The sequence below is a fragment of the Micromonospora sp. NPDC048947 genome, assembly GCF_040649495.1.
Classification (GTDB): Bacteria; Actinomycetota; Actinomycetes; order Mycobacteriales; family Micromonosporaceae; genus Micromonospora; species Micromonospora alfalfae.
Genome location: NZ_JBEZFO010000025.1, coordinates 57,672 through 112,368 on the forward strand (window position 1 = coordinate 57,672; position 54,697 = coordinate 112,368).

Below are 54,697 nucleotides of genomic sequence, written 5' to 3' on the forward strand. Positions count from 1 at the left end.
GCGCCCGCAACGCGGTGGGGTGGGCGTACGCCCAGCTCGGCCAGTACGAGCCGGCGCTCGGGCACTGCCGGGAGGCGTTGGCGCTGCTGCGGACGACGGGCGACCGGCACGGCGAGGCGAACACCTGGGACAGCCTCGGCTTCATCCACGCCCGACTGGCCGACCACCGGGCCGCGATCCGCTGTTTCCAGCGGGCCCTCGGGCTGTACCGGCGGGTCAGCGACCGCTACGACGAGGCGGACACCCTGTCCCGGCTCGGCGAGAGCCGGCAGGCGGTGGGGGACGCGGCCGGCGCCGCGCGCACCTGGCGGCGGGCACTGGTCATCCTCGACGATCTCGGCCACCCGGACGCCGAGCGGGTGCGGGAGCTGTTGGCCGGGGAGCCCGCCGGTGACGCTGGGCACACCGGCGGTGGTTGAGCGAGGTGCGCCGCCCGGTGTCCGGCCGGGCACTCCGTAGACTGGTACGGCACCGCTCGTCCACCCGAAGAAGGAGCCGTCCCGCGTGACCGTCCAGCCCATCCGTCTGTTTGGGGATCCGGTGCTGCGCACGCCGGCCGATCCGGTGGTCGACTTCGACGCCGAGCTACGTCGGCTCGTCGCCGACCTCACCGACACGATGCGTGAGCAGAACGGCGCCGGCCTGGCCGCGCCGCAGCTCGGTGTGAGCCTACGGGTGTTCACCTTCGACGTCGACGACGTCCTCGGGCACCTGATCAACCCGGTGCTGGAGTTCCCCGACGAGGAGGAGCAGGACGGCCCGGAGGGCTGCCTGTCCATCCCCGGGCTCTACTTCGACACCAAGCGTCGGCAGAACGTCGTCGCCAAGGGCTTCAGCTCGTTCGGTGACCCGATGCAGATCGTCGGCACCGGCCTCATGGCGCGCTGCGTGCAGCACGAGACCGACCACCTCGACGGGGTGCTCTTCCTGGACCGACTGGACCCGGAGGGGCGCAAGGAAGCGATGAAGGCGATCCGTCAGGCCGAGTGGTACGACGCGGCGGCCCCGCCCACCGTCAAGCTCAGCCCGCACATCAGCGACCCCTTCGGTCTGGGGCGCTGACCCGGATGCGCGTGATCTTCGCCGGTACGCCGGCCGTCGCCGTTCCCGCCCTGGCCGCCGTCGCCGCCTCGCGACACGAGCTGGTGGCAGTGGTCACCCGACCCGACGCGCCCGCCGGGCGTGGGCGGGGCCTGTCCCGCTCGCCGGTCGGCGCGTGGGCCGACGAGCACGGCGTCGAGGTGCTCACACCGGCCCGCCCCCGCGAGCCGGAGTTCCTCGACCGGCTGCGCGAGTTGGAGCCGGACTGCGTGCCGGTGGTCGCCTACGGCGCGCTGGTGCCGCCGGCGGCCCTGGAGATCCCCCGGCACGGCTGGATCAACCTGCACTTCTCCCTGCTGCCCGCGTGGCGTGGCGCCGCACCCGTGCAGCACGCCGTGCTGCACGGTGACGAGCTGACCGGGGCCAGCGTCTTCCAGTTGGAGGAGGGCCTGGACACCGGCCCGGTCTACGGCACGCTGACCGACGAGATCCGCGCCACCGACACCTCCGGTGACCTGCTGGGGCGGCTCGCCGATTCCGGCGCCGGGCTGCTGGTGGCGGTGCTCGACGCGATCGCCGACGGCACTGCCCGCGCCGAGCCGCAGCCGGCCGACGGGGTGTCGCTGGCGCCGAAGCTGACAGTGGATGACGCGCGGGTGCGCTGGAGCGACCCGGCCTTCGCCGTGGACCGGCGGATCCGGGCCTGCACGCCCGCGCCGGGTGGCTGGACCACGTTCCGCGACGAGCGGGTGAAACTCGGCCCGGTCGTCCCGGTGCCCGACGGCCCCGAGCTGAAGCCGGGGGAGTTGCTGGTGGAGAAGTCCCGGGTGCTGGCCGGCACGGCGACAGTGCCGGTACGTCTCGGCGAGGTCCGCGCCGCGGGCAAGCGGGCGATGGACGCTACCGACTGGGCGCGCGGCGTCCGGGTCGGCACTGGAGAGGACTTCGCGTGACGGCACCGGAGGGAACCCGACCGACGCGCTCCGGCCCGTCGACCGGCCGTGGCGGGGACCGGCGTCCGGTCCGACCACCGCTGGACCGGCCGCGTCGCGCCGCGTACGAGGCGGTGGCGGCGGTGCACCGCGACGACGCGTTCGCCAACCTGGTGCTGCCCATCATCCTGCGGGAAGAGGGGTTGTTCGGTCGGGACGCGGCCTTCGCCACCGAGCTGACCTACGGCACCCTGCGCCACCTGGGCACGTTGGACGCGATCCTGACCGACGCTGCCGGCCGGGACGTGGCCCGGATCGACCCGCCGGTACGCGACGCGCTGCGGCTCGGGGCGTACCAACTCCTGCACACCCGGGTGCCGCCGCACGCCGCTGTCTCCTCGACTGTGGACCTGGTCCGTTCGGTAGCACCGGGCGCCACCGGTTTCGCCAACGCGGTGCTGCGCGAGGTGTCCACCCGTGACGCGGACGCCTGGGTGGCGAAGCTCGCTCCACCGATGGAGACCGACCCGGTCGGGCACCTCGCGCTGGCGTACAGCCACCCGCAGTGGATCGTGCGGGCCTTCTCCGAGGCGCTCGGCGGCGATCTGGGTGAGACGGAGCGTCTCCTGATCGAGGACAATGAGCGCCCGCCGGTGCACCTGTGCGCCCGGCCCGGCCTGATCGACCCGGTCGAGCTAGCCGACCAGGTCGGTGGTGCGCCGGGTGCCTTCTCGCCGTACGCCGTCTATCTGCCCGGCGGGTCGCCGGGCGACATCCCGGCGGTGGTCGACGGCCGGGCCCACGTCCAGGACGAGGGCTCCCAGTTGGTGGCCACCGCGCTCGCCGACGCGCCGCTGGACGGCCCGGACGGACGGTGGCTGGACCTGTGCGCCGGCCCGGGTGGCAAGGCCGGGTTGCTCGGCGCGCTGGCCGCGCAGCGGGGTGCCCGGGTGACAGCGGTGGAGGTGGCCGAGCACCGCGCCCGGCTGGTCTCCCTGGCGACCCGGGACCTGCCGGTGGCCGTGCTGACCATGGACGGCCGTGAGGTCGGCGGCGACCCGAAACTGCCGGAGCAGCACTTCGACAGGGTGCTTGTCGACGCGCCGTGTACCGGGCTGGGGTCGCTGCGTCGTCGGCCGGAGTCGCGCTGGCGTCGCCAACCGTCCGACCTGCCGCCGCTGACCCGGCTGCAACGGGAACTGCTCGGCGCGGCGCTGCGGGCGGTCCGCCCGGGTGGCCTGGTCGCCTATGTCACCTGTTCGCCGCACACCGTCGAGACGCACGTGACGGTGACCGAGGCGGCCCGCCGTAGCGGGGTTCCGGTGGACTTCGTGGACGCCCGCCCGTTGCTGCCGGCCGGCATGCCCGGTCTCGGTGACGGGCCGACAGTGCAGCTCTGGCCACACCGCCACGGCACCGACGCGATGTTCCTCGCCGTCCTGCGCCGAGGCTGATCCGTTCCATGCGTCCGGCCGGTCAGCCGACCGGCCGGACGCCGTGCGCTCACGCGCGGCTCGACCGAGGGCTTTGACACAGGCCCTAGGTGACCGGGAGGCCCTTGGTGCCGGCGTTCTTCATCGAGCGGGTCAGGTTCCGGTCGGAGATCCAGAGGAAGCACTGCACGCCCCGGTTCCCGTTGCGCCACTCCTCCTCGTACGGCTGGTAGTAGATCGTGCCGGCGCGGAAGTCGAGCTGGGAGTTGTCCGGAACCTTGGCGTACTTGGCGATCATCGTCTGGCAGGCCCGGTGGGTCCGCTTGGTGCTGCGGGTGAACTCGGCGTAGCTGGTGTCCGGCGCCTGCCAGACGCCGACGAACTCGGCGTGGTGCTTGGCGGTGCAGGAGACCGGCACCATCTCCTCGATGTCGTCCTTCACCAGCTTCGGATTGAAGCAGCGGTACGCCAGCGGGGCCGCTCCGGACAGCGCGCCCCGGAGGGTGCCGGTGCGCAGGTCGACCGCCGTGTCGTCGATGCTGGCGATCTCGGTGACGTCGCAGCGGTACCAGCGGGCTCCGCCCGACCAGGCCTGCGGCGACGGCAGCACGACGGTCAGGCCGAGTCGCCCGGAACGCCAGTCGGCCCCCACCGCCTTGTTGACAGCCGTGTCGCACCCGGTCTGCGCGGCCCGCATGCCGGCCGAGCCGGGCTGCGGGGGCGTACCGCCTTCGGCGCCCGGGCCGGTGAGGGTGCCGACGTGCATGGTCTCCACCCGGTGCGCCTCGGTGCACGCCGTCGGGTTGTAGCCGGTCAGGAAGCCGACCTGCTGGGAGCTCTGGTGGCAGACGTCGGCAGCGGGGACGAACTGCTGCGCCGCGACGGGCGCCGGCCAGTCGTCGATGAGGTCACTGTCGATGCCGGCGGGTGCGCCGCACCCGGCCAGCGCCAGGGCCAGCGCCCCACCCCCGGCGAACGCCGCCAGCCACCGTCGCATCCCGACCTCCCGCCGCTGCTGGCCCCCGACCGGACCCGGCCGGTCGATAGCGCCACGGCGCAGCAGCATACGGCAACGATGCTCAGATCGCGGGCAGTCCCTCGGGACCGGCGCCGCGCATCGAGCGGGTGAGTTTGCGGTCGTCGCTCCACAGGAAACAGCGCACTCCACGGTCGCCCTCCTCCCACTCCCGCTGCGACGGCGGGTAGTAGATGGACCCGGCCCGGTACGGCAGCTCGCTGTTGTTGGGCACCGCGGCGTACTCGGCGATCAGCGCCATGCAGCGCTGGTGGGCCTGTTCGGCGGACTTGGCGAACTCCGCCCAGCTCATGTCCCGTTCCTCGTAGACGCCAACGAACTCGGCGCGGTGCGGCTCGGTGCAGAGCACCGGCGCCATGTAGTTGAGGTTGTCGCCGATCAGCTTGGGGTCGAAGCAGCGGTGCGTCAGCGGCGTGTCGCCGATCAACGCGCCGCGCAGGCTGCCGGTGCGGTTCACCGGGCGGGTGTTGTCGATGCTGCCGGTCTCGCTGATGTCGCAGCGGAACCAGCGGGCGCCGCCGGCCCAGGCGGCCGTGGACGGCAACGCGAGGGACAGCGCGAGTCGGGCCGTGTGCCAGTCGCCGCCGAGCACCTGCCGGGCCCGCTGGTCGCACTCGGCGCGAGCCGTGCGCAGCGCCGAAGATCCGGGTTCCGGTCGGGCCTCGGTCAGTGCGTCGGGCCCGACGAAGGTGCCGACGTGGATGGTCTCGGCCAGGTGGTTGCGTGCGCAGTCCACCGTCTCGTACGTGCTGGCCTGCACGACAGTGGCGATCCGCGGCAGGCAGGTGTCGGTGGCGGGGGTGAACGGCTTCGGAACCCGCAGCGTCGGCCAGTCGTCGGTGAGATCACCGTCCGCGCCTCGGGCCGGCGTGCAGCCGGCCAGCAGCATCGTCGTGACGCTGGCCAGCACCAGCGCTGGAAGCCACCGTCGCATCGTCCGCCCTCCCGGGAGCTGGCGGCCGGTCGCCGCGCCCCGCGGCGAGACCCCGGCGGGCGTGCAGCCTACGGCACCGTCCCGGTTGGAGTGTCGTCGCGTTTCCGTCGATCGGCCAGTGGCTGATGTCTGTTCGTCCGGATTCGGAGGTCCGGAGCGTCCAATTCTGCACCAATGGTCATTGCTGGGTCACAGGGCGTCCCCAAAGGTGCCGCGATGCGGGTGGCGGGTGGCCACGTTCGTACACTGGCCCCGTGACCGTACCGCCGCCGATCGTCGCGCCGAGCATCCTGGCCGCCGATTTTGCCCGACTCGCCGAAGAGGTCCGTGCCGTCGAGGACGCCGCGGAATGGTTGCACGTCGACGTGATGGACAACCATTTCGTGCCGAACCTGACCATTGGGCTGCCCGTGGTGCAGAGCCTGCGGGCCGTCACGGCGATGCCCTTCGACGTGCACCTGATGATCGAGGACCCGCGCCGGTGGGCCCCCGGGTACGCCGACGCCGGGGCGTACAACGTCACCTTCCACGCGGAGGCGTCCGACGACCCGGTGGCGCTCGCCAAGGACCTGCGTTCGGCCGGTGCGAAGGCGGGCCTGGCCATCGACCGGGACACCCCGATCGAGCCCTACCTGGACCTGCTGCCCAGCTTCGACACCCTGCTGATCATGACGATCAAGGCGGGTTTCGGTGGGCAGCGGTTCATTCCGCAGCTGCTGGAGAAGGTGCGGACGGCCCGGCGGCACGCGTCGGCCGGGCACCTGGAGCTGCGCATCGAGGTGGACGGCGGTATCGCCGCCGACACCATCGAGCAGGCGGCAGCGGCGGGCGCCGACGCGTTCGTGGCCGGCACCGCCGTGTACGGGGCCGCCGACCCGGCAGAGGCGGTACGGCACCTGCGGGCACTGGCGGAACGCGCGGCGCCCGGGGTCTGAGGTGGAGCCCGAGGCCGACCGCAAGGACATCATTCTCGTCGTCGACGACGACGAGGACATCGCCCGGTTCGTCGAGTTCAACCTGCGGCTGCACGGCTTCGAGGTGATCCACGCCAATGACGGCCAGGAGGCGCTGGAGGTCATCGAGCGTCAGCGGCCGGACCTGGCGGTGGTCGACCTCATGATGCCCCGGATCGACGGGCTGGAGCTGACCCGCCGGCTGCGCGCCGACCCGATGACGTCCGCCCTTCCGGTGATCATGCTGACCGCCAAGGGGATGACTGTCGACAAGGTGCACGGGCTCAGCGCCGGCGCGGACGACTACCTGGTCAAGCCGTTCGACACCGCGGAGCTGGTCGCCCGGGTCTCGTCCACGTTGCGCCGCAACAAGGAGTTCCGGGAGGTCTCCCCGCTGACCGGGCTGCCCGGCAACAGCCGGATCCGTCGGGAGATCAGCGATCGGGTCCGCAACGGCGTGGACTACGCCGTCGGCTACGTCGACATCGACCGGTTCAAGAGCGTCAACGACCGGTACGGCTTCGTGCGCGGCGACGACTTCATCTCCGCGCTTGCCCGCAGCCTGCACCGGGCGGTGGTGGGCGTCGGCCTGCCACCGGCCTTCCTCGGTCACGTCGGCGGTGACGACTTCGTCATCGTCTGCGCCCCGGACCAGGTGCGCCCACTGACGTCCCGGGCGGTCGTCGACTTCGAGAACGCCGCCGACACGCTCTACGACCAGACCGACCGGGAGCGCGGCTTCGTCGAGTTGAAGGATCGGCGCGGCAACATCCGGCGGGCTGCCCTGGTCACGCTCTCCATCGGGGTGTCCCTCTCCGACGCCGGCAAGCGGTTCACCGACCCGCTCGAAGCGATAGCGGTGGCCTCGGAGATGAAGACGGTGGCCAAGAGTCAACCGGGCTCCTACGTGGCGGTGGACCGGCGTCGCGGCGTCACCTGAGCGTGATACCGCTGTGAAGTAGCTCGCCTAGGTGGCGGCAGAGCCGGATCGGCGTGTAAGACTTCCCGTGTACCCACCACGCGCTGGCGGGACTCGGTGAAATTCCGAACCGGCGGTGATCCACGGTCCAACCGTGGTCAGCCCGCGACCCGGACGGCTCTGCCGTCCGGTGGACCTGGTGAAAATCCGGGGCCGACGGTTGGGGGCGGTTCGTCCGCGCCCAGACAGTCCGGATGGGAGACAGCGCGCGGGACGGACGGGTCCGAGCCGGCCGCTGGCTTCAGCGTGCCGTGCCGACCCTCCGGGGGCGGCTGTGCCGTTCCCGGAATCCGCCACCGCCTGCCAGTGGCCCCATGGCCACCGCCTCCCTGACCGCCCGCGCGCGGACCGGCGAGTGAGAGGGCAGGGGCAGGGCGATGGCCAGCGTCTCCGTTGATGAGGCGATGCGGCGTGCGATCGAGTTGGCAGCGCGCGGGCTCGGCACCACCAGCCCCAACCCCGTGGTCGGGTGCGTGCTCCTCGACGCCGACGGCGAGGTGGTGGGCGAGGGCTTCCACGCCTACGCCGGGGGGCCGCACGCCGAGATCGTCGCCCTGGCGCAGGCCGGGCAGCGGGCCAAGGGCGGCACAGCTGTCGTCACACTGGAACCCTGCGACCACACCGGCCGCACCGGCCCCTGTAGTTCCGCGCTCGTCCAGGCCGGGGTCGGCCGGGTGGTCATCGCCGTACCCGACCCGACCCCTGTCGCTTCCGGGGGCGCCGCCACCTTGCGCGCCGCCGGGGTCCGGGTCGATCTGGGGGTACGCGGCGAGGAGGCCGAGGCCGGCAACGTCGCCTGGTTGACCTCGATGCGCCGAGGCTGGCCGTACGTGATCTGGAAGTACGCCGCCACGCTCGACGGGCGCTCCGCCGCGCTGGACGGCACCAGCATGTGGATCACCTCGGAGGCGGCCCGGATCGACGTGCACGCGCTGCGCGGCACCGTCGACGCGGTCATCGCCGGGGTGGGCACGGTGCTCGCCGACGACCCCCGGTTGACCGCCCGCAACCTGCGCGACGGCAGCCTGGCCATCCGGCAGCCGCTGCGGGTGGTGGTGGACAGCTCGGGGCGTACCCCGGCTGACGCCCGGGTCCGCGACGGCGCCGCGCGCACGTGGATCGCGACCGCCGACGAGGTCGGCGCGGACCCGGACGGCCGGGTCGACCTGTCGGCGCTGCTCGCGGCGCTGCACCAGCGCGGGGTCCGCGCGGTGCTGTTGGAGGGCGGCCCCCGGCTGGCCGGCGCGTTCCTGGAGGCCGGCCTGGTCGACAAGATCGTCGGGTACGTCGCGCCGCGGTTGCTCGGCGCCGGCCCGACCGCTCTGGTCGACGCGGGAGTGACCACCATCGCCGAGGCCATCGATCTGGAGTTCGTCGACGTTACGCAGATCGGTCCGGATCTCCGGATCACCGCTTTGCCCCGCAAAAGGGAGGGCTGAGATGTTCACCGGCATTATCGAGGAATTGGGCGAGATCGTCCGGGTGGCGCCGACGGCAGGCGATTCGGCGCTGCTGGGCGTACGCGGCCCGTTGGTCACGTCCGACGCCCGGCACGGCGACTCGATCGCCGTCAACGGTGTCTGCCTGACCGTCGTGGAGGTGGCCGACGGTGTCTTCACCGCCGACGTGATGGGGGAGACGCTGCGCCGCTCCGCGCTGGGCGCGCTGCGCCCCGGCGACCCGGTCAACCTGGAGCGGGCCGCCGCGCTCGGCAGCCGGCTCGGCGGGCACCTGGTGCAGGGCCACGTCGACGGCGTCGGTGAGCTGATCTCCCGGGAGCCGGCCGAGCAGTGGGAGACCGTCCGGTTCCGACTGCCCGCCGCCCTGTCCCGGTACGTGGTGGAGAAGGGCTCGATCACCATCGACGGTGTCTCGTTGACGGTGGCCGCCGTCGGCGCGGACGAGTTCGCCGTCGGGTTGATCCCGACCACGCTGAAGCTGACCACGCTCGGCGCGAAGGGCGTCGGCGACCCGGTCAACCTGGAGGTCGACGTGCTGGCCAAGTACGTCGAGCGGCTGCTCGGCGACCGGCTCACCCACGCCGACGCCAGCGGGGCGGCCGCGCAGCCGGGCGGGGTGGCGTGATGGGTCCGCTCAGTTGGCTGCTGGATGCCCAGGTGCACGTCGCCGGCTCCCCGGTGCTGGCCAGGGAGATCGTCGGCAACGCGTTCGGGCTGGTCTCGGCGCTGCTCGGGTTGCGCCGGCTGGTCTGGGCGTGGCCGGTCGGCATGATCGGTAACGCGCTGCTCCTCACCGTCTTCCTCGGCGGGGTGTTCGCGACCCCGCAGGAGCACGACCTGTACGGGCAGGCCGGCCGGCAGGTGTTCTTCTTCGCGGTCAGCGTCTACGGCTGGTGGCGCTGGCAGCGCAACCGTCGCGCCGACGCCGGGCAGGCCGCGGTCGTGCCGCGCTGGGCCACCGGACGGGAGCGACTGATGCTGCTGGTGGCCGCCGTGATCGGCACCGCCGCGGCATACCCGCTGCTCAAGGCCCTGGGCTCGTGGGGCCCGCTGCCCGACGCCTGGATCCTCACCGGCAGCCTGCTGGCCACGTACGGCATGGCCCGCGGTTGGGTGGAGTTCTGGCTGCTCTGGATCGCCGTGGACGCGGTGGGCGTGCCGCTGCTGCTGCGCGGCGGGTTCTACCCCTCGGCCGTCATGTACCTGATCTACGGCGCCCTCTGCGTCTGGGGCTTCGCCGCCTGGTGGCGCACCTCCCGCGCCGCCCGACCGGCGACCGTCCGTACGCCCATCTACACGGAGGCTGTCGCATGACCAGTTTTGGGGATATCGAGCAGGCGGTCGCGGACATCGCGGCCGGCCGGCCGGTCGTCGTGGTCGACGACGCGGACCGGGAGAACGAGGGCGACCTGATCTTCGCGGCCGAGTTGGCCACGCCGGAGCTGATGGCGTTCATGGTCCGCCACACCTCCGGGTACGTCTGCGTGGCGCTGACCGAGAGCGAGGCCGACCGGCTCGACCTGCCGCCGATGCACCACACCAACCAGGACCGGCGCGGCACCGCGTACACGGTGACAGTGGACGCCCGCGAGGGTGTCAGCACCGGCATCTCGGCGGCCGACCGCGCACACACCAGCCGGTTGCTCGCCGGCGCGGCGACCGACCCGACCGACCTGTCCCGGCCCGGGCACGTGGTGCCGCTGCGCGCTCGCGAGGGCGGGGTGCTGCGCCGCCCGGGGCACACCGAGGCGGGGATCGACCTGACCCGGCTCGCCGGGCTGCGTCCGGCCGGCGTGCTCTGCGAGCTGGTGAACGACGACGGCACCATGATGCGCCTGCCGGACCTGGAGAAGTTCTCCGCCGAGCACGGCCTCACGCTGGTCACCATCGCCGACCTGATCGCCTACCGTCGGCGTACCGAGAAGCAGGTCGAGCTGGTCGCCGACGCCCGGATGCCAACGAAGCACGGGGTCTTCCGGGCGCTCGGCTACCGCGCCGAGCACGACCCGGCCGAACATGTCGCGATGGTGCTGGGTGACCTCGGTGACGGCCAGGACGTGCTGGTCCGGGTGCACTCCGAGTGCCTGACCGGGGACGTGTTCGGCTCGCTGCGCTGCGACTGCGGGCCGCAGCTGGATGCCGCACTGGCTCGGGTCGGGCAGGAAGGCCGGGGCGTGGTGCTGTACGTCCGGGGGCACGAGGGACGCGGCATCGGCCTGCTGCACAAGTTGCAGGCGTACCAGTTGCAGGACCTGGGCCGCGACACCGTCGACGCCAACCTCGACCTGGGTCTGCCGGCCGACGCCCGCGACTACGGCACCGGCGCGCAGATCCTCTACGACCTGGGCGTGCGGTCGATGCGGCTGCTGACGAACAACCCGGCCAAGCGGGCCGGGCTGGAGGGGTACGGGTTGACCATCACCGGCCGCGAGGGGCTGCCGGTCGGCGCGCACCCGGAGAACATGCGCTACCTGCGCACGAAGCGGGACCGGATGGGTCACCTGCTGGACGAGTTGGACGAGGTGTCCGAGGCGCCGCTGGGGCGTCCGGTCGCCAACGACGAGATCGGAGCATGACGATGGCGGGTTTCGGTGAGCCGGGAGTCGAGGCGGTCGACGCCGCGGGGCTGACCGTCGGGGTCGTTGCCGCCCGCTGGCACGGCGAGCTGACCGACCACATGCTGGAGCGTGCGGTGGCAGCCGCCGAGGCGTGCGGGGCGCGTTCCGTGGTCGCCCGGGTTGCCGGCTCGGTCGAGCTGCCGGTGGTCGCGCAGGCCCTCGCCCGCCGCTGCGACGTGGTGGTAGCCCTCGGCGTGGTGGTCCGGGGTTCCACCGCCCACTTCGACTACGTCTGCCGTTCGGTCACCGACGGGCTGACCCGGGTGGCGTTGGACGAGGGCAAGCCGGTGGCGCACGGAGTGTTGACGGTGGAGACCATCGAGCAGGCCCGCGACCGCGCCGGTCTGCCCGGCTCGGCGGAGGACAAGGGCTGGGCCGCCACGGTGGCGGCGCTCGACGCGGCGCTGGCCGTGCGGACCGTTGCGGCGGGCAACGCCCAGCGGGTCGGCTTCGGCGGCTGACGCCTCTGGCGCCTCCGTCTCGGCCGTCTCTGAAGGCGGGCCTTCAGAGACGGCCGGCCTCGATGATCCGGCGCAGGAACTGCCGGGTACGAGGCTGCGTCGGCTCGCCGAGCACCTGCCCGGGCGGGCCGCTCTCGACGACCCGCCCGGCGTCGAGGAAGCACACCTGGTCGGCGACCTCCCGGGCGAAGCCCATCTCGTGGGTGGCCAGCACCATTGTCATGCCGTCGGCCTTCAGGTCGCGGATCATCGCCAGCACCTCGCCGACCAGCTCCGGGTCGAGCGCGGAGGTGACCTCGTCGAGCAGCATCAGTCGAGGTGAGTTGGCCAGCGCCCGGACGATGGCCACCCGCTGCTGCTGCCCGCCGGAGAGCCGGTCCGGGTAGGCGTCCGCCTTGGCGCCGAGCCCCACCCGGTCGAGCAGTTCCCGGGCCTGCGCCTCGGCCTCCGCCCGGCCCCGCCCGTGTACGCGGCGCGGCGCGAGGGTGATGTTGTCCAACACGCTCAGGTGCGGAAAGAGGTTGTACGCCTGGAACACCATGCCGATCCGCCGCCGGACCCGATCCGGGTCCACCCGTGGATCGGAGATGTCCTCCCCGTCCAACTCGATGGTGCCGTCGTCGAGTTCTTCCAGCAGGTTGACGCAGCGCAGCAGGGTCGACTTGCCGGACCCGGACGCGCCGATCACTGCCACCACCTGATGTTCGGCTACGGTCAGATCGAGGTGGTCGAGAACGGCGTGCCCGCCGAACTCCTTGCGCAGGCCCCGACAGCGCAGCAACGCCATGGGTCAGCCTCCCGACTGTCGGCGGGCAGCGCGTAGCGTCACCCAGTCGGTGACCGCGATCAGCGGGATCGCGAGGAGCACGAAGAGCACCCCCGCCACGACGTACGGCGTGTAGTTGAAGGTCTGGGCGGTGGCGATCTGCGCGGCGCGGACCGCGTCGATCGGCCCGGCCAGCGAGACCAGCCCGACGTCCTTCTGCAACGCCACCACGTCGTTGAGCAGGGGTGGCGCCACCCGACGGATGGCCTGCGGCAGGACCACGTGCCGCATCGTCTGCCGGTAGGTCAGGCCCAACGAGCGGGCCGCGGCGAGTTGGCTGGAGTGCACCGACTCGATGCCGGCCCGGAACACCTCGGCGAGGTAGCCGCCGTAGGTGAGGACCAACGCGATCCCACCCAGCACCAGCACCGGCGGCATGCCCTGCAACCGCAGCCCCGGCACGCCGAGGGTGAGCAGGTACAAGACGATGATCAACGGTAGGCCGCGGAAGGTGTAGGTGTAGCCGGCGGCCAGCGCGCGGACCGGGAAGAAGACCGGCCCGCGCAGCGTCCGCAGCACGGCGATCACCAGCCCGAGCAGCAGCGCGCCGACCGCACAGCAGGCCAGCAGCCGTACGTTGAGCCACAGCCCGCTCAGCACCGTCGGCAGCGCGTCGCGGGCGATCTCCGGATCCAGGAACGAGCGCCGGACCCGGTCCCAGCCCGGCGCCCCGGTCACCGCGATCACCAGCAGCGTGCCGAGCGCCGCCGTCGAGGACGCCGCGACGAGCACGCTGTAGACGGTCTGCCGACGCCGGTACGCCGACCGCCGCAGCTGCGCCTCCGAGGGCACCTGATCCAGGAGCGTCACCGCAGCTCGGCCGCCCCCGCCACCTGCGCGAGCCACTTCTGTTCCAGCTCCTTCAGGGTGCCCGCCGTGGTGAGCTGACCGACCGCCCCGCTCACGCAGGAGGTCAGTGGGGAGTTCTTGTCCAGCAGCAACCCGAACGCCTCTGGCGTACCGACCTGCGGCACCTGCCCGACGATCGTCGCGTCGGTGATCTCCGCACCGGTGATGTAGAAGGCGGTCGGAAGATCGACCACGAGACCGTCCAGCTGCCCGTTCTGAAGGGCCTTCTTGGCGTCGTCGTTGCTGTTGTAGACGTGCGGCTTGGCGGTCGGCTTGATCACGTCGGTGATCGCCTGGTAGCTGGTGGTGCCGACCTGCGCGCCGAGCCGGGCGTCCCGCAGCTCGGCCAGCGACTTCCGGCCGGCGATCTTCGAGGACTTCAACGCGATGACGGTCTGCCGCACCAGGTAGTACGGCGCGGAGAAGTCGACCGCCTGCTTGCGTTCGTCGGTGATGGAGAACTGGTTGATGTCGAAGTCGAAATCCTTCGGCCCCGGCGCGATGGCGGTGTCGAACTTGACCCGGATCCAGGTGACGTCGGCGCGGGCGTAGCCGAGCTTCTCGGCCACCGCGTACGCGACAGCGGATTCGAAGCCCTCGCCGCTGTCCGGCTTGTCCTTGGCGAACCACGGCTCGTACGCGGGCTGGTCGGTGGCGATGGTCAGCTTGCCCGGCGTACGCGTGGGCAGGCTGTCCTTGGCGCAGGACGGCGCTGCGGTGACAGTGGGGGTGGGTTTCTCGTCCTGTGGCGCGCATCCGGCGGTGGCTACGACGACGGCACCGGCGAAGGTGAGCGCGAGAAGACGTGAGCGGCTGGCCATGGCGGACAGCGTAGAGCTCCATGGGCATCGATCGACAATTGTCCCACCATGTTGGTAGGGAATTGTCCGCTTACTGGATTTCGGCGGACCCGGACGCGCGGTGCCGCCCGGGTGACTGGAAGAATCGTTCCCCGTGAAGACGTTCGAGGAGTTGTTCGCCGAGCTGCAGGCCAAGGCCGCCGCCGGCACCCCGGGCTCGGGCACCGTCGCCGCGCTGGACAAGGGCGTGCACTTCATCGGCAAGAAGGTCGTCGAGGAGGCGGCCGAATCGTGGATGGCCGCCGAGCACGAGGGGCCGGAGCGCACCGCCGAGGAGATCTCCCAACTGCTCTACCAGGTCCAGGTGCTGATGCTCGCCAGCGGTCTCGAGCTCAAGGACGTCTACCGACATCTGTGAGTGCCCCCACCCCTGTTGATCGCCAACCGGATCGAAGGAGCACTCCGTCATGCTGCGTGTCGCCATTCCCAACAAGGGCACCCTGGCCGAACCGGCCGCCCAGATGCTGCGCGAGGCGGGCTACCGCCAGCGCACCGACCCCAAGGACCTCGTCTGCCGGGACGAGGCCAACGACGTCGAATTCTTCTACCTGCGCCCGAAGGACATCGCCACCTACGTCGGCTCCGGTGACCTCGACCTCGGGATCACCGGCCGGGACCTGCTGATCGACTCGGCCGCGCCAGCCGAGGAGGTCGTCGACCTCGCCTTCGGCCGGGCCACCTTCCGCTTCGCCGCCCGCCCCGACGACATCGCCTCCGTGCAGGAGCTGGGCGGCCACCGCATCGCCACCGCGTACCCGGGGTTGGTCGAACGGCACCTCGGCGAGGTGGGCGTCAAGGCCGACGTGATCCGCCTCGACGGCGCTGTGGAGAACGCCGTACGCCTCGGTGTCGCCGACGTCATCGCGGACGTGGTGGAAACCGGCGCGACCCTGCGCCAGGCGGGCCTGGTGGTCTTCGGCGAGCCGCTGCTGCGCTCGTCGGCGGTGCTGGTCCGGCGCGCCGGCGCGCCCGCGCAACCGCAGGCCGAGCAGTTGCTGCGCCGCCTGCACGGTGTGCTGGTGGCCCGCCGCTACGTGATGCTCGCCTACGACGTGCCGGCCGGTCTGCTGGACCGGGCCAGCGGGCTCACCCCCGGCATCGAGTCGCCCACCGTGTCGCCGCTGCACCGCGAAGGTTGGGTGGCGGTGCAGGCGATGGTGCTCCGCGACGACGTGCACCGCATCATGGACGAGCTGTACGAACTGGGCGCCCGCGCCATCCTCGTCACGAACATCCACGCCTGCCGCCTCTGACCGTTCCCGTACCCGAGGCGCCTCCGTGGCTTGATCCACTCCGGTTTCTTGAAATGGGGGTGTCCGCACGCCAGGGACACCCCCATTTCCCTGAACCCGAGTGGATCTGGCGCGCCGACGCCGACCTTGCTGCGCGCGGACCTGGTGCTGGCGGACCTGGTGCGGGCGGACCTGATGCTGGCGGACCTGATGCGACCGGGACCTCGTGGGTCGAACCCGGAGACCCGCAAGGTGGGCCCGTCCGACGACCACGCCCCGCGAACAGGCGCAAGATCGCCCTCGATCCTGGAAATAGTGGCCTCAACGCCGCCCGATACCACTAGATCCAGGATCGAGCACGATCTTGCGGCGGGCGGCGGGCGGCGGGCGGCGGGCGGCAGGCCGGACTGGACGGACCTGGACTGGCCTGGGCTTGGACCTGGACTGGCCGGCCCTGGGCCTGGGCCTGGACTGGCCGGGCCTGGACCTGGGCCTGGACTGGCCGGGCCTGGACCTGGACCTGGGCCTGGACTGGCCGGGCCGGGCCTGGACCTCGACTGGCCGGCCCTGGACCTGGACCTGGACTGGCCGGGCCGGGACCTGGGCCTGGACTAGCCGGGCCTGGACCTGGACTGGCCCGGGGCCCTGGGTTCGGGCTCGGGGTGGTGGGTCGGCGGGTGGTGCGTTTGCTGGGCCAGTGCGGGTGGCAAACTGGTGGGGTGAGTGAAACCGAGCTGGTCCGCCTGAAGCCCCGCCGAATCCGCGTGGTCTGCTGGTCGGCGGCGGCTGCCCTGGTGGTGGTGTTCGGTCTGGTCGCCACGTCGCTGAGCGGCCCGACCGGCGACGGGTACGGCAGCTTCCAGCGCGGCGACCAGATCGCCATGATCGGCCTGGGCGTCTTCGGTGCGCTGGGCTTCCTGCTGTTCACCCGTCCCCGGGTGGAGGCGGACGCGCGGGGCATCCGGGTCCGTAACGTCATCAGCTCCTACGAGCTGCCCTGGGAGGTTGTCCGGGGTGTCCGCTTCGACCGGGGTGCGCCGTGGGCCAGCCTGGAGCTGCACGATGACGACCTGCTGCCGATGGTCGCGTTGCAGGCCGCCGACAAGGAGTTGGCAGTCGACGGGGTCCGCGCGCTGCGTCGGCTGCACGAGGCCCACCAGGCCCGCCTCGCCGAACGCGCCGTCGGTCGCTGACCCCGGATCGGCGCCCGACCGCGCCGATGACCGGGCCACACCGATGGCCGCTCCACACCGATGACCGGGCCACACCGATGGCCGCGCCACACCGATGGCCGACCGCGCCGATGGCCGACCGCGCCGACACGAGGCCGCAGGTCGTGCCCGGTTTGGGGGTCGTCGGGGCGCCGGTGTAGTGTTATCGAGTCGACCAGGCTGTCTCCGCGTGCGAGCAGACAGCCTTGAAAGCGGAGCGCCTGCTCCCACCCGAGTCGCCGCTACGGTGGCCGGGTCCGGTCACCGGTTCCGGGCATGTCCCGGTGCCGGATGCGCGATCCTTGTGATCGTGCTGACCGGTCGAGCGGGCCCTGGCATGCGCCGGGGCCTTCTGCTTTTCGGGTTGGTTCCCTCCCGGGAGCCGCAGGGGTCGGCGACAGAGCAGAAACGACTCGAGGAGGCCCCATCAGCGTCGAACCACGCGTGAACGAGCAGATCCGGGCACGTGAGGTCCGACTGGTCGGCCCAGAGGGTGAGCAGGTGGGCATCGTCCCGCTGGAGCGCGCTCTTCAGCTGGCCGCGGACGTCGATCTGGACCTGGTCGAGGTTGCGCCGATGGCGCGCCCGCCGGTGTGCAAGCTCATGGACTTCGGCAAGTTCAAGTACGAGAGCGCACTCAAGGCGCGCGAAGCGCGGCGTAATCAGCAGCAGACCGTCATCAAGGAAATGAAGCTTCGGCCGAAGATCGACCCGCACGACTACGAGACCAAGAAGGGTCACGTGGTGCGGTTCCTCAAGGCGGGCGACAAGGTCAAGGTGACGATCATGTTCCGCGGTCGCGAGCAGAGCCGCCCGGAGCTGGGTTACCGGCTCCTGCGCCGGCTCGAATCCGAGATCACGGAACTGGGATACGTCGAGGCCGCTCCGAAGCAGGACGGCCGAAACATGATCATGGTTCTCGCCCCGCATCGGGCCGTCAAGGCCTCCGCGGTCGCCGCTACGGCGTCTCGCGGCGGACCTCGGGACCGGGCAGCGGACGAGTCCGCCACTCCGGAAGCCGATGAGACCGCGGCGGTCAGCGAGACCGCAGCAGCCGGTGACACCGGCCTCGCCGCCGACACCAGCGGCGAGTAACAGGGGAGAAGACGTTCCACATGCCGAAGATGAAGAGCCACACGGGTATGGGTAAGCGGGTCAAGGTGACCGGCAAGGGCAAGATCGTTGCCCAGCAGGCCGGCCTCCGCCACAACCTGGAGAAGAAGCCCTCCACCCAGACCCGCCGGCTGACCGGCACGGTCGTGCTGGCCAAGGCCGACGTCAAGCGCATCAAGAAGCTGCTCGGCCGCTGACGCGCGCCACCTTACGTAATTAGGAGTTGAGATGGCACGCGTCAAGCGGGCTGTAAACGCCCAGAAGAAGCGTCGTACCCTGCTGGAGTCCGCGAGTGGTTACCGCGGTCAGCGCTCCCGCCTGTACCGCAAGGCCAAGGAGCAGGTGCTGCACTCGATGCAGTACGCCTACCGGGACCGTCGCGACCGCAAGGGCGACTTCCGGCAGCTGTGGATTCAGCGGATCAACGCGGGCGCCCGGGCCAACGGGATGACCTACAACCGTCTGATCCAGGGCCTGCGTCTGGCCGGCATCGAGGTCGACCGCAAGATCCTGGCCGACATGGCTGTCAACGACGCCGCCTCTTTCGCGGCGATCGTCGAGCTGGCCCGGGCCGCGGTCACGGCCGAGGGCACCGGCGGCGCGGCGGCTCAGGCCGCCTGATCCCCACGCACCAGAGCGAGGCGTCTCCCGTGTCGGCACCGCCGTCCGGGGGGCGCCTCAATCGTGCCGGAGGAGCGCACATCATGGCTTTCACCCCGCGTACCCCCAGGGTTGTCGCCGCCCGCCGCCTGCAACGCCGCCGGGACCGCGACGCCACCGGCCGTTTCCTGGCCGAGGGCCCGCAGGCGGTCCGCGAGGCCCTCGCGCGGCCGGGGGTGGTCACCGAACTGTTCGGTACGACCACGGCCCTCGACCGGTATCCGGAGTTGGCCGCCACGGCGGCCCGCGCCGACGTGCCGGTCTCCGAGGTGACCGACGACGCCATCGCGGCGCTGGCCGAGACCGTCGCCCCGCAGGGGCTGGTGGCCGTCTGCCGGCACCTGGACGTGTCACTGGATCAGGCCCTCGCTGGCGGCCCCCGGCTGGTGGCGGTGCTCGCCGAGATCCGTGACCCGGGCAACGCCGGCACTGTCCTGCGCACCGCCGACGCGGCCGGCGCGGGTGCGGTGATCTTCGCCGGTGACGCCGTCGACCCGTACAACGGCAAGTGTGTGCGGGCCTCGGCCGGCAGCCTCTTCCACGTCGACGTGGTCCGCGCGCCAGACCCGGTCGCGGTGGTCGAGGCGCTGCGCGCCGCCGGGCTGTCGATCTTCGCTACCACCGGGTACGGCGACAGTGACCTGGACGACCTGACCGACTACGGTCGGCTCGTCGGGCCGACTGCCTGGTTGTTCGGTTCCGAGGCGCACGGTCTGTCCGAGGAGTTGACCGCCGCCGCCGACACCACGGTGCGGGTGCCGCTGTACGGGCGCGCAGAGAGCCTCAACCTGGCTGCCGCCGCCGCGGTCTGCCTGTACGCTTCAGCGAGAGCGCAGCGCTGAGGGTGAAAGCCTACGGCGCGACTGACAGCAGGGGAGAGCGTCCGTCCATGAACGCGACACGGCGTTCGTTTAGCCAGCCCGCCGGTGTCGGCGGGCGGCGGGCCTGACCTGCTCCCTGCGCAACTCCTACCGGCGGGCTGCGGCACAGCCGCGCGTCCGTAGACTCGCCTAGCCGCCCCGGTGAGGGCTGGCGCCGCCGTGAGGGAGTGCCCGTACGCCATGAGCTACCGCAACGATCCGTACGACCCGAAGCAGGTCGCCCTGCTCGACCCCGCCGCCCTGGATGAGGCCGTCGCGGACGCCACGAAGGCGTTCACCGCGGCCGCCGACCCGGACGCGCTGACCGCGCTGCGCTCGGTGCACCTGGGTGACCGGTCACCGGTCTCCCTCGCTCGCCGGGAGATCGGCGCGCTGCCGCCGGCCGCGAAGTCCGACGCCGGCAAGCGGGTCAACGAGGCCCGCCGGGCGATCGAGACCGCCTACGCCGACCGCGCCGAGGTGGTGGAGCGCGAGCAGGCCGAGCGGGTGCTGGTCGAGGAGCGGGTGGACGTCACCCTGCCCTACGACAGGCGTCCGCGTGGCGCCCGGCACCCGTTGAGCACCCTGATGGAGTCGATCAGCGACCTCTTCGTCGGGATGGGTTACGAGGTGGCCGAGGGGCCCGAGGTCGACCTGGAGTGGGTCAACTTCGACGCCTTGAACATCCCCGCCGACCACCCGGCACGCGGGTTGATGGACACCTTCCACATCGCACCGGAGGGCTCCGGCCTGGTGCTGCGTACGCACACCTCGACGGTGCAGACCCGCACGATGCTCAGCCGCAAGCCGCCGATCTACGTGATCGTGCCGGGTCGCGTCTACCGCACCGACGAGATCGACGCCACCCACAGCCCGGTGTTCCACCAGGCCGAGGGCCTCGTGGTGGACAAGGGCATCACGATGGCGCACCTGCGGGGCACGTTGGACCACTTCGCCCGGGCGATGTTCGGCCCGGAGGCGAAGACCCGGTGGCGGCCGCACTACTTCCCGTTCACCGAGCCGTCGGCGGAGTTCGACGTGTGGTTCCCGGAGCACCGTGACGGCCCGCAGTGGGTCGAGTGGGGTGGCTGCGGCATGGTCAACCCCCGGGTGCTGCGCGCCTGCGGCGTCGACCCGGAGGTCTACTCCGGATTCGCGTTCGGCATGGGCATCGACCGGACCCTGATGGTCCGGCACGGGGTCAGCGACATCCGCCATCTCTTCGAGGGCGACGTGCGGTTCAGCCGCGCGCTCGGGACCGGGGCGTAGGCGATGCGGGTACGAGACACGGGAACGGTGGTCTGAAGTCATGCGAGTTTCTGTCAGTTGGCTGCGGGAGTACGTCGACCTCCCCGCCGACCTGCCCACCGGTGACCTGGAGCAGGCCCTTGTCGACCTCGGCATCGAGGTCGAGTCCGCTGTGGACCTGGCCGAGACCGTCACCGGCCAGTTGGTCGTCGGCGAGGTCCGCGAGATCGAGGAGCTGACCGGGTTCAAGAAGCCGATCCGGTTCTGCCGGGTCGACGTGGGTGCCGCCAACGGCACCGGTGAGCCGCAGGAGATCGTCTGCGGTGCCCGTAACTTCGCCGTCGGTGACCGGGTGGTGGTGATCCTGCCCGGCGGCGTGCTGCCCGGCGGTTTCGCCATCGGCGCCCGCAAGACGTACGGGCACAACTCGGCGGGCATGATTTGCTCTGCCAAGGAGTTGGGCCTGGGCGACGACCACTCCGGCATCATCGTGCTGGGGCCGGACGTGACGGCCAAGCCGGGCGACGACGCGCGCCCGGTGGTCGGCCTCGACGACGTCGTCCTCGATCTGGAGATCACCCCTGACCGGGGGTACGCGCTGAGCCTGCGCGGCCTGGCCCGGGAGTTGTCGCACGCGTTCGACGTGCCGCTGCGCGACCCGGCCCGGGTGCCGGCCCCGGCGGGCACCGAGACGCCGGCGTACCCGGTGGAGGTCCGCGACACGGTCGGCTGTGACAGGTTCACGGCCCGCCTGGTCCGCGGGGTCGACCCGACCGCGCCCACCCCGTCCTGGATGCAGCAGCGGCTGGTCACCGCCGGCATCCGCAGCATCTCGTTGCCCGTCGACATCACCAACTACGTGATGTTGGAGCTGGGCCAGCCGATGCACGCCTTCGACGCCGCCCGGATCGCCGGGCCGCTGGTGGTCCGTCGCGCCGAGGCGGGGGAGAAGCTGACCACCCTCGACGGGGTCAGCCGGGTGCTCACCGCCGACGACATGGTCATCTGCGATGACACCGGCCCGATCTCGCTCGCGGCGGTGATGGGCGGCGAGACCAGCGAGGTCGACACCGGAAAGACCACCAACGTGCTCTTCGAGGCCGCCCACTGGGATCCGGCGATGGTCGGGCGCACGGCCCGCCGGCACAAGCTGTTCAGCGAGGCCGCGAAGCGCTGGGAGCGGGGCGTCGACCCGGCGGTGCCGCTGGTCGCGCTGGAGCGGGCCGTGGGGCTGCTCACCGAGCACGGCGGGGGCACCCCGAGTGCGGAGATCCTGGACATCGACCACGTCCGGCCGCGTACCCCGATCAGTCTTCCGGCTGACCTGCCGACCCGGCGGGTCGGCGTCGAGTACCCGCCGGCGCGGGTGGTCGCCCTGCTGGAGCGGGTCGGCTGCACCGTCGCGCAGGGCGCGGACCGGTTGTCCGAGGACCCGGGCTCGGTCGGCGTGGCCAGCGGCGTCGGGACGGTGCTGAGCGTCACCCCGCCGACCTGGCGGCCCGACCTGACCGACCCGGCCGACCTGGTCGAGGAGGTGGTCCGCCTCGACGGGTACGACAGGGTGCCGTCGGTGCTGCCGACCGCGCCGCCGGGGCGCGGTCTGACCCCGCGGCAGCGTCGCCGCCGGGCCGTCGCCGGGTCGCTGGCCGAGCGGGGGTACGTGGAGGTGCTTGCGCACCCGTTCGTGTCGCCGGAGCTGGCCGACCAGCTCGGCCTGCCGGCCGACGATCCGCGCCGGCCCGCGGTGCGACTGGCCAACCCGCTGTCCGAGGAGGAGCCGCTGCTGCGCACCACGCTGCTCGGCCCGCTGCTCGGCATCCTCAAGCGCAACCTCGGCCGGGGTCACCGCGACCTGGCCCTCTACGAGATCGGTGCGGTCTTCCACCCGCGCGTCGGCGCCGGCAGCCCGCCGGCGATGGGCGTGGACCGACGCCCCACCGACGAGGAGTTCGCGGCCGCCGACGCGGTGGTGCCGGCGCAGCCGGTGCACGTCGCGGTGGTGCTCTCCGGCGACCTGGACCCGGCCGGCTGGTGGGGTCCGGGCCGACCGGCCGGCTGGGCGGACGCGATCGAGGCGGCCCGTGACGTGTTGGCCGCCGCCGGGATCCCCGACGAGCGGGTCGAGGTGCGCGCCGCCGAGTACGCCCCGTGGCACCCGGGTCGCTGCGCCGAGCTGCGGGTCGACGGCTCGGTCGTCGGACACGCCGGCGAGCTGCACCCGGTGGTGGTCGCGGCGTTGGAACTGCCCCGCCGCACCAGCGCGATGGAGCTGAACCTCGACACGCTGCCGCCGACCCCGGTCACGCCAGCGCCGACGGTCTCCGGCTTCCCGCCGGCGCTGATCGACGTGGCCCTGGTGGTGGACGAGTCGGTGCCGGCGGAGCAGGTGCGCCGGGCGCTGGAGGCGGGCGCCGGTGAGCTGCTGGAGGACGTACGGCTGTTCGACGTGTATTCCGGCGCGCAGCTCGGCGCCGGCCGCCGGTCGCTGGCGTACAAGCTCACCTTCCGGGCACCGGACCGGACGCTCACCGTCGAGGAGGCGGTCGCGGCACGGGACGCGGCGGTCGCCGTCGCGGCGGAGCGCCTCGGCGCCACCCTGCGCGGCGCCTGACGCGACCGACGACGGCCCCGGTACCCGGCAGCGGGTAGCGGGGCCGTCGTCGTTTCGCCGCCGGCTGTGCCGTGTCGGGCTTCCGACAGGCCGCGCCGGCCCTCGTCGGCGGCGATGGCCCAGTGGTCGGGCCGTCGTGGCTGGCACCAGGCATCAGTTGCCGGTGACATGCGTCGGTGTCGATGCAGGATGGCCTTCGGGTGACCGGCCGGAGGCTCGGCGTCGACGTTGCCGACCACGTCACGAGCCTTTCCGAGGTCGACACGAATCGGTAGCCTTGCCTGGCGAAGGGGTGAGCGCCGACGCCTGTCGCAGGCCTTCAGGTCAAGGAGCAGCGCATGATCGAGGCAATCGTCGCCGCGGCGCTCGTCAAGATCGCCGAGGGGTCCGGGGCAGCACTCGTCGACCTGATCCGGCGGCGGTTCGTCCGCAGCGACGAGCCGGCGGGGATGCTCGAATCCCTGGACCGGGTGGCGCAGGGCGACGTCTCGGCTGACGACATGGCGCGACTCCGTGTGCTCCTGACCCGGTGCGCGGCCGAGGATCCGGAGTTCCTGCGGGAGCTCCGGCAGGGGACGACGTCGATCGGCAGCACCAACGTGGTGGCCTCCAGCAACGTGGGCAAGCTGGTGCAGGCCCAGCGCGTCGGCGACATCACGATGTAGCCGGAGGTGACCGACATGGAGCCCGCCTCCGGAAGCTCGTCGCGCAACGTGGCCGAGGGCCTGTTGGCGCACCAGGTCCTCCAGGTGGGTTCCTCCGGCGCGATCTACGTCGAACAGCCGCGAGCGGCGGAGCGCGTCCCCGAGCCACCGCACATGCTCCCGGGCGGCGTCGGGAGGATCGTCGGCAGGCACCACCTGCTGCACGAGATGGACGAGGCGATGACGACGCCGGGCTCGCGCTGCTGCATGCTGTGGGGTCTGGCCGGCTCGGGGAAGACCACCCTCGCTGTCGCCTGGGCCAGCTCGCGCATCGCCGAATACCCCGACGGGCAGTTCTTCGTCGACATGTGCGCGTACTCCGGCACACCGCGGATCGAGACCCGGGACGCCCTGCGCAGCTTCCTGGCCACGCTGGGGATCAACCGGTCCGACCTTCCGGACAACGAGGCGGAGTGGGGCGGTGTCTTCCGCGCCGTCACCGCCGGCCGGCGGTGCCTCGTGATCGTGGACAACGTGGGCTCGTACGAGCAGGTTCGCGACCTGGTGCCGGGCTTCGGGTCGGTGCTGGTGGTCACCAGCCGCCGGGCGATCCCGGAGATGAGCGTTCGTCACGACGCCCGGGTCATCAAACTTCCGTTGCTCACCCTCGACGAGGGGGTGGAGCTGATCGCCGAACGCGTCGGGTTCGTCCGCGTCGAACGGGAGCAGGCCGCCGCCCAACGCATCGTGCAGCTTCTGGAGGGGCATCCGTTGGCGCTGGCCATCGTCTCGGCGAAGCTCGCCATCCAGACCACCTGGACGATCGACGACGCCGCGAGGGGAATCGAGGAGGAACAGAGCCCACTTCGCTTCCTCGATGACGCCGGCCTGGGCATCGAGGTCGGTCGCGTCATCTCCTGGTCGCTCGACGACCTCGACGCGGCAACGACGAAGGTCCTCTACGTCGCGTCCATGCTGCCCAGCAACGAGTGCTCGGTGGCGGTGCTCTGTCTCGTCCTCGACCAGCCACGGCGGGTGTGTGACCGCACTCTCCAGTCCCTGTGCCTGGCATCCCTCATCGACGAGATCAGCCCCGGCCGTTACCGCTTCCACGACCTGATGAAGGCCTATCTCGCGGAGACGCTCGGGCAGGTGCTGGATCCCGCCGAGCAGGAGCTGACCGCGCGCCGCATCCGCACCGTCTACCTGGCGTTGAGCTACGCCGCCGATCGCGCCATCGATCCACACCGGGACTCCCTGCCCGTGGACCAGGAGCTGCTGACTGTCGCCGGGTCGGCCAGCTTCACAGTGTCGCAGGCCCTCTCCTGGTTCGAGTCGATCACCGCGGCCATCACCTACCTCATCGAGCAGGCCCGGGCCGACGACGACTTCGCCTTCATCACCCGGTTCGCACGGGCACTCAACACGTTCCTCTACTGGCGTCAGGACGTCACGAGAACGCTGTCCGTCCAGCGGGAAGCCGTTGCCGCGGCGGCCGGCGGTGACCCGGCGATGGAGGCGCTGTCCCGACGCGCCCTGGGGCGTGCCTACGCGGACATCGGCCAGCTTGAGCCGGCGAAGGAGCAGTTGCGCGCCTCCATGGCGCTGGAGGCGGCGTCCGGCGACGATTCCGGTCGGGCGTCGTCGCATCACGCCATGGCCGAGCTCTGTCTCCGGTCGGGTGACTACCGGGACGCGCTGGGCTGGGGGCTGCGGGCGGCCCGGCAATCCCGCAACGGCAACAATGTCGTCCGCGAGGCCCGGGGGCTGTACGACGCGGCCCGAGCCCTGAACGAACTGGGCCATTGTTCCTGGGCTCGAGGGCTCGGCCTGCGCAGCCTCGCCATGTGCGAGGAGCGCGGCAACGACTACGGCCGGGCGCTGGCCCTGCGTCTGCTCGGCGCGACCGGCCTCCGCTCGGGCGAGGTCGAGGAGGGCTGCACCTGGTTGGAGCGGGCCTGGCGGGTCGAGGAGTCCCTCGGCAACTTCCGTTCCGTCCGGACGATCCTTGGCCAACTCGAACAGGCGTACGGTCAGTGCGGAAACGTCAGCGCCGTGGAAGAGGTCCGACGGGCGCTGGCCCGCCTGGAGCACTACCCGGATCTCACCCAGTCGACGTTGGTGGTCGGGAGTCCGGCGATATGAGTCCTCGGTACGCGCCGCTCGTCCCGGCTGACGAGCTGGCCAGCCCTGCGTCGTATCGGCAACTGCGGCGGGAGCGGGAAGCCACGAGGTTCCGACGCGAGATCGAGGCGATCGTCGACGGCGCGTGCCGGGCGGAGGCGGCCGGTCCGCTCCTCCGGGACACCTTCGCCTCGCTGAGCGGGAACCTCGCGGCCGAGGGTGCGCTCAGCTTCGCCGGGCTCGTCCCACCCGAGCGTTTCGACAGCGCGCGGCGGGCGTACGACTCGGCGATCGACACCAGGGGCAGCCGTGGCTCGCTGCACAACTACCTGAACGTCGCGGACGCGGGCTCCCTGGTCGAGCATCCGGAATTCCGGGAGGCGTTCGCTCATCCGCTGCTGGTCGCGCTCGTCGCGCACGCCCTCGGCGGACCCGTGAAGATCATCGACTTGCGGGCGAAGGACACGCAGCCACTCGACGTCGTGGCGCGGGACAACACCCTGCACGTCGACAACAGCCCCTTCATGGACGAGTTCAAGGTGATCGTCACCTGGACGATGGGCACCGGTCGAGGGCCCTCGGGGCAGGGGCTCACCTACCTGCCCCGCACGAATCGGCTCCTGCGGCAGTGCTTCGTCGACGACGACGGCACCGCGTGGAGCGACGAGGACAGCTGCATCTTTCCCTCTCAGGCCCGGGTGGACGAGGCGCTCGCCGCCCAGGCCCGTTTCTTCGACGACGGCCGCCCGAGAGTCGTCCATCTTCAGGACATCGCGACGCCGTGTCACACGATCTTCGCCGCGAGTCGGCTGGTCCATCACCGGTACCGTACGTCCGCTGGCGGGCCACGCAGTGCGATCATGGCGGCGTTCCACCGGACCGACGAGGGCACCGGCTTCCTCGGCGCCGGGGACCTCTCGGGGTCGGCTCTCGACCGGTTCCTGTTGGCGACCGGGGACGGGCGTCCCTTCCTGGAGCTCCTCGCCGATGAGATGCCCCGGGTCGTCGCGGCGCTCGCGGCTGCCGCGTCCCGGCCCGGCTTCGTCGTCGACCCGGACCGTCATCTCCTGCGCGACGAGGGCTTTCGCGCCTGGTACGAGCGGCAGAGCGCGGGGGTTTCCCTCGACCGGCTTCGCCGGGCCACGCTGGCCACGGCCGTCGACGACGACGCGCCCATCGCGCAGCGACTCGTTCTGCGCATGCAGTACGACCTGCAGGGCGCCCTCAACATGCCGCTCTACACCGACCTGCGGGAGGAGGTGCGCAAGCGGGCGCGGATCGTGATCCGGGAGATGGCGCCGGAGCACATCCGGGACATCGTCACGCGGTACGACCTCGCTGCGGTCCTGCGCGCGCAGTCAGCGCCACAGCGCCGGCCGGTCAGTGAACTCGCCGAGGAACTGCACGGCGTGCTGGTCGCTCTGCAGCGGCTCCTGTCGACGGCTGTCGCGTCCCGGCCCGCCGGCCCGATCTGGGGTTCGACCGACGGGAATGCGGCGGCGCTGTCCCTGCGGCGCTTCATCGTCGATCTGTGCGTCGCGGCCGCTGACGTCGCCGACGACGCGTCGCTGACCACCGGGTGTGTGTTCGGTGCCCTCGGCTCTGTGCTGGCCGACGACCTCTTCGACCTGGGCGCTGCGGGCCGCGAGATCACTGGCGAGTTGTTCGGGATGTACCTCCGGCTGGCGGCCCCCTCGCTGGGCGAACGCCCGACACACCCGGAGAAGGAGAAGCTGGACACCTACCTCGAATCCGTGAACGAGGAGAGGCAGACCGCCAAGCTGGCGTCCGAGGTCTGGTTCCAGGCCGCTTCCGCCGAGGTGACCGCGCGCAACGACGATTTCGTTCGCGCGTTGCTGCGGCGTGTGCTGCCGCCGGGGCGACCGTCGCCGGAGTCCGGCGATCTCGGCGCGCTGCTGGCGGATCCCGCCGCCCTCAGCGCGCACTACTGGAAGCGGGTGGTGACGGGGAAGCCGGTGGCGGTGCGCTTCGGCGCGGCCGACCTCGACACCCTCGACGGTTACTTCGGGCTGACGGCCGACCGGAGCCTGCCGGCCGCTGTCGTTCGGCTACGCGAGGAGACCACCCCGGGCTCGCCGGCCGAGCACCTGCTCCGCGGCATCGAGCGGCTCGCGTCACGACGGGGTCAGTCCCACGCCGAGGCGTGCCGGGATGTCATGAGCCGCTTGTCGACGCACTGGCCGGACCTTGTTCACCTGTGTCGGGGTGGCCCGGACGCTCCACCGCTGCCGGCCGGCAGCATCCTCTCGACGCTCCACGATGCGATCGGCGCCGTGGACGAGGAGGGCCCGCGTTCGCGCCGGTCGTCGTCGGGCGTCCCCTTGCCGCGCGCGGGGTCGGCCGAGGTGTTGTTGACGACCGCCGAGGCCCGCGAGTTGGCCCGCGTCTACATGCTCGCCCGGCTCGGCTTCAGCGCCGAGGAGTTCCGGGTCGCGCAGCTGCTGGCCGGTGATCCGCGTGTCCGGTACGCCGTCCTCGCCACCCACCTGTACCTGGTCGACGAGGTGTCGCGGTCGGCGTCGGAACTGGTCGAGGCATGGGGCACGGCGAAGGTCCTGCTGCCCTTCACCGAGGCCTTCGTCAACGTCTCGGGCTACTCGTCGTCAGTCATCGACCTCGTGCCGAATCCGAAACTGATCACGGTCGTCGGCAACAACCTGTTGCCGGCCGTGGCCGGCGAGTTGCTCAGGCGGGACGCCAGCGTCGACGAGTTGGATGCGGACATCCTCGCCGCTGGTGTCCAGGCCGCCGTGCGACGCGGCGTCTTCGACGTCACCATCGGCCTGTTCCACCAGACCGACCGGCGGGACGTGGTGTCCCTGTCCGGCCTCAGCCGGCGGGTCTGTCCCGCGGTCCGGCCGTTCGGCGCGTTCTGTCAGCGTTGGCTGCCGTACTTCTTCGACAACCATCCCACCGCTCCGAAGCGAGCGGGTACGCCGGGGGCGAACTGCTGCACTTGATCGCCGGCCACTCGGAGTTCGACTGGGTCGCCGCAGCCGTACACAGCCAGGCCGGGCACCAGACCGGACGCTCACCGTCGAGGAGGCGGTCGCGGCACGGGACGCGGCGGTCGCTGTCCCCCCGGCGGAGCGCCTCGGCGCCACCGGGTGGCGGCGCCTGACGGAGTCGACGGGCATCCTCCTTCGGACGCCAGAGGAGGCCCTCAGTCGTCGCTGGATTCCAGGTTGCCGAGCGTCCGCAGGTTTGGTAGATCGCGGACGGTGATCCGGCGGTAATCGGTGTCGACCAGTCCGTCCGTCCGTAGCTCCCGCAGCGCCTTCTGAATGGAGGTCTCGGAGGCGCCACAGATTGTCGCCAGGTCGGGCTGCGTGAGTCGGACGTCGATGACGATGCCATCGAGCTCTTGTCGACCATGGGTCCGGCAAAGTTCCGCGATCACCCGGGCGACACGCAGTTTCACCGGGTATGACGTGAAGTCGATCCGCCGTCGATTGGACCAGCGCAGCCGGTCGGACACCATCGCGGCGAGTTCAAGGGCGGCCTCTGGATGTTCCTTCAGGAACCGCTTGAACCGGTCCGGCTGAATCACGCTGTACCTTGCGGGCCCGCAGGTCGTGACGGTTGCGGAGCGGGGTGCGTTGTTCAGCGCCGACATTTCGCCCACGAGATCACCACCGACTCGCAGCGACAGCAGGGCGGACCGGCCATCCGGCAGCGTGGCAGTAATCTTGGTCAGGCCCTCTTCGAGGAGCACCAGGTGAGACTCCCGTATGCCCTCGTGGATCACAATCTGCCCGGCGGGAACCTGACGGCGGACGCCCAGCGCCAGGAGCGTCATCCGAACTGGCGGCGCGAGCCGTTGCAGGAATGTGCCGTAGGGCCACTCGCCACCAGATAGCTCTCGTGGTCGTCGCATCTGCGGCCTCAGCCTCCTTCTCCACTGACAGCTGCCGAAGCGTAGCCGTTCCTGTGCGGAGCGCGATGCCCCTGTTTCGGTGGCGATGTCGACCAGTAGGCGGACGGCCATCAACACCAGCACAGCCATCGGTGACCATTCGAGGGCTAGCAGCAGCTCAAACAGATTCGTCCTCATGGGACAAGGACACCGTCCGGGTGTGTAGCTGACCCCCGAACAGGACGGGATGACTGTTCTTCGACAGCCCGGAGATGATGCCGTACTTCTACGGGATCCCGATCAGTCCCCGACGGTTCGATGGCTCCTGCGGCGCTTGCCCGTGGGGCGAGCCGGGTGACGAAGGGCGGGAACTTGATGCAACATCCCGAACGGCGACTGTTGATCTCCGTAGATATGGAACGGTACAGCCGACGCAGCAACCTGCAACAGTATGAGGCGCAACGGCATTTTCGAGAGCTGCTGCACGAGGCCGCTGGCGCTGTCGGCCTGGACCGTGTGGCCTGGACTACGCAGCAGGCGGGCGACGGCGAGCTGGCAATCGTGCCCCGCGAGGTGTCCGAGTCTCGTGTCATCGGTAGGTTCGTGCCGGAGCTGAACCGGCGGCTGCGCGACCACAACAGTAGCCGCCTCCCCGTTGCCCGAATTCGACTCCGGGTGGCCGTGCACCAGGGTTTGGTGCACCTGGACGGTGCGAACGGCTTCCCCGGCAACGCCGTCGTCTTCGTCTGTCGCCTCTGCGAAGCCGATCCGGTGAAGAAGGCCCTGGCAGCCTTTCCCGGGGCCGGGGTGGCGCTCGTCGTCTCGACCGAGATCTTCCGGGACGTGGTCAGCGAGTATCCGGAAGAGATGCGGCCTGAGCGTTTCGTGCGGGTCGAGGTGGCCCATCCGGACAAGGAATTCCGCGAGTACGCCTGGCTCTGTGTGGTGGACGAGGATCTCAGCGGCGCCTCGGTCCCGGGCGTCGTGCCGACCGATGGAGAAGGCCCCGCCCAGGCTGCGGAGGGGCCTACGGACAACGGCGAGGCACAGGCAGCGAACAGCGCGACAGGTCACGGTGGAATTCGTACCGGCGATATCCGCGTCAAGGGGCAGAACGCGATCGGCCACGGTGCGACGGCGATCGGCTCGCTCGGTCGCGACGCGAACTTCGGCACGAGGCGAGGCGATCCCCGATGACCGGTCGGCACTTCACTGCCTCCGCTGGGACGGATTGGGATCTGGAGAACCTGCTGCACGACGTGTCGGAGGCGCCAGCACTCGATGACCCGAGTGGTGACGCCGACGATGGTGTGCTGGGCGGATCGCGGGACGGATCGACAGCAACAGGTTCCGGCGATGGCGAGGGGAAGCCGGGCTCGGCAGAGGACCTACCCGAGGAGCCGCCGGAGGAGGAGGCGGACGAACCTGAGGATCTCCTTGACCCGACCGACGTGCTGCGCGGGCTCGCCGGCCTACTGGGTAGGTCGAGCATCGACGTCGGTGATGTTCGGGTTCAGGGGCAGAACGCTACCGGACATGGCGCCGTCGCGATTGGCACGGTCAACGTCACCGCTGCACGATCCGACGGCGCTGGGCGCGTCTGGTTCGAAAGTCTGGTCGAGGCCAGCGTCCGCGAGATCGCCAGCGGGTACGCGCACACGCCCAGTGATCACCGGCTCGACCACCACCTCCAGCACCACTACCTGGTCTGCCTCTCCGGTCCGGTCGGGAGTGGACTGATTACCTCGGCCACCCTGGCGGTGGCACGGAAACACGGCTTTGGCCGGGTCCGTGTGCTCGGTGTCGAGCAGTTGTCCGATCTGCTCGGCGCTGAGACGCCATTGCCCGCCGGTCACGGCTACGTGCTCCGGCTGAGCGAGCTTGGACTCCGCGAGGTCGACGGGTTCACACTCGTGGCGCTAGCTGCCAGGGCTGCGACGTCAGGCACGACACTGGTCCTGGCAGGGGACTTCTCCCGACGGAGACACGACCTCGTCGGCCACGTTGTGGAACACCGTGCAGCCCCGGCAGCTGAGGTGTTTCGGGCGCAACTTCGCCGTCAACTCAGCGGGCGGTGTGTCGGCTGGTGCGTGGACACGTGCGACGGGCGTTGCCTGGAGCGGTACGTGGACGTCGACTGCGCCGAACATCCACTGTTGTCGGCTTACCTGGCCGGAGAACCCTCACCCAGCGAAGTCCTGAAGGTTGTCGAGACGATCGCTCGGACCGTTCCCAAGGCTGGCACCCTGACCGAGCGGCTGGAGCAGTTTCTGCCGCTTCAACTTCGAGAGCGAGCCGTCGAGATCCTCGACCTGCGACGCGGCGGCGATGAGATCGACGGGTTCACCAACGAGGAGGTGCGAGCGTTCCGCCTCTCCTGCGCCGTGCTTGCCGGACAGCCCGTGGCCGAGATTCACCACGCAGCTCAACGTCTGGCCCGACTGCATTTCCAAGAAGTGACGTCGACCGGTGCGCCCCTTCGTGCGTCGGCGATCGAGGCGTTGTTGGGGTCGACACTGAGCCAGGCCGTCACCCGGCTGAACGACGTACGCGTGCCGGGTGGGTGCCGGATCGACTTCCCGGTGAAGACGGAGCCGCTCAGATCGGCGCTGCTGGAAGTCGCATGGACTGAATGGTGGTCTCCGGCTGAGCTCCTCGACTGGCTGGCAGACCTGATCCGGGGAGACCTTCCGGCGGTCCGACAGGCCGCCGCCGGAGCCATCGGTTGGTCGGCGACCCGTGACGTGCAAGCGGCCCTCGACACGGTCGGAGTATTGGCCCGGGAACGGCGCGCCGGGGTTCGGCAGGCCGCGGCCATCGTGCTGGTCGCCATGGCCATGCAGCCGACGTTGCACCATCGGGTCCGAACCGAACTCGGTAGGTGGACCGCCGGCCCGGCAGCTCATCTCCGCGACACCGTGGCGCGCGCGTACAGCCTGGGGCTGGCCCAGCTCTGGCCGGATGCGGCGTTGGTGCAGTTGCGCCAGGTGGCGCATGCCCGGATGCAGCGGTGGAACAACTCCGTCGTCCGAGGGCTGGTCGAGGTGTACCGCAATGGTCACGCGGCAAGCGTCGTGCCGGCGCTGGTGGGTTGGACCGCGGCCGCCGATCCCGAGGTGCAACTCCACGCCGCACGGACTCTGCGGGTGCTCGCGGACCGTTGGGCGGAACCGCCCAGAGAACACTGGCCGGAGCTGCTGTACCTGGTCGATCAGGGAACAGTTCGTCTGGCCGACCTGGCCGTGCTCTGGGCGACCGCGCTCAGCCTGCCGTGGACGGCATACCGCTCGTGGCGGACCCTCGGATTCTGGCTGGACCGGGCGGACGGGCAGCCGGTCGTCGCCGGCCACTGCCTTCAGCTCGTGCGCCACGTGATCGCTGGACAGCCTGCACTGCGTCATCGCCTGGACCATCAGCTCCACCACGTATGGCGTCCCGTGATGCCCCACAACGACCTGCTCGACGACGTACAACGCCTGATCGATGAGGAGATGCCATGATCATGAATCCGCCTGGTGGTCCCGGCACCAGACCACCCGTACCCACACAGGTGGACCGTCGTCGTTGGTGGCATGTGCTCTTTCCGCCAGCTGAGCTTCCCCTTCCGCCACCCCCACCACCGCCAGTCGTCCCCACCACGGCGACGTTCCGTCAGGACGTCCCAGGGCCGATCCTGGTGCCGGCCAAGGGGGACGCGTTCGACTTCCGGCTGCACGTCGTTTTCAACTGGACCGCGCAGAACATGACCTACGAGGAGCTTCGGCTCCGCGCAGAGCGCTACCTGGGGTGGGCTGCCGGGATTGTTCGGGAACGGGCGGTGGACGTGGCCCGTGAACATGAGCCGCACCGCTCGCATGATCTTGAGCGTGTGCTGAACGGCCATCTCGGTGGTCAGCGTTGGCCACGCGAGGGTGCGGTGCCACACTTCGGTGTACTCATTCGCGTCAGTCCGGACGAGCGGGTCCGAGAGCGGCTCCGGCCGTACTGGGAGGATCGGATCAGGCTTGAGTGTGAGCATGAGTTGCAGAAGATCAGGGCGACCCAGGCGGACGAGCTGACTCGTCGCTGGTGTGCGGTGCTGCAAAATCTTGAGGACGATCCGGTGACCTCGCATGCGGCGCGGTTGACCGGTGAGCAGTTCGCCGAGGTGTTCCGCCGGTACGTGGAGGAACGTCGAGAGACCGTTCCCGAGCTCATCAAACTGCTTCGTGAGGCGGTGCGTGGACACGGCGATCTCGGTATGGGGCCGAGCGAATACACGGAGGCATGGGATGCGGCCCTGAGGACGTACGAGCGTCAGCACGGGTTGTCCGAGCGGGTGAACTGACACGGGGTGTCCTCTGCCGGGTTCGTCTGGCAGGGGACACCCAGCGCGTTGGTCGACGGGGTTCATCTATTCATTACCATGCACTCGGCTGCATGAACTTGCACTCGTGAGTCGTCCTTGTTAATCTTCGCTGCATAGTCATGCGGAGGTGAGTATGGGGATCCGAGTCGCGGTCGCCGGAGCGAGCGGGTACGCCGGGGGTGAACTCCTGCGCCTGATCGCCGGGCACCCGGAGTTCGACCTTGTCGCCGCCACCGCACACAGCCAGGCCGGGCACCGCGTCGACGTGGTGCACCCGCAGCTCACCGGGCTCGACCTGGTGCTCGGCGAGACCGATCCGACGATCCTGGCCGACGCGGACCTGGTCTTCCTGGCCCTGCCGCACGGCCAGTCGGCGGCTCTCGCGGCCCAGCTTCCGGCCGAGGTGCGGATCGTCGACCTGGGCGCCGACCACCGGCTGGCCGACCCGTACGCCTGGGCGCAGTACTACGGCGGCACGCACGCCGGCCAGTGGACCTACGGCCTGCCCGAGTTGCCCGGCCAGCGGGAGCTGATCGCCGGCTCCACCCGGGTGGCGAACACCGGCTGCTACGCCGCCGCGATCACCCTGGCGCTCGCGCCGCTGATCGCCGACGGCGCGGCCAACCCCGCCGACGTGGTGGTGGTCGCCGCCTCCGGCACCTCCGGCGCCGGCCGGGCGGCCAAGCCGCACCTGTTGGCCAGCGAGGTGATGGGCGACATGTCGCCGTACCGGGTGGGCACCCACCAGCACGTCCCGGAGATCAAGCAGGCCACCGGCGCGACCGGCCTGTCGCTCACCCCGGTCCTGGCACCGATGCCGCGCGGCATCCTGGCCACCGTCACCGCGGTGCCGGCGCGCGGCGTCGACCCGCAGGAGGTGCTGGCCCGGGCGTACGCGGACGCGCCGTTCGTGCACGTGCTGCCGGAGGGCCGCTGGCCGCACACCGCCGCCACCCTGGGCTCCAACTCGTGTCACCTTCAGGCCACCGTCGACGTCGACTCGGGTCGTCTGATCGTGCTCAGCGCGTTGGACAACCTGGGCAAGGGCGCGGCCGGTCAGGCCGTACAGAACGCCAATCTGATGCTCGGCCTGCCGGAGACGACGGGCCTGTCGATGTGGGGCGTCACCCCGTGAGCGTCACCACCCCTCGGGGGTTCCGGGCGGCCGGTGTGGCCGCCGGCCTCAAGACCGGCGGCGGCCCGGACGTGGCCCTGGTGGTCAACGACGGCCCGGACGCCGGTGTGGCCGGTGTCTTCACCACCAACCGGGTCAAGGCCGCGCCGGTGCTCTGGACCCGGCAGGTGGTGCAGGGCGGTGTGGTCCGCGCCGTGGTGCTCAACTCCGGTGGTGCCAACGCCTGCACCGGTCCGGCCGGCTTCCAGGACACGCACGCCACCGCCGAGCACACCGCCGCCGCGCTGACAGCGGTCAGCCCACGGTTGATCCTCGGCGCCGGTGAGGTCGCTGTCTGCTCGACCGGCCTGATCGGTGAGCGGCTGCCGATGCCGAAGCTGCTGCCGGGCGTCCGCTCGGCGATCCGTGGGCTGTCCCGCGACGGTGGCCCGGCCGCCGCTGAGGCGATCATGACCACGGACACCCGGCCGAAGACCACTGTGACCCGGGGGAGCGGCTGGACGGTCGGCGGCATGGCCAAGGGCGCCGGAATGCTCGCGCCCGGGATGGCCACCATGCTCTGCGTGTTGACCACCGACGCGGTGGCCGGGCCGGCGACGCTGGACGAGGCGTTGCGGGCGGCTACCCGGGTCAGCTTCGAGCGGGTCGACTCCGACGGCTGCATGTCCACTAACGACACCGTGCTGCTGCTGGCCAGCGGCGCGAGCGGCATCGAGCCGACGCCGGCCGAGCTGACCGCCGCCGTCACCGCGGCCTGTCACGACCTGGCCCAGCAGTTGGTGGCCGACGCCGAGGGCGCCACCAAGCAGATCGCCATCGACGTGGTCGGCGCGGCGGACGAGGACGAGGCGGTCGAGGTGGGCCGCGCGGTGGCCCGCAACAACCTGGTCAAGACGGCGTTGTTCGGCAACGACCCCAACTGGGGTCGGATCCTGGCCGCCGTCGGCACCACCACCGCCGCGTTCGAGCCGGACGAGGTGGACGTGGCGGTCAACGGGGTGTGGGTGTGCCGCCGCGGCGCCGCCGCCGAGGACCGCTCCAAGGTCGACCTGACCGGGCGGGACGTGACCATCCGGATCGACCTGCACGCTGGTACGTCGGCCGCCACGATCTGGACCAACGACCTGTCCCACGCGTACGTGCACGAGAACTCGGCGTACTCGACGTGAGCGCGAGGAACGCAGCGCGGCGGAGTCGCGCAGTCACGAACGAAAGGCCGGCCCTGTGAGTCTCAGCAGCGATCTGGCTCGCGCGCAGGTGAAGGCGGAGACGTTGATCGAGGCGTTGCCCTGGTTGGCACGCTTCAGCGGCTCGACGGTGGTGGTCAAGTACGGCGGCAACGCGATGACCGACCCGGAGTTGCAGCGGGCGTTCGCTGCCGACATGGTCTTCCTGCGCTACGCCGGCCTGAAGCCCGTGGTGGTGCACGGCGGCGGTCCGCAGATCTCCGCCATGCTGGGTCGCCTCGGCATCGCCAGCGAGTTCCGCGGTGGTCTGCGGGTGACCACCGCCGAGGCGATGGACGTGGTCCGGATGGTGCTCGTCGGTCAGGTGGGCCGGGAGCTGGTCGGTTTGATCAACTCGCACGGTCCGTACGCCGTCGGCCTCTCCGGCGAGGACGCCCGGCTGTTCACAGCGGTGCGACGTCCGGCGTACGTGGACGGGGTCCCGGTCGACGTGGGTCAGGTCGGGGACGTCGAGTCGGTCGACGTGTCAGCGGTGACCGACCTGATCGAGGCCGGCCGGATCCCGGTGATCTCCACTGTGGCGCCGGACGTGGAGGGTGTGCTGCACAACCTCAACGCGGACACCGCCGCCGCGGCGCTGGCCATCGCGTTGCGGGCCCGCAAGCTGGTAGTGCTCACCGACGTGGCCGGCCTGTACGCGGACTGGCCGGACACCACCAGCCTGGTCTCCGAGATCGCCGCGGACGACCTGGCCAAGCTGCTGCCCAGCCTGGAGTCGGGGATGGTGCCGAAGATGGAGGCCTGCCTTCGGGCGGTGCGTGGGGGAGTGCCCGCCGCGCACGTCGTCGACGGCCGGGTGGCGCATTCCACGTTGCTTGAGGTGTTCACCTCGGAAGGGTTCGGAACGATGGTGGTGCCGGGAGACGGGACGGACGCGACATGAGCACGTTGGCGCAGCGGTGGAAGCACTCCATGATGGACAACTACGGCACACCGCCGATGGCGTTGGTCTCCGGTCACGGCGCGGTCGTGGTCGACGACGCCGGCCGGGAGTACCTGGACCTGGTGGGTGGCATCGCGGTCAACGCCCTCGGCCACGCCCACCCGGCCGTGGTGGCGGCGGTGTCGAAGCAGGTAGCGACCCTTGGACACGTCTCCAACCTCTATGTGGCCGAGCCGCCGGTCGCCCTCGCCGAGCTGCTGTTGGCGCTCGCCGGCCGCCCGGGCCGGGTGTTCTTCGCCAACTCGGGCGCGGAGGCGAACGAGGCGGCGTTCAAGCTTTCCCGGCGTACCGGCCGCACCCAGGTGGTGGCCACCACTGGCGGCTTCCACGGCCGCACCATGGGCGCCCTCGCGCTGACCGGCCAACCGGCCAAGGCCGACCCGTTCCGGCCGCTGCCCGGCGAGGTGACCCACGTCGACTACGGCGATGTCGCCGCCCTCGACGCGGCCGTCTCCGAGGCCACTGCCATGGTGATCCTGGAACCCGTCCAGGGTGAGAACGGTGTCGTGGTCCCGCCGGCCGGCTACCTCGCCGCGGCCCGACGGATCACCGCCCGGCACGGCGCGCTGCTGGTCCTCGACGAGGTGCAGACCGGCGTCGGGCGTACCGGGCACTGGTTCGCGCACCAGGCCGAGGGTGTGGAGCCGGACGTGGTCACCCTGGCCAAGGGGCTGGGTGGTGGGCTGCCCATCGGTGCGACGCTGGCCTTCGGTCCCGCCGCGGACCTGCTCACGCCCGGCTCGCACGGCACGACGTTCGGCGGCAACCCGGTCAGTTGCGCGGCGGCGCTCGCCGTGGTGGCGACCATCGCCAACGAGGGCCTGCTCGACAACGTCAAGCGGGTCGGCGAGCGTTTGCGCCACGGTATCGAGGCGCTGGGCCACCCGCTGATCGCCGAGGTACGCGGGTCCGGGCTGCTGCTCGGTGTGGCGCTCACCGCGCCGGTGTCGTCGGTGCTGGCCGAGGCGCTGCGGGAAGCCGGCTTCCTGGTCAACCCGGTGCAGCCGGGTGTGGTCCGGTTGGCTCCGCCGCTGATCCTCACCGCCGCCCAGGCGGACACCTTCCTTGCCGCGCTGCCGGCCGCACTGGACGCGACCGCCCCGGCCGCTGCCGGCGCGCAGATCGCACCAGCCACAGTGACCACCACGACGGGGACGACTCGATGACCCGGCACTTCCTGCGCGACGACGACCTTTCGCCGGCCGAACAGTCAGCGGTCCTCGACCTGGCGGCGCTGATGAAGGCGGACCGGTTCGGCCACCGGCCGCTGGTCGGCCCCCGCTCGGTGGCCGTGCTCTTCGACAAGCAGAGCCTGCGGACCAGGATCTCGTTCGACGCCGGGATCGCCGAGCTGGGTGGGCACCCCCTGGTGGTGGACACCCAGGTCACCCACTTCGGTCGCGGTGAGTCGCTCGCCGACGCGGGGCGCGTGCTGTCCCGCTACGTCGCGGCGATCGTGCTGCGGACCCACGGTGACGAGCGGATCGCCGAGGTGGCGGCGGGCGCGACGGTGCCGGTGGTCAACGCGCTCACCGACGGTTTCCACCCGTGCCAGCTGCTGGCCGACCTGCTCACCATCCGGGAGCGGTGCGGTGGCACGGCCGGCCGCACCCTGGCGTACGTGGGGGACGGCGCGAACAACATGGCGCAGTCGTACCTGCTGGCCGGGGCGACCGCCGGGATGCACGTGCGGATCGCCGGCCCGGCCGGTTTCGCGCCGGACACGGCAGTGGTGGAACGGGCCGCCCAGATCGCCGCGCGGACCGGCGGGTCGGTGCGGGTGCTGACCGACCCGACCCAGGCGGTACGCGACGCCGACGTGCTGGCCACCGACACGTGGACGTCGATGGGGCAGGAGTCCGACGGGTTGGACCGGATCACCCCGTTCCTGCCGTACCAGGTCAACAAGGAGCTGCTCGGTCAGGCCGCACCGGACGCGATAGTGCTGCACTGCCTGCCCGCACACCGTGGTGAGGAGATCACCGACGAGGTGCTCGACGGCCCGCAGAGCGCGGTCTTCGACCAGGCGGAGAACCGGCTGCACGCGCAGAAGGCGCTGTTGACGTTCCTGCTGGGAACCGGCACGGGAGGCCAGGCGACCGGCGAAGCCGTCACCGGAGGGCAGCGATGACAGCGCCGCTGACTCGCGCCGCCCGGCACGCCCGGATCGTGGAGCTGATCCGTGACCGGTCGATCCGGTCGCAGACCGAGCTGGCCGACCTGCTCGCCGCCGACGGGGTCGGCGTCACCCAGGCCACCCTCTCGCGGGACCTGGAGGAGTTGGGCGCGGTCAAGGTGCGCGGCGGCGACGGTCCGGCCGTCTACCTGATCCCCGAGGACGGGCAGCGACCGCTGCGCGACGCCGAGGCCGCGCCGGCCAGGCTGGTACGGCTGCTGCGCGAACTGCTCAACGGAGTCGACTCCAGCGGCAACATCGCCGTGCTGCGGACACCGCCGGGTGCGGCCCAGTACCTGGCGAGCGCGTTGGACCGGGCGGGCCTGCCCGAGATCGTCGGCACCATCGCCGGCGACGACACCATCCTCGTGGTGGCCCGTGAGGCCGTCGGCGGGGCGGCACTCGGAGACAAGCTCGCCGGCTGGGCCCGCCGGGAAGACACCGCTGAAGGGAACATCACGTCATGACCGAGCGGGTCGTGCTCGCGTACTCCGGCGGGTTGGACACCTCTGTCGCCATTCCGTACCTGTCCGAGCAGACCGGCGCCGAGGTGATCGCTGTCGCTGTCGACGTCGGGCAGGGCGGTGAGGATCTCGACGCCATCCGGCAGCGTGCCCTGGACTGCGGCGCCGCCGAGTCCGAGGTGGTGGACGCGCGCGACGAGTTCGCCGCCGAGTACTGCCTGCCGGCGATCCGGGCCAACGCGCTCTACATGGACCGCTACCCCCTGGTGTCGGCGCTGTCCCGGCCGCTGATCGTCAAGCACCTGGTGGCGGCGGCACGCAAGCACCGCGGCACGATCGTGTCGCACGGCTGTACCGGCAAGGGCAACGACCAGGTCCGGTTCGAGGTGGGCCTGAACGCGCTCGCCCCCGACCTGAAGATCATCGCGCCGGCCCGGGACTTCGCCTGGACCAGGGACAAGGCGATCGCCTTCGCCGAGGAGAAGGGGCTGCCGATCGACGTGTCGGCCAGGTCGCCGTACTCGATCGACCAGAACCTGTGGGGTCGCGCGGTGGAGACCGGCTTCCTGGAGGACATCTGGAACGCCCCCGTCGAGGACCTCTACTCGTACACCTCCGACCCGACCCAGGAGCGCGACCCCGACGAGGTCGTGATCACCTTCGACGGCGGCGTGCCGGTGGCGATCGACGGTGAGACGGTCACCCCGTACCAGGCGATCCTGGAGCTCAACCGGCGCGCCGGCGCGCAGGGCGTGGGCCGGCTCGACATGGTCGAGGACCGCCTGGTCGGCATCAAGAGCCGAGAGGTGTACGAGGCGCCCGGCGCGATCGCGCTGATCACCGCCCACCAGGAGTTGGAGGCGGTGACCGTCGAGCGGGACCTGGCCCGGTTCAAGAGGGGCGTCGACCAGCGCTGGGGCGAACTCGTCTACGACGGGCTGTGGTTCTCGCCGCTGAAGGCGTCGCTGGACGCGTTCATCGACGACGCGCAGCGGCACGTGAGCGGCGAGGTGCGGGTGGTCCTGCACGGCGGCCGGGCCACTGTGACCGGCCGGCGCTCCGAGGCGAGCCTCTACGACTTTCAGCTGGCCACCTACGACACCGGCGACACCTTCGACCAGTCCCTGGCCAAGGGCTTCGTGCAGCTGTGGGGGCTGCCGAGCCGGATGGCCGCCGCTCGGGACGCCCGGCTGGGCGGTGGCGGCCAGTGACATGTGTGAGCGCGGAGACTGAGCAGGCGCGGCAAGCGGGCCCCGCAGTCGCGAGCGAAAGGCAACCAACGCAATGATGGGCGACGTGGACGACAAGAGCCTGACTGAGAACAGCGCCGCCACCAACCGGACGAGCCTCTGGGGTGGCCGGTTCGCGGGCGGCCCCGCCGAGGCGCTCGCCCGACTGTCGGTGAGCGTGCAGTTCGACTGGCGCCTGGCCCCGTACGACATCGCCGGGTCCCGGGCGCACGCCCGGGTCCTCGCTGGCGCGGGCCTGCTCGATCCGGAGGAGCTGGGCCGGATGCTGGCCGCGCTGGACGACCTGGAGGCCGCCTGCGCCTCCGGAACGTTCCGCCCCACCATCGACGACGAGGACGTGCACACCGCGCTGGAACGCGGTCTGCTGGAGCGTCTCGGCAGCCTCGGTGGCAAGCTGCGCGCCGGCCGGTCCCGCAACGACCAGGTCGCCACCGACCTGCGGCTCTACCTGCGCGACCACGCCCGGGGCGTGGCCAGCCGCCTGGTCGAGCTGGCGGAGGCGCTGGTCGAGCAGGCCGAGCGGCACATCGACACCGCCGCGCCGGGCATGACCCACCTCCAGCACGCCCAGCCGGTCACCTTCGGGCACTGGCTGCTCGCCCACGTGCAGCCGCTGCTGCGCGACCTCGAGCGGCTGCGCGACTGGGACCACCGGGCGGCGATCAGCCCGCTCGGCGCGGGCGCCCTGGCCGGGTCCGGGCTCCCACTGGACCCGGTGGCGGTGGCGAAGGAGCTGGGCTTCCGTACGTCGTTCGCCAACTCGATGGACGCCGTCGCCGACCGGGACTTCGTGGCCGAGTTCCTCTTCACCACCGCCCTGATCGGGGTGCACCTGTCCCGGCTCGGCGAGGAGGTGGTGCTCTGGACCTCGCACGAGTTCGGCTGGGTGGAGCTGGACGACTCCTTCGCCACCGGTTCGTCGATCATGCCGCAGAAGAAGAACGCGGACATCGCCGAGCTGGCCCGGGGCAAGTCCGGGCGCCTGGTCGGCGGCCTGGTGACGGTGCTCACCATGCTCAAGGGCCTGCCGATGACCTACGACCGGGACATGCAGGAGGACAAGGAGCCGGCCTTCGACGCGGTCGACACCCTGGAGCTGCTGCTTCCGGCCCTGGCGGGAATGATCTCCACGATGACGGTCCGGGTGGACCGCCTCGTCGCCGCCGCCCCGGTCGGCTTCTCCCTCGCCACCGAGGTCGCCGACTGGCTGGTCCGGCGCAACGTGCCGTTCCGCGACGCGCACGAGATCACCGGCCAGTTGGTGGCACTCTGCGCGGCTCGGGAGTGCGAGCTGAACGACGTCTCCGACGAGGACCTGACCGCGATCAGCGGGCACCTCGACCCGTCGGTGCGGGACGTGCTCTCGGTCCGTTCGGCTCTCGCGGCCCGGACCACACCTGGTTCCACCGGCCCTGGCCCGGTCGCCGATCAGCTCGCCGCCGCGGCGGACCGGCTGGCCGGTTGGCGGGAGTGGGCCACCGAGGCTGTCGTTCCGCGCTGAGCTGTGCCGTGGCGTCGGCGCTGGCCGCCGGCGCCGCGGCGGTTCAGGCCGTCGGGCGCTCCCGCTTGGGGAGCTTCGCCACCACCATGTCGTACGACGAGTCGACCGCCTCGGTCAGCTCCTCGTCGTCGATTCCGCCGTCCAGGCGCAGCGTGTTCCACCCGGACCGGCCGATGTAGGCCATCACGCTGGCATCGTCGGGGTGTCGGTGCAGCCACTCGTCGGCCACCTCCCGGGTCGCCCCGCACTTGATGCCGACCGTCGGCTTGCCGTTGTCGCTGCCGAGGAACGCGAAGATCCGGCCGCCCACCTTCACCACCTCGTCGCCCTCCCACGGCTGGTCCAGCCACGCTCCCGGCTTGGCCAGGCAGTACGCCAGCATCTCCGCGCGCTCCATGGGTGCCTCCTCGTCGTGCGCACAGTGTGCCCGCCCCGCAGCCGTCGTAGGCGCGGCGTGCCGATCCGGGCGTCGTTTTGAGGACGTACCGGATCAGGGGGTCTGCTCGGCCGAGCGGGCGGCGACCCGCTCGTAGCGCTGCCGGGCCGCCTGTGCGCTGCCCAACCCCAGCCCGTAGGCGATCGCCTGCCAGGTCAGCCCCCGGTCGCGGGCCAGCGTCAGCAGGCCGGCCTCCAGGGCGTCGAGCTCGGCGCGGACGTGGGGCAGCAGGGTCAGCGCGGCGGTCAGGTCGGCGGCGTCGATCGGCTCTTCCGCGGGTTCGCGCTCGGCCCCGCCAGCGGCCAGCGCGGTGACCAGGGCGACCGCCTCCCACGGGTCGAGCACGTACGGGTGGGCCCACCGGCCCCGCCGCGTGTCGGTGCCGGCGTGCCGCTCGCTGATGCGTTGCAACGCCTCGTGGGTGCGGTGCGCGCGGGCCCGGCCCGGGTCCGGCGCGGTGAAGATGTCCTCGGTCGTCATACCCCGAGCACACCTTATCAACGTAAGATTGTCAACGAACTGTTGAAGCCTGGCGGCACGGGCATGCCGTGCCGCCAGGCGACGCCTCAGAACGCCAGGTTGAACGGGCGCTCGTCGTGCATGGGTGTGCAGTACGGGTCACAGGGGCTCGCGGTCAGCACGCCGAACGCGACGCCCGCTGCGAACGGACGCTCGACCGGGATCACTGCGATCCGCACCTGCTGGGTGCCCTGCGCGCAGGTGACCCTGCGAACCGTCGTGCCCGCGCGCATCGTCTGGCCGACCGCCTGCGCGACCTTGACCGTGAGGTCGAAGTCGACGGCCTTCGAGCAGGTGACGGTGACCGGCACGATCGCCGCCGCGCCCTTCGCCTCGATCTTGCCCGTGGCGCCGACCACGAACGCGCTCACAGACGCGTCGTCGGCCTGCGCCGCGGCCCGCAGTGGGACGCTCGCGCTGGCCGACGGGGTGAAGGCCAGGGTCGCGGCTGCCGCGACGAGACCGGTGGCGATCAGTGGTCGTCGGATGCTCCGTACGGTCATGGTGGTTTCCTCCCGTGTGTGTCGTCGCTCCCTGCGACGACATCGGGAACACTCCCGAGCCGGTGCTCGGGTTTCACTGTTCGGCCGACTGTCTGATCTGCGACGTGAGTCTTGTTCGGGCGGCGCGGAAAGGTCAGCGCGCCGGCCGGTGGCGGGATGGGTACCGTCGGGGACATGACCCTGTCGTCCGGTGACCGCGGCACCGCCGCCGACCTGGTGGCGCTGGCGGACCTTCTCGCCGGTCCACTGCTGCCGGCGGCGCGCGGGCTGCTGGGCTGCCGGCTGCACGTCGGCGGGGTCACCGTCCGGATCACCGAGGTCGAGGCGTACGCGGGAAGCGGCGGTGATCCCGCCTCGCACGCCCATCGGGGCCGCACCCCGCGCAACGCCGTGATGTTCGGCCCCGCCGGGCACGCCTACGTCTACTTCACCTACGGGATGCACTGGTGCATGAACGTGGTCACCGGGGTCGAGGGGGAGGCCTCCGCCGTGCTGCTGCGCGCCGGCGAGGTGGTCGACGGGCTGCCCACGGCACGGGAGCGCCGGCCGGCCATCCGGCGGGACGTGGACCTGGCCCGCGGGCCCGCCCGGCTCTGCTCCGCGCTCGGCATCGACCGCGAGGCGTACGGGGCGTACCTGCTCGGCGACGGCCCGGTCCGCCTGCGTCCGCCGGCCCGACCGGTGCCGCCGGAGACGGTGGTGGCGGGCCCCCGGGTCGGCGTGACCGGCGCCCACGATCTGCCCTGGCGGTTCTGGCTCGACGGCGACCCCACGGTCAGCGCGTACCGCCGGCACGTGCCCCGCATCCGGCGCTGAGCGCGCCGTCCGCGTGTGGGCACAGAAGTCTGTCGGGGGGTGTGGCCATAATCACCGGACCTGCTCACCGGCGGTTCGGAGGACGTCATGGCAACACTGCTCGCGATCGGCACGGCCAAGGGATTGTTTCTCGCCACCAGCACCGACGACCGGCGCAGTTGGGAGATCACCGGTCCGCACTTTCCGATGACCGGTGTCTACGCGGTCGCTGTCGACACCCGTCGTTCCACCCCGCGGCTGCTGGCCGGCATGACCAGCTCACACTTCGGCCCCAGCGTCGCCACCAGCGACGACCTCGGCGTTTCCTGGGACGAGCCCGACCAGGCGCCTGTCGCGTTTCCGGCCGACACCGGCGTCTCCCTCGGGCGGGTCTGGCAGTTGATGCCGGCCGGCCCCGACGAGCCGGACGTCGTCTGGGCGGGCACGGAGCCCTCGGCGTTGTTCAAGTCCACCGACGGTGGCCGCAGCTTCGAGCTGGTCCGTTCTCTCTGGGACCACCCGCACCGCCCGCAGTGGGAGGGCGGCTTCGGCGGTCAGGCGGTGCACACGGTGCTGCCCCACCCTCGTGACCCGGCTCGGCTGCTTGTCGCCATGTCCACCGGCGGGGTCTACCGCTCGGAGGACGCCGGGGCGAGTTGGACGCCGGGCAACACCGGCATCCGCGCCTACTTCCTGCCCGACGAGTGGCCGGAGTTCGGCCAGTGCGTGCACAAGGTGGCCCGGGACGCCGGCAACCCCGAGCGGCTGTACGCGCAGAACCACCACGGCGTCTACCGCTCCGATGACGACGGCCGCACCTGGTCCTCGATCGCCGATGGGCTGCCCAGCGACTTCGGCTTCCCGATGGTGGCCCACCCGGGGCGCGGCGGCACGGTGTGGACCTTCCCGTTGGTGGCCGACGGCGAGCGGTACCCGACCGACCACCGCTGCCGGGTGTTCCGTTCCGTCGACGCGGGCGGCAAGTGGGAGCCGCTGTCGGTCGGGCTGCCCGAGGGCCCGTTCTATCCGGCGGTGCTACGCGATGCGATGTGCGCCGACGACGCCACCTCCGCCGGGGTCTACTTCGGCACCCGCTCCGGCTCGGTCTTCGCCAGCCGCGACGAGGGCGACTCCTGGTCGTTGGTCGCGGCGCACCTGCCCGACGTGCTCTGCGTTCGCGCCGCGGAGGTCTGAGCGTGGTCACCGTGCTGCTGCCCGGTCCGCTGCGCGGCGAGGCCGGGGGCGCGAGTCGGCTGGACGTCACCGCCGCCGGGACGCTACGGGCGGTCCTCGACGAGATGGCCGCCGCGCACCCCCGGCTGGCCCGGCGCATCCGCGACGAGCGCGGCGAGCTGCGCCGCTACGTCAACGTCTTCGTCGACGGGGAAGACTGCCGGCACTCCGGCGGTCTGGCCACCCCGGTCAAGGACGGCGCGGAGGTGCAGGTGCTGCCCTCGGTGGCGGGCGGCTGACGGGCCGACTTTGCGACGGGATGTCGGGTTGCGGCGGGGTGACCGGCGCCACTGCGGGGCGGCCCGCCAACGGAATAGTTGCGTCGTCAAATAAGTTGAGAGCTGCGTCCGGGTACCACGACGGCACCCGGTTGACACGCGAGGAGCTGGTCATGCAGTTCGGAATCTTCACCGTCGGTGACGTCACTGTCGATCCGACCACCGGTCGGGAGCCGACCGAGCATGAGCGGATCAAGGCGATGGTCGCCATCGCGTTGAAGGCCGAGGAGGTCGGCCTGGACGTCTTCGCCACCGGCGAGCACCACAACCCGCCGTTCGTGCCGTCGTCACCGACCACAATGCTCGGCTACATCGCGGCGCGCACCGAGCGGCTGCTGCTGTCCACCGCCACCACGCTGATCACCACCAACGACCCGGTGAAGATCGCCGAGGACTACGCGATGCTCCAGCACCTCTCCGACGGCCGGGTGGACCTCATGATGGGCCGCGGCAACACCGGCCCGGTCTACCCGTGGTTCGGCAAGGACATCCGCGCCGGCATCCCCCTGGCCATCGAGAACTACGACCTGCTGCACCGGTTGTGGCGCGAGGACGTGGTCGACTGGAAGGGCAAGTACCGCACCCCGTTGCAGTCGTTCACCTCGACGCCGCGGCCCCTCGACGGCGTGCCCCCGTTCGTCTGGCACGGCTCGATCCGCAGCCCGGAGATCGCCGAGCAGGCCGCGTACTACGGCGACGGCTTCTTCGCCAACCACATCTTCTGGCCCAAGGAGCACACCCAGCGGATGATCGCGCTCTACCGCCAGCGGTACGCGCACTACGGCCACGGCTCCGCCGACCAGGCCATCGTCGGCCTCGGTGGGCAGGTGTTCATGCGCCGCAACTCGCAGGACGCGGTCCGGGAGTTCCGGCCCTACTTCGACAACGCCCCGGTCTACGGGCACGGGCCGTCGTTGGAGGAGTTCACCCGGGAGACCCCGCTGACAGTGGGCAGCCCGCAACAGGTCATCGACCGCACGCTCGGCTTCCGGGAGTACGTCGGTGACTACCAACGGCAGCTGTTCCTGATGGACCACGCCGGGTTGCCGCTGAAGACCGTGCTGGAGCAGCTCGACCTGCTCGGCGAGGAGGTCGTGCCGGTGCTGCGCAAGGAGTTCGCCGCGCTGCGTCCGGCGCACGTGCCGGCAGCGCCGACGCACGCCTCGCTGGTCGTCGCCGCGGGCGGCGCCACTGACAGCACCGTGCACGCCGTCGACGACGTGACGGGCAAGGCGCCGGAGGGGGCGACCCGATGACCCGCCGCACCCTGGCCGTGGTCTCGGCGGGGCTCAGTCAGCCCTCGTCGACCCGGCTGCTCGCCGACCAGCTCGCCGCGGCCACCCGCGACGAGTTGGTCCGGCGCGGCTCCGAAGTGGAGCTGCACGTCGTCGACCTGCGCGAGTACGCCCACGACGTGGTGAACAACATGCTCACCGGGTTCGCGCCGGCAGCGCTGCGCGAGGTCATCGACACGGTGACCGGGGCGGACGGGCTCATCGCCGTCACCCCGATCTTCAGCGCCTCGTACAACGGGCTGTTCAAGTCCTTCTTCGATGTGTTGGATTCCGAGTCGATGGTCGACCGGCCGGTGCTGATCGGCGCGACCGGCGGCACCGCCCGGCACTCGCTGGCACTGGAACACGCCGTCCGCCCGATGTTCGCCTACCTGCGGTCGGTGGTCGTCCCGACAGCGGTCTTCGCCGCCCCGGAGGACTGGTCCGACGGCACCGCCGACGGCGCGTTGCGCGCTCGGATCCGGCGCGCCGCCGGGGAGCTGGCCGACCAGATCGAGCGCCGGCCACCGGCCACCGGTCCGGCCGACCCGTTCGCCCTCACCACCGACTTCCTGCAGATGCTCGGCCGAGGTGACGGCGAGCCGGTCAGCTGACCGGGTGGGCGACCAGCACCGGGCAGTGCGCGTGCTGGATCGCCGCCTGACTGACCGAGCCGAGCAGCAGACCGGCGAACCCGGCCCGGCCCCGGGTGCCCACGACCAGCAGCGACGCCGTGGCGCTGGCCTCGATGAGCCCCTGGGTCGCGCCGTCCGCCCGGACCGGATGCTCCCGCACCACAAGGTCGGGGTGTTCGGCGCGCACCACGGCTGAGGCGTCGGCGAGGAGTTTCACCGCCTCGGCCTGGTACACGGCCTGCGACTCCTCGATGTCGTCCGGCACCCTCCGGTCCTCGTTCGGAGGACCGACGTGCACCAGCACCAGCGGCACGTCCCGCAGCCCCGCCTCGTCGGCGCCCAGGCCGGCGGCGAGCCGGGACGACTCGGACCCGTCCACGCCCACCAGCACCGGGCCGTCCACCGGGATCGGCTGCTCGTCCGGGCGGACCACAAGCGCCGGGCAGTGGGCGTGCGCGGCCACCTGCGCGCCGACCGAGCCGAGCAGCAGCCCGGTGAACCCGCCCAGGCCCCGGCTGCCCACCACCACCAGCTCCGCCCGGCGTGACTCCTCGATCATGGTGGCTGCCGGGCCTCCGAGGACCTGACGCACCTCGACGGCGAGGCCGGGCCACCGGCCGGTCAGCTCGGCCGCCGTGCGCTCCAACATCTGCTGCGCCTCCTCGGGCGGCGCCGGCACCCCGAGGTCGTATGGGTTGAGCGGCACGCCGTAGCCGGACGGATGCAGGTAGCCGTGCACCAGGAGCAGCGGTCGGGACCGGAGCACGGCGGCCCGCGCCGCGTGTTCGGCGGCGACGAGGCTGGACGGCGATCCGTCAACGCCCACCACGACAGGTCGGTTCATCGGCGCTCCCTGGGTCGGTCAGGTCATTGTCGACCGCTCGGGCGCTCCGCGGGGCCGGACGCGCCGGCCCGTGGCCGCCGCCGGCTGACTCCGCGCCGCCGCTTCGTGTCACGGCCGTTGCGTACCCTCGGCCGATGACCTCCGATCTGCTGCTGCGCCCGGTCCGTGAGGACGACCTCGTCGAGTTCTTCCTGCACCAGCAGGACCCGGAGGCCAACCGGATGGCCGCTTTCGGCCCCAAGGACCCGTCCGACCGTCGGGAGTTCGCCGCACACTGGGCCCGGGTCCTCACCAACCCGGCGAACCTGGTCCGCACCGCCGAGGTCGACGGCGAGGTGGTCGGCTACGTGACCGCCTTCCCGGCCGAGGGGCGGACCGAGGTCAGCTACTGGATCGACCCGGCGCGCTGGGGTCGGGGCCACGCCACCGCGGCCCTGGCCGCCCTGCTGCGCGAGCTGCCCCGGCCGGTGCACGCCCGCGCCGCCAAGGACAACGCCGCCTCCCTCGCGGTGCTGCGCAAGTGCGGGTTCGTGGTGGTCGGTGAAGACTCGGGGTACGCCAACGGTCGCGGCGAAGACGTCGAGGAGTGGCTGCTGGAGCTGCCCGCCGACGGCCCTGACCTGGGCGGGCACTAGTCTCGCGGCGTGAACTGGTTGGATCTCGTCGGCTGGGCCGGCTCCGCGGTGCTCGTCTGGTCGCTGCTCCAGTCGCGCATCCTGCGGCTGCGCGCGCTCAACCTCGTCGGCTGCCTCGTGTTGATCGGCTACAACGCCGCGATCGAGGTCTGGCCCATGGTCGGGCTCAACATCGTCCTTACGGTGATCAACCTCTGGTACCTGCGCGGGATGCTCGCCACCCGGCACGACGAGAAGACCTACCAGGTGGTGGAGGTCGGCGTCGGTGACCAGTTCCTCGCCCACACGCTGCGGGTGCACGCCGCCGACATCGCCCGGTTCAACCCCGGCTTCCACTGGGACCCGGACGCGTCGGGGCGCTCGGCGTTCCTCGTGGTCACTGCCGATGAGGTGGTCGGCGTGGTGCTGTCGCACGCCGAGGCGCACGGTGTCGCCCAGATCGACCTGGACTACGTGACCCCGAAGTTCCGTGACTTCACCCCGGGCGAGTTCGTCTACCGGCGCAGCCACCTGTTCACCGAAAGAGGCTTCCACCGGGTGGTCAGCCCGCCGCGGATGGTGGCCCCCTACTACCACCGGCTCGGCTTCCGCCCGGAGGGCGACTCGTACGTCCTCGACCTGCCGACGTCGCCGACGCCCCAGTCGGCCTAGCGTCACCGACGCCCCTGCCGGCGCAGCCTCACCGACGCCGATTCGGCGTAGCGTCGCCGGGGCAGGATTCGGCCGGCGCCGGACGGGGCAAAGACACGCCTACGCCGGGCGGGCTCGCCGACCGGCGGGTGCCGCGTGTAGCGGCCGGTGCCACCACCACGAGGGAGCGAACCGGGCGTGCAGAGCTACGGGAGCCAACTGGCCCTGGTCGGAGTCCTGGTCGTGATCAACGCGCTCTTCGCGGGCAGCGAGATGGCGTTGGTGTCGCTGCGCGACAGCCAGATCCAGCGGCTGGAGCGCACCAGCCGGGCCGGGCGGGTGCTGGCCCGGCTCGCCAAGGACCCGAACCGCTTCCTGGCCACCATCCAGATCGGCATCACCCTCGCCGGCTTCCTGGCCTCCGCCGCCGCGGCGGTCTCGCTGGCAAAACCCCTGGTGCCGCTGCTCGGGGTGTTCGGCGGCGCCGCCGAGACGGTGGCCATCGTGGCGGTCACCCTCGCGCTGACCTTCGTCACCCTGGTCTTCGGCGAGCTGGCGCCCAAGCGGATCGCCATGCAGTCCGCCGAGCGCTGGGCGCTGCTGGTGGCCCGCCCGCTCGACCTGCTCGCCAGCCTCACCCGGCCGGCCGTCTGGGCGCTCGGCGCCACCAGCGACGTGGTGGTCCGCCTGGTCGGGCTCAACCCCAAACACGAGCCGGAGGAGATCGGCCCGGACGAGCTGCGTGACATCGTCGCCGGCAACCACGGCTTCACGAAGGAGCAGCGCACCATCATCGCGGGTGCCGTGGAGATCGCCGACCGGCGGTTGCGGGCTGTCCTCGTACCCCGGTTGCAGGTCTTCACGCTCGACAGCGGGACCACAGCGGAGGCCGCGCGGCTCGTGCTGGCCGCCACCGGGCACTCCCGGGCTCCGGTCGTGCGCCACGGCGGCCTGGACGACACGGCCGGAGTGATCCATCTGCGTGACCTGGTGGGTGTGCCCGACGACCGGCCGGTCGACGAGATCGCCCGACCGCCGATGCTGCTGCCCGACTCGCTACCGGTGGTGGACGCGCTGCGCCAGTTCAAGGCCGAGCGTCAGCACATCGCGCTCGTCGTGGACGAGCGCGGCGCCGTCGACGGCATCGTGACGCTGGAGGACATCCTGGAGGAGATCGTCGGCGAGATCTACGACGAGACCGACCGGGATGTGCGCTCGGTGCGGCGCGACCCCGACGGTGCGCTGGTGCTGCCGGGCACCTTCCCGGTGCACGACCTGCCGGACATCGGCGTGGAGCTGCCGTCGCGCCCGGCCGGTGACTACACCACGGTCGCCGGGCTGGTGCTGACCCGGCTCGGGCACATCCCCACCGTCGCCGGGGAGGACGTCACGCTCGACGGTTGGGTGCTCATGGTGGCCGGCATCGACCACCGGGCGATCACCGAGGTACGGCTCAGCCGCGTACCCGACGACGCCGACGGCGACGCCGACACCGACCAGGCCGCGGAGCCGATGCTGGACGAGGCCCGCAGTTGACCGGTCCGGCGAATGCCGCCGCTCAGGCGGGCGAGAGGTTCTGCAGCCGGACCTGACCACGGGCGACCAGCCGCTCGTCGGCGTCGGTGATCTCCACCTGCCAGAGCTGCTGGCTGCGGCCGCGGTGCACCGGCGTGCCGACAGCCCTCAGCTCACCGTCCCGGACGGCCCGCAGGAAGTCGGTCTGGTTCGACACCCCGACCACGCTGCCCCGGTCGGCCAGCCAGAGGGCGCCACCCACGCTGGCCGCGGTCTCCACGACCGAGCAGTACACCCCGCCGTGCTGGATGCCGAACGGCTGGTGCAGCTCCGGGCGGACCTGCCAGCTGATGACCACCCGGTCGGCGCTGGCCTCCTCGAACTTGAGGCCGAGCAGGGCGACGAGACCGCCCGTCAGATCCGGAATCTCCATGGCAAAGCCCTCCTTGATCAACGGGCGCAAGCCTAGCCGGGGCGGGTTGCGCCAAACCCGGTACGGGTTGGTGCCGGCGATGGGGGAGAATCGGTGACCGTGACCGACAGCAGCCCTCCGCCGCCCGGGCGGGACTCCCTGACCGACGACCTGCTCTGGCGTGGCCTGATCCAGGACTCGACCGGCCTCGACGAGCTGCGCGAGCTGCTCGACGGTGGAAAGTCCGCCACGTACTACGTGGGCTTCGACCCCACCGCGGCGAGCCTGCACGTCGGCTCGCTCATGCAGGTCACCATGGCCCGCCGGCTGCAACTCGCCGGCCACCGCCCGTTGCTGCTGGTCGGCGGGGCGACCGGGCAGATCGGTGACCCGAAGGAGAGCGCCGAGCGGACCCTCAACCCGCCCGAAGTGATCGCCGGATGGGTCGAGCGCATCCGTGACCAGCTGGCGCCGTTCGTGTCGTACTCCGGTGAGAACGCGGCCCAGTTGGTCAACAACCTGGAGTGGACCGGCGAGATGTCGGTGGTCGAGTTCCTGCGCGACGTGGGCAAGCACTTCCCGGTGAACAAGATGCTCGCGCGGGAGGTGGTGCGCGCCCGCCTGGAGACCGGCATCAGCTTCACCGAGTTCAGCTACCAGCTGTTGCAGGCAAACGACTTCTTCGAGTTGCACCGCAGGCACGGCTGTCAGCTCCAGTTCGGCGGCTCCGATCAGTGGGGCAACATCACCGCCGGCGTCGACTACGTGCGCCGACGGGGCGCGGGGCCGGTGCAGGCGTTCACCACGCCCCTGGTCACCAAGTCCGACGGCACGAAGTTCGGCAAGACCGAGGGCGGCGCCGTCTGGCTCGACCCCACGATGACCAGCCCGTACGCGTTCTACCAGTTCTGGCTCAACGTCGAGGACCAGGAGGTGGACCGCTACCTGCGGTACTTCAGCTTCCGGACCCGCGAGGAGTTGGAGGAGCTGGCCAAGGCGACAGCCGAGCGGCCAGCGGCCCGGTTGGCGCAGCGGGCGCTCGCCGAGGAGCTGACCACCCTGGTGCACGGTGCCGAGGAGACCCGACAGGCGATCGCCGCCAGTCAGGCGCTCTTCGGCCGCGGCTCGTTGGACGAGCTGGCGCCGGAGACCCTGCGGGCGGCCCTGACCGAGGCGGGTCTCGTACGCCTCACCGGCGAATTGCCGGATGTGGCGGGTCTGCTGCGCGACTCCGGTCTGGTCAGTGGCCTCAAGGAGGCTCGGCGGGTGATCGCCGAGGGCGGCGCCTACGTCAACAACGACCGGGTGACCGCTGTGGACGCCGTGGTGTCGCCGACCGACCTTCTACATGGGCGATACCTGGTGCTGCGCCGTGGAAAGCGTTCGTTCGCTGGCGTTGAGCTGGGTGAATAGCCATCTGTCGACGATGTGACGGGGGACGCGTCCGGCGGATTTGACGATCATCCCGCCGGACGCGTAACTTTCTCTCTGCCAGCGCGGAACGGACGAAACAGGCGAAAGCCTGAAGCGGCCGGAGCGCCGGCGAACGACCTGGGGGTCGGGTGGGCACGCCCACCGGAGCTCCACCGGGAGGTGCCGCCAGAAACGCCGCGAGGCGGATTTGGCGCCGCGAAACCGACCGGGTATGGTTACGAACCGGCAGGGCACCGGGCGGGTCGCGGGAAATCGCGACGGCCGGCCTGCCGAATCCATGACGAGAGCGGCGCAAGCCGGTTGCGACATGGTGCCCGCATTATCGGTTGAAGCATGACGAACCGCGAAATATCGGTTTGACACGGTGGAAACGAGCGGGTAACGTAGTAAAAGTGCCTGGCGCTGATAGCGCCGGTCGCGGAGCGGGAAATAGCCCCGGTTGGGGTTCCACGTGGTGGGGCTTCTGGTCGGTGTGTGGTTGTTCTTTGAGAACTCAACAGGGTGCTTGTAAAGCCAGTGCCAATTATG

54 protein-coding genes and 1 riboswitch (1 of these 55 running past the window's edge) are annotated in these 54,697 nt (G+C 71.3%); of the genes, 43 read left to right on the forward strand and 11 right to left on the reverse strand.

What is annotated here, in order from left to right:
• From AB0B98_RS28985 to AB0B98_RS29000, 4 genes are all read left to right on the forward strand, one after another.
• On the forward strand, positions 1–419 hold the 3' portion of the coding sequence (locus AB0B98_RS28985) for a tetratricopeptide repeat protein (protein WP_357366691.1). The gene continues 2,065 nt to the left of window position 1, outside the view; the window shows 419 of its 2,484 coding nt (coding positions 2,066–2,484); its start codon lies beyond the left edge, outside the window; it ends in the stop codon at positions 417–419.
• A gap of 85 nt (positions 420–504) precedes the next feature.
• A complete protein-coding gene (def, locus tag AB0B98_RS28990; RefSeq protein ID WP_091401921.1) occupies positions 505–1,062 on the forward strand; it encodes a peptide deformylase in 558 nt (185 codons plus the stop codon).
• Positions 1,063–1,067: 5 nt separating this feature from the next.
• The gene (fmt, locus tag AB0B98_RS28995; protein WP_238671592.1) at positions 1,068–1,994 is read left to right on the forward strand and encodes a methionyl-tRNA formyltransferase; all 927 of its coding nucleotides are present in this window, start codon (positions 1,068–1,070) and stop codon (positions 1,992–1,994) included.
• Positions 1,991–3,427: a transcription antitermination factor NusB gene (locus AB0B98_RS29000; RefSeq protein WP_238671591.1), complete on the forward strand. Its 1,437-nt coding sequence runs from the start codon at positions 1,991–1,993 to the stop codon at positions 3,425–3,427. The genes fmt and AB0B98_RS29000 overlap by 4 nt, the downstream gene beginning before the upstream one ends.
• An 85-nt stretch (positions 3,428–3,512) precedes the next feature.
• On the opposite strand, the gene AB0B98_RS29005 is transcribed toward AB0B98_RS29000, so the two are convergent.
• Both AB0B98_RS29005 and AB0B98_RS29010 read right to left on the reverse strand, forming a co-directional pair.
• Entirely contained in the window at positions 3,513–4,403 is an 891-nt protein-coding gene (locus AB0B98_RS29005; RefSeq protein ID WP_357366746.1) for a septum formation family protein, read from the reverse strand.
• Positions 4,404–4,485: 82 nt separating this feature from the next.
• Positions 4,486–5,376 carry a septum formation family protein gene (locus AB0B98_RS29010; RefSeq protein ID WP_238671590.1) on the reverse strand — a complete coding sequence of 297 codons (891 nt, stop codon included), beginning with the start codon at positions 5,374–5,376 and terminating at the stop codon, positions 4,486–4,488.
• Positions 5,377–5,630: 254 nt separating this feature from the next.
• Here AB0B98_RS29010 and rpe point away from each other — a divergent pair, with 254 nt between their 5' ends.
• The 7 genes from rpe to ribH all read left to right on the forward strand — a co-directional run bounded on the left by rpe (position 5,631) and on the right by ribH (position 11,847).
• On the forward strand, positions 5,631–6,311 hold the full coding sequence (gene rpe / locus AB0B98_RS29015) for a ribulose-phosphate 3-epimerase (protein WP_357366693.1): 681 nt from the start codon (positions 5,631–5,633) through the stop codon (positions 6,309–6,311).
• 1 nt (position 6,312) lies between these two features.
• Positions 6,313–7,269 (forward strand): response regulator, encoded by a 957-nt coding sequence (locus AB0B98_RS29020; protein ID WP_238671588.1) that lies wholly within the window; start codon positions 6,313–6,315, stop codon positions 7,267–7,269.
• Between the two features lie 78 nt (positions 7,270–7,347).
• A riboswitch (FMN riboswitch) is annotated at positions 7,348–7,518 on the forward strand.
• Positions 7,519–7,685: 167 nt separating this feature from the next.
• Entirely contained in the window at positions 7,686–8,747 is a 1,062-nt protein-coding gene (gene ribD, locus AB0B98_RS29025; protein WP_357366695.1) for a bifunctional diaminohydroxyphosphoribosylaminopyrimidine deaminase/5-amino-6-(5-phosphoribosylamino)uracil reductase RibD, read from the forward strand.
• 1 nt (position 8,748) lies between these two features.
• A complete protein-coding gene (locus AB0B98_RS29030) occupies positions 8,749–9,393 on the forward strand; it encodes a riboflavin synthase (protein ID WP_357366696.1) in 645 nt (214 codons plus the stop codon).
• The gene (gene pnuC / locus AB0B98_RS29035; RefSeq protein ID WP_112584599.1) at positions 9,393–10,082 is read left to right on the forward strand and encodes a nicotinamide riboside transporter PnuC; all 690 of its coding nucleotides are present in this window, start codon (positions 9,393–9,395) and stop codon (positions 10,080–10,082) included. Before AB0B98_RS29030 ends, pnuC begins: the two co-directional genes overlap by 1 nt.
• The gene (locus AB0B98_RS29040; protein ID WP_238671585.1) at positions 10,079–11,344 is read left to right on the forward strand and encodes a bifunctional 3,4-dihydroxy-2-butanone-4-phosphate synthase/GTP cyclohydrolase II; all 1,266 of its coding nucleotides are present in this window, start codon (positions 10,079–10,081) and stop codon (positions 11,342–11,344) included. Before pnuC ends, AB0B98_RS29040 begins: the two co-directional genes overlap by 4 nt.
• Before the next feature lie 2 nt (positions 11,345–11,346).
• Complete coding sequence (ribH, locus tag AB0B98_RS29045) at positions 11,347–11,847, forward strand: 6,7-dimethyl-8-ribityllumazine synthase (RefSeq protein WP_091401939.1); 501 nt, start codon at positions 11,347–11,349, stop codon at positions 11,845–11,847.
• Positions 11,848–11,890: 43 nt separating this feature from the next.
• On the opposite strand, the gene AB0B98_RS29050 is transcribed toward ribH, so the two are convergent.
• From AB0B98_RS29050 to AB0B98_RS29060, 3 genes are read right to left on the reverse strand one after another with little or no spacing between them, the layout of a single operon-like run.
• Positions 11,891–12,634 carry an amino acid ABC transporter ATP-binding protein gene (locus AB0B98_RS29050; protein ID WP_357366697.1) on the reverse strand — a complete coding sequence of 248 codons (744 nt, stop codon included), beginning with the start codon at positions 12,632–12,634 and terminating at the stop codon, positions 11,891–11,893.
• 3 nt (positions 12,635–12,637) lie between these two features.
• Positions 12,638–13,474, reverse strand: a complete 837-nt coding sequence (locus AB0B98_RS29055; RefSeq protein WP_357366748.1) for an amino acid ABC transporter permease — start codon at positions 13,472–13,474, stop codon at positions 12,638–12,640.
• Positions 13,475–13,479: 5 nt separating this feature from the next.
• The gene (locus tag AB0B98_RS29060; protein WP_238671584.1) at positions 13,480–14,343 is read right to left on the reverse strand and encodes an ABC transporter substrate-binding protein; all 864 of its coding nucleotides are present in this window, start codon (positions 14,341–14,343) and stop codon (positions 13,480–13,482) included.
• A 133-nt stretch (positions 14,344–14,476) separates the two neighbouring features.
• On the opposite strand from AB0B98_RS29060, the gene AB0B98_RS29065 reads away from it, so the two are divergent.
• The 12 genes from AB0B98_RS29065 to AB0B98_RS29120 all read left to right on the forward strand — a co-directional run bounded on the left by AB0B98_RS29065 (position 14,477) and on the right by AB0B98_RS29120 (position 29,066).
• Positions 14,477–14,740, forward strand: a complete 264-nt coding sequence (locus AB0B98_RS29065) for a phosphoribosyl-ATP diphosphatase (protein ID WP_030335709.1) — start codon at positions 14,477–14,479, stop codon at positions 14,738–14,740.
• Positions 14,741–14,789: 49 nt separating this feature from the next.
• Positions 14,790–15,635, forward strand: coding sequence for an ATP phosphoribosyltransferase (hisG, locus tag AB0B98_RS29070; RefSeq protein WP_030488425.1), 846 nt, complete (start codon positions 14,790–14,792; stop codon positions 15,633–15,635).
• 698 nt (positions 15,636–16,333) lie between these two features.
• The gene (locus AB0B98_RS29075) at positions 16,334–16,807 is read left to right on the forward strand and encodes a PH domain-containing protein (protein WP_357366698.1); all 474 of its coding nucleotides are present in this window, start codon (positions 16,334–16,336) and stop codon (positions 16,805–16,807) included.
• Positions 16,808–17,269: 462 nt separating this feature from the next.
• Positions 17,270–17,920, forward strand: a complete 651-nt coding sequence (gene infC / locus AB0B98_RS29080; protein ID WP_091401946.1) for a translation initiation factor IF-3 — start codon at positions 17,270–17,272, stop codon at positions 17,918–17,920.
• A gap of 20 nt (positions 17,921–17,940) precedes the next feature.
• Positions 17,941–18,135, forward strand: coding sequence for a 50S ribosomal protein L35 (gene rpmI / locus AB0B98_RS29085; RefSeq protein WP_007458415.1), 195 nt, complete (start codon positions 17,941–17,943; stop codon positions 18,133–18,135).
• Between the two features lie 31 nt (positions 18,136–18,166).
• Positions 18,167–18,559, forward strand: coding sequence for a 50S ribosomal protein L20 (gene rplT / locus AB0B98_RS29090; RefSeq protein ID WP_030488429.1), 393 nt, complete (start codon positions 18,167–18,169; stop codon positions 18,557–18,559).
• 29 nt (positions 18,560–18,588) lie between these two features.
• Positions 18,589–19,440: an RNA methyltransferase gene (locus AB0B98_RS29095; protein ID WP_357366700.1), complete on the forward strand. Its 852-nt coding sequence runs from the start codon at positions 18,589–18,591 to the stop codon at positions 19,438–19,440.
• Between the two features lie 219 nt (positions 19,441–19,659).
• Positions 19,660–20,727 (forward strand): phenylalanine--tRNA ligase subunit alpha, encoded by a 1,068-nt coding sequence (gene pheS, locus AB0B98_RS29100; protein WP_238671109.1) that lies wholly within the window; start codon positions 19,660–19,662, stop codon positions 20,725–20,727.
• A 40-nt stretch (positions 20,728–20,767) separates the two neighbouring features.
• Complete coding sequence (gene pheT / locus AB0B98_RS29105; RefSeq protein ID WP_357366702.1) at positions 20,768–23,317, forward strand: phenylalanine--tRNA ligase subunit beta; 2,550 nt, start codon at positions 20,768–20,770, stop codon at positions 23,315–23,317.
• Between the two features lie 338 nt (positions 23,318–23,655).
• Positions 23,656–23,982: a hypothetical protein gene (locus AB0B98_RS29110; protein WP_357366704.1), complete on the forward strand. Its 327-nt coding sequence runs from the start codon at positions 23,656–23,658 to the stop codon at positions 23,980–23,982.
• Positions 23,983–23,997: 15 nt separating this feature from the next.
• Positions 23,998–26,106 (forward strand): NB-ARC domain-containing protein, encoded by a 2,109-nt coding sequence (locus AB0B98_RS29115; protein WP_357366706.1) that lies wholly within the window; start codon positions 23,998–24,000, stop codon positions 26,104–26,106.
• Positions 26,103–29,066 (forward strand): hypothetical protein, encoded by a 2,964-nt coding sequence (locus tag AB0B98_RS29120; protein ID WP_357366707.1) that lies wholly within the window; start codon positions 26,103–26,105, stop codon positions 29,064–29,066. The genes AB0B98_RS29115 and AB0B98_RS29120 overlap by 4 nt, the downstream gene beginning before the upstream one ends.
• Before the next feature lie 203 nt (positions 29,067–29,269).
• Here AB0B98_RS29120 and AB0B98_RS29125 read toward each other — a convergent pair whose 3' ends face one another.
• Entirely contained in the window at positions 29,270–30,112 is an 843-nt protein-coding gene (locus tag AB0B98_RS29125; RefSeq protein ID WP_357366709.1) for a Crp/Fnr family transcriptional regulator, read from the reverse strand.
• Between the two features lie 225 nt (positions 30,113–30,337).
• On the opposite strand from AB0B98_RS29125, the gene AB0B98_RS29130 reads away from it, so the two are divergent.
• The 11 genes from AB0B98_RS29130 to argH all read left to right on the forward strand — a co-directional run bounded on the left by AB0B98_RS29130 (position 30,338) and on the right by argH (position 43,026).
• Entirely contained in the window at positions 30,338–31,159 is an 822-nt protein-coding gene (locus tag AB0B98_RS29130; protein WP_357366710.1) for a hypothetical protein, read from the forward strand.
• Entirely contained in the window at positions 31,156–33,462 is a 2,307-nt protein-coding gene (locus tag AB0B98_RS29135; protein WP_357366712.1) for a HEAT repeat domain-containing protein, read from the forward strand. The genes AB0B98_RS29130 and AB0B98_RS29135 overlap by 4 nt, the downstream gene beginning before the upstream one ends.
• Positions 33,459–34,289: a hypothetical protein gene (locus tag AB0B98_RS29140; RefSeq protein WP_357366714.1), complete on the forward strand. Its 831-nt coding sequence runs from the start codon at positions 33,459–33,461 to the stop codon at positions 34,287–34,289. Before AB0B98_RS29135 ends, AB0B98_RS29140 begins: the two co-directional genes overlap by 4 nt.
• Positions 34,290–34,443: 154 nt before the next feature.
• Positions 34,444–35,445: an N-acetyl-gamma-glutamyl-phosphate reductase gene (argC, locus tag AB0B98_RS29145; RefSeq protein WP_357366715.1), complete on the forward strand. Its 1,002-nt coding sequence runs from the start codon at positions 34,444–34,446 to the stop codon at positions 35,443–35,445.
• The gene (gene argJ / locus AB0B98_RS29150; RefSeq protein WP_357366717.1) at positions 35,442–36,614 is read left to right on the forward strand and encodes a bifunctional glutamate N-acetyltransferase/amino-acid acetyltransferase ArgJ; all 1,173 of its coding nucleotides are present in this window, start codon (positions 35,442–35,444) and stop codon (positions 36,612–36,614) included. Before argC ends, argJ begins: the two co-directional genes overlap by 4 nt.
• Before the next feature lie 55 nt (positions 36,615–36,669).
• On the forward strand, positions 36,670–37,575 hold the full coding sequence (argB, locus tag AB0B98_RS29155; protein WP_238671102.1) for an acetylglutamate kinase: 906 nt from the start codon (positions 36,670–36,672) through the stop codon (positions 37,573–37,575).
• A complete protein-coding gene (locus AB0B98_RS29160) occupies positions 37,572–38,801 on the forward strand; it encodes an acetylornithine transaminase (protein ID WP_357366719.1) in 1,230 nt (409 codons plus the stop codon). The genes argB and AB0B98_RS29160 overlap by 4 nt, the downstream gene beginning before the upstream one ends.
• On the forward strand, positions 38,798–39,766 hold the full coding sequence (gene argF / locus AB0B98_RS29165) for an ornithine carbamoyltransferase (protein ID WP_357366721.1): 969 nt from the start codon (positions 38,798–38,800) through the stop codon (positions 39,764–39,766). The genes AB0B98_RS29160 and argF overlap by 4 nt, the downstream gene beginning before the upstream one ends.
• The gene (locus AB0B98_RS29170) at positions 39,763–40,278 is read left to right on the forward strand and encodes an arginine repressor (protein ID WP_238671099.1); all 516 of its coding nucleotides are present in this window, start codon (positions 39,763–39,765) and stop codon (positions 40,276–40,278) included. The genes argF and AB0B98_RS29170 overlap by 4 nt, the downstream gene beginning before the upstream one ends.
• A complete protein-coding gene (locus AB0B98_RS29175; RefSeq protein ID WP_357366723.1) occupies positions 40,275–41,486 on the forward strand; it encodes an argininosuccinate synthase in 1,212 nt (403 codons plus the stop codon). Before AB0B98_RS29170 ends, AB0B98_RS29175 begins: the two co-directional genes overlap by 4 nt.
• A gap of 76 nt (positions 41,487–41,562) precedes the next feature.
• Entirely contained in the window at positions 41,563–43,026 is a 1,464-nt protein-coding gene (argH, locus tag AB0B98_RS29180; RefSeq protein WP_238671097.1) for an argininosuccinate lyase, read from the forward strand.
• Positions 43,027–43,069: 43 nt separating this feature from the next.
• On the opposite strand, the gene AB0B98_RS29185 is transcribed toward argH, so the two are convergent.
• The 3 genes from AB0B98_RS29185 to AB0B98_RS29195 all read right to left on the reverse strand — a co-directional run bounded on the left by AB0B98_RS29185 (position 43,070) and on the right by AB0B98_RS29195 (position 44,484).
• Positions 43,070–43,423: an MmcQ/YjbR family DNA-binding protein gene (locus AB0B98_RS29185; protein ID WP_238671096.1), complete on the reverse strand. Its 354-nt coding sequence runs from the start codon at positions 43,421–43,423 to the stop codon at positions 43,070–43,072.
• A 93-nt stretch (positions 43,424–43,516) separates the two neighbouring features.
• Entirely contained in the window at positions 43,517–43,942 is a 426-nt protein-coding gene (locus AB0B98_RS29190) for a DNA-binding protein (RefSeq protein WP_210786251.1), read from the reverse strand.
• Between the two features lie 86 nt (positions 43,943–44,028).
• Positions 44,029–44,484: a hypothetical protein gene (locus AB0B98_RS29195; RefSeq protein ID WP_357366725.1), complete on the reverse strand. Its 456-nt coding sequence runs from the start codon at positions 44,482–44,484 to the stop codon at positions 44,029–44,031.
• A 174-nt stretch (positions 44,485–44,658) separates the two neighbouring features.
• Between AB0B98_RS29195 and AB0B98_RS29200 the strand changes: the two genes are divergently transcribed.
• From AB0B98_RS29200 to AB0B98_RS29220, 5 genes are all read left to right on the forward strand, one after another.
• On the forward strand, positions 44,659–45,300 hold the full coding sequence (locus AB0B98_RS29200; RefSeq protein WP_357366727.1) for a DNA-3-methyladenine glycosylase: 642 nt from the start codon (positions 44,659–44,661) through the stop codon (positions 45,298–45,300).
• 87 nt (positions 45,301–45,387) lie between these two features.
• On the forward strand, positions 45,388–46,473 hold the full coding sequence (locus AB0B98_RS29205) for an exo-alpha-sialidase (RefSeq protein WP_357366729.1): 1,086 nt from the start codon (positions 45,388–45,390) through the stop codon (positions 46,471–46,473).
• Positions 46,474–46,475: 2 nt separating this feature from the next.
• Positions 46,476–46,751, forward strand: coding sequence for a ubiquitin-like small modifier protein 1 (locus AB0B98_RS29210; RefSeq protein WP_238671092.1), 276 nt, complete (start codon positions 46,476–46,478; stop codon positions 46,749–46,751).
• 152 nt (positions 46,752–46,903) lie between these two features.
• Positions 46,904–48,046, forward strand: coding sequence for an LLM class flavin-dependent oxidoreductase (locus AB0B98_RS29215; protein ID WP_238671091.1), 1,143 nt, complete (start codon positions 46,904–46,906; stop codon positions 48,044–48,046).
• Positions 48,043–48,678, forward strand: a complete 636-nt coding sequence (locus AB0B98_RS29220) for an FMN reductase (RefSeq protein WP_357366732.1) — start codon at positions 48,043–48,045, stop codon at positions 48,676–48,678. Before AB0B98_RS29215 ends, AB0B98_RS29220 begins: the two co-directional genes overlap by 4 nt.
• Here the strand turns inward: AB0B98_RS29220 and AB0B98_RS29225 are convergent.
• Positions 48,671–49,543 carry a universal stress protein gene (locus tag AB0B98_RS29225; RefSeq protein WP_357366733.1) on the reverse strand — a complete coding sequence of 291 codons (873 nt, stop codon included), beginning with the start codon at positions 49,541–49,543 and terminating at the stop codon, positions 48,671–48,673. The two genes, AB0B98_RS29220 and AB0B98_RS29225, sit on opposite strands and share 8 nt — an antisense overlap.
• Positions 49,544–49,677: 134 nt before the next feature.
• Between AB0B98_RS29225 and AB0B98_RS29230 the strand changes: the two genes are divergently transcribed.
• The 3 genes from AB0B98_RS29230 (at position 49,678) to AB0B98_RS29240 (ending at position 52,344) form a co-directional block, all read left to right on the forward strand.
• Complete coding sequence (locus AB0B98_RS29230) at positions 49,678–50,178, forward strand: GNAT family N-acetyltransferase (protein WP_357366735.1); 501 nt, start codon at positions 49,678–49,680, stop codon at positions 50,176–50,178.
• A 9-nt stretch (positions 50,179–50,187) separates the two neighbouring features.
• Positions 50,188–50,829 carry a hypothetical protein gene (locus tag AB0B98_RS29235; RefSeq protein WP_357366737.1) on the forward strand — a complete coding sequence of 214 codons (642 nt, stop codon included), beginning with the start codon at positions 50,188–50,190 and terminating at the stop codon, positions 50,827–50,829.
• 177 nt (positions 50,830–51,006) lie between these two features.
• Positions 51,007–52,344, forward strand: a complete 1,338-nt coding sequence (locus AB0B98_RS29240) for a hemolysin family protein (RefSeq protein ID WP_357366739.1) — start codon at positions 51,007–51,009, stop codon at positions 52,342–52,344.
• 22 nt (positions 52,345–52,366) lie between these two features.
• Here the strand turns inward: AB0B98_RS29240 and AB0B98_RS29245 are convergent, their stop codons facing one another.
• The gene (locus AB0B98_RS29245; protein WP_238671085.1) at positions 52,367–52,756 is read right to left on the reverse strand and encodes a PaaI family thioesterase; all 390 of its coding nucleotides are present in this window, start codon (positions 52,754–52,756) and stop codon (positions 52,367–52,369) included.
• A 99-nt stretch (positions 52,757–52,855) separates the two neighbouring features.
• On the opposite strand from AB0B98_RS29245, the gene tyrS reads away from it, so the two are divergent.
• Entirely contained in the window at positions 52,856–54,148 is a 1,293-nt protein-coding gene (tyrS, locus tag AB0B98_RS29250; RefSeq protein WP_357366750.1) for a tyrosine--tRNA ligase, read from the forward strand.
• Positions 54,149–54,697: the final 549 nt, after the last annotated feature.

What these genes read in the sequence shown, in the direction of transcription:
- fmt (WP_238671592.1), top strand. Translation starts at nt 1,068, where the DNA reads ATGCGCGTGATCTTCGCCGGTACGCCGGCCGTCGCCGTTCCCGCCCTG.
- AB0B98_RS29005 (WP_357366746.1), bottom strand. Translation starts at nt 4,403, where the DNA reads ATGCGACGGTGGCTGGCGGCGTTCGCCGGGGGTGGGGCGCTGGCCCTG.
- AB0B98_RS29010 (WP_238671590.1), bottom strand. Translation starts at nt 5,376, where the DNA reads ATGCGACGGTGGCTTCCAGCGCTGGTGCTGGCCAGCGTCACGACGATG.
- ribD (WP_357366695.1), top strand. Translation starts at nt 7,686, where the DNA reads ATGGCCAGCGTCTCCGTTGATGAGGCGATGCGGCGTGCGATCGAGTTG.
- AB0B98_RS29030 (WP_357366696.1), top strand. Translation starts at nt 8,749, where the DNA reads ATGTTCACCGGCATTATCGAGGAATTGGGCGAGATCGTCCGGGTGGCG.
- pnuC (WP_112584599.1), top strand. Translation starts at nt 9,393, where the DNA reads ATGGGTCCGCTCAGTTGGCTGCTGGATGCCCAGGTGCACGTCGCCGGC.
- AB0B98_RS29040 (WP_238671585.1), top strand. Translation starts at nt 10,079, where the DNA reads ATGACCAGTTTTGGGGATATCGAGCAGGCGGTCGCGGACATCGCGGCC.
- ribH (WP_091401939.1), top strand. Translation starts at nt 11,347, where the DNA reads ATGGCGGGTTTCGGTGAGCCGGGAGTCGAGGCGGTCGACGCCGCGGGG.
- AB0B98_RS29050 (WP_357366697.1), bottom strand. Translation starts at nt 12,634, where the DNA reads ATGGCGTTGCTGCGCTGTCGGGGCCTGCGCAAGGAGTTCGGCGGGCAC.
- AB0B98_RS29060 (WP_238671584.1), bottom strand. Translation starts at nt 14,343, where the DNA reads ATGGCCAGCCGCTCACGTCTTCTCGCGCTCACCTTCGCCGGTGCCGTC.
- hisG (WP_030488425.1), top strand. Translation starts at nt 14,790, where the DNA reads ATGCTGCGTGTCGCCATTCCCAACAAGGGCACCCTGGCCGAACCGGCC.
- rpmI (WP_007458415.1), top strand. Translation starts at nt 17,941, where the DNA reads ATGCCGAAGATGAAGAGCCACACGGGTATGGGTAAGCGGGTCAAGGTG.
- rplT (WP_030488429.1), top strand. Translation starts at nt 18,167, where the DNA reads ATGGCACGCGTCAAGCGGGCTGTAAACGCCCAGAAGAAGCGTCGTACC.
- pheS (WP_238671109.1), top strand. Translation starts at nt 19,660, where the DNA reads ATGAGCTACCGCAACGATCCGTACGACCCGAAGCAGGTCGCCCTGCTC.
- pheT (WP_357366702.1), top strand. Translation starts at nt 20,768, where the DNA reads ATGCGAGTTTCTGTCAGTTGGCTGCGGGAGTACGTCGACCTCCCCGCC.
- AB0B98_RS29110 (WP_357366704.1), top strand. Translation starts at nt 23,656, where the DNA reads ATGATCGAGGCAATCGTCGCCGCGGCGCTCGTCAAGATCGCCGAGGGG.
- AB0B98_RS29115 (WP_357366706.1), top strand. Translation starts at nt 23,998, where the DNA reads ATGGAGCCCGCCTCCGGAAGCTCGTCGCGCAACGTGGCCGAGGGCCTG.
- AB0B98_RS29120 (WP_357366707.1), top strand. Translation starts at nt 26,103, where the DNA reads ATGAGTCCTCGGTACGCGCCGCTCGTCCCGGCTGACGAGCTGGCCAGC.
- AB0B98_RS29125 (WP_357366709.1), bottom strand. Translation starts at nt 30,112, where the DNA reads ATGGCTGTGCTGGTGTTGATGGCCGTCCGCCTACTGGTCGACATCGCC.
- AB0B98_RS29130 (WP_357366710.1), top strand. Translation starts at nt 30,338, where the DNA reads ATGCAACATCCCGAACGGCGACTGTTGATCTCCGTAGATATGGAACGG.
- AB0B98_RS29135 (WP_357366712.1), top strand. Translation starts at nt 31,156, where the DNA reads ATGACCGGTCGGCACTTCACTGCCTCCGCTGGGACGGATTGGGATCTG.
- AB0B98_RS29140 (WP_357366714.1), top strand. Translation starts at nt 33,459, where the DNA reads ATGATCATGAATCCGCCTGGTGGTCCCGGCACCAGACCACCCGTACCC.
- argC (WP_357366715.1), top strand. Translation starts at nt 34,444, where the DNA reads ATGGGGATCCGAGTCGCGGTCGCCGGAGCGAGCGGGTACGCCGGGGGT.
- AB0B98_RS29160 (WP_357366719.1), top strand. Translation starts at nt 37,572, where the DNA reads ATGAGCACGTTGGCGCAGCGGTGGAAGCACTCCATGATGGACAACTAC.
- argF (WP_357366721.1), top strand. Translation starts at nt 38,798, where the DNA reads ATGACCCGGCACTTCCTGCGCGACGACGACCTTTCGCCGGCCGAACAG.
- AB0B98_RS29170 (WP_238671099.1), top strand. Translation starts at nt 39,763, where the DNA reads ATGACAGCGCCGCTGACTCGCGCCGCCCGGCACGCCCGGATCGTGGAG.
- AB0B98_RS29175 (WP_357366723.1), top strand. Translation starts at nt 40,275, where the DNA reads ATGACCGAGCGGGTCGTGCTCGCGTACTCCGGCGGGTTGGACACCTCT.
- argH (WP_238671097.1), top strand. Translation starts at nt 41,563, where the DNA reads ATGGGCGACGTGGACGACAAGAGCCTGACTGAGAACAGCGCCGCCACC.
- AB0B98_RS29185 (WP_238671096.1), bottom strand. Translation starts at nt 43,423, where the DNA reads ATGGAGCGCGCGGAGATGCTGGCGTACTGCCTGGCCAAGCCGGGAGCG.
- AB0B98_RS29190 (WP_210786251.1), bottom strand. Translation starts at nt 43,942, where the DNA reads ATGACGACCGAGGACATCTTCACCGCGCCGGACCCGGGCCGGGCCCGC.
- AB0B98_RS29195 (WP_357366725.1), bottom strand. Translation starts at nt 44,484, where the DNA reads ATGACCGTACGGAGCATCCGACGACCACTGATCGCCACCGGTCTCGTC.
- AB0B98_RS29200 (WP_357366727.1), top strand. Translation starts at nt 44,659, where the DNA reads ATGACCCTGTCGTCCGGTGACCGCGGCACCGCCGCCGACCTGGTGGCG.
- AB0B98_RS29205 (WP_357366729.1), top strand. Translation starts at nt 45,388, where the DNA reads ATGGCAACACTGCTCGCGATCGGCACGGCCAAGGGATTGTTTCTCGCC.
- AB0B98_RS29215 (WP_238671091.1), top strand. Translation starts at nt 46,904, where the DNA reads ATGCAGTTCGGAATCTTCACCGTCGGTGACGTCACTGTCGATCCGACC.
- AB0B98_RS29220 (WP_357366732.1), top strand. Translation starts at nt 48,043, where the DNA reads ATGACCCGCCGCACCCTGGCCGTGGTCTCGGCGGGGCTCAGTCAGCCC.
- AB0B98_RS29225 (WP_357366733.1), bottom strand. Translation starts at nt 49,543, where the DNA reads ATGAACCGACCTGTCGTGGTGGGCGTTGACGGATCGCCGTCCAGCCTC.
- AB0B98_RS29230 (WP_357366735.1), top strand. Translation starts at nt 49,678, where the DNA reads ATGACCTCCGATCTGCTGCTGCGCCCGGTCCGTGAGGACGACCTCGTC.
- AB0B98_RS29245 (WP_238671085.1), bottom strand. Translation starts at nt 52,756, where the DNA reads ATGGAGATTCCGGATCTGACGGGCGGTCTCGTCGCCCTGCTCGGCCTC.